This is a genomic window from Pseudomonas sp. Gutcm_11s, from assembly GCF_028649395.1.
Lineage (GTDB): Bacteria > Pseudomonadota > Gammaproteobacteria > Pseudomonadales > Pseudomonadaceae > Aquipseudomonas.
Genome location: NZ_JAQSUW010000014.1, coordinates 185,131 through 242,801, shown reverse-complemented (window position 1 = coordinate 242,801; position 57,671 = coordinate 185,131). Strand labels below are relative to the sequence as shown.

Annotated in this window: 46 protein-coding genes and 1 pseudogene (1 of these 47 running past the window's edge); 26 read left to right on the top strand and 21 right to left on the bottom strand. The window is 64.6% G+C overall.

Translation table 11 applies throughout. The annotated features are described in order from the left end of the window. Positions 1-286: the final stretch of a TerC family protein gene (locus PTT45_RS12115; RefSeq protein ID WP_273813543.1), read on the top strand. 701 nt of this gene lie to the left of the window's left edge; only the last 286 of its 987 coding nucleotides appear in the window; the start codon falls outside the window, past its left edge; the stop codon is at positions 284-286. Next, entirely contained in the window at positions 286-471 is a 186-nt protein-coding gene (locus tag PTT45_RS12110; RefSeq protein ID WP_273813542.1) for a hypothetical protein, read from the top strand. Before PTT45_RS12115 ends, PTT45_RS12110 begins: the two co-directional genes overlap by 1 nt. Before the next feature lie 59 nt (positions 472-530). Here the strand turns inward: PTT45_RS12110 and PTT45_RS12105 are convergent, their stop codons facing one another. After that, complete coding sequence (locus PTT45_RS12105; RefSeq protein ID WP_273813541.1) at positions 531-1,760, bottom strand: acyl-CoA dehydrogenase; 1,230 nt, start codon at positions 1,758-1,760, stop codon at positions 531-533. Between the two features lie 131 nt (positions 1,761-1,891). Here PTT45_RS12105 and PTT45_RS12100 point away from each other — a divergent pair, with 131 nt between their 5' ends. Beyond that, positions 1,892-2,821 carry a LysR family transcriptional regulator gene (locus tag PTT45_RS12100; protein ID WP_043307283.1) on the top strand — a complete coding sequence of 310 codons (930 nt, stop codon included), beginning with the start codon at positions 1,892-1,894 and terminating at the stop codon, positions 2,819-2,821. Positions 2,822-2,872: 51 nt separating this feature from the next. Here the strand turns inward: PTT45_RS12100 and PTT45_RS12095 are convergent, their stop codons facing one another. Both PTT45_RS12095 and PTT45_RS12090 read right to left on the bottom strand, forming a co-directional pair. Then, complete coding sequence (locus tag PTT45_RS12095; RefSeq protein WP_273813540.1) at positions 2,873-4,000, bottom strand: acyl-CoA dehydrogenase family protein; 1,128 nt, start codon at positions 3,998-4,000, stop codon at positions 2,873-2,875. An 8-nt stretch (positions 4,001-4,008) separates the two neighbouring features. Next, positions 4,009-4,776 carry an SDR family NAD(P)-dependent oxidoreductase gene (locus tag PTT45_RS12090; RefSeq protein ID WP_273813539.1) on the bottom strand — a complete coding sequence of 256 codons (768 nt, stop codon included), beginning with the start codon at positions 4,774-4,776 and terminating at the stop codon, positions 4,009-4,011. 97 nt (positions 4,777-4,873) lie between these two features. Between PTT45_RS12090 and PTT45_RS12085 the strand changes: the two genes are divergently transcribed. The 11 genes and pseudogenes from PTT45_RS12085 to PTT45_RS12035 all read left to right on the top strand — a co-directional run bounded on the left by PTT45_RS12085 (position 4,874) and on the right by PTT45_RS12035 (position 19,183). Beyond that, positions 4,874-5,272 (top strand): MerR family transcriptional regulator, encoded by a 399-nt coding sequence (locus PTT45_RS12085; RefSeq protein ID WP_273813538.1) that lies wholly within the window; start codon positions 4,874-4,876, stop codon positions 5,270-5,272. 30 nt (positions 5,273-5,302) lie between these two features. Further along, positions 5,303-6,466: an isovaleryl-CoA dehydrogenase gene (locus tag PTT45_RS12080; protein ID WP_273813537.1), complete on the top strand. Its 1,164-nt coding sequence runs from the start codon at positions 5,303-5,305 to the stop codon at positions 6,464-6,466. 52 nt (positions 6,467-6,518) lie between these two features. Next, entirely contained in the window at positions 6,519-8,126 is a 1,608-nt protein-coding gene (locus PTT45_RS12075; RefSeq protein ID WP_273813536.1) for a carboxyl transferase domain-containing protein, read from the top strand. Positions 8,127-8,129: 3 nt separating this feature from the next. Then, positions 8,130-8,930, top strand: coding sequence for a gamma-carboxygeranoyl-CoA hydratase (locus PTT45_RS12070; RefSeq protein WP_273813535.1), 801 nt, complete (start codon positions 8,130-8,132; stop codon positions 8,928-8,930). After that, positions 8,927-10,876, top strand: coding sequence for an acetyl/propionyl/methylcrotonyl-CoA carboxylase subunit alpha (locus PTT45_RS12065; RefSeq protein WP_273813534.1), 1,950 nt, complete (start codon positions 8,927-8,929; stop codon positions 10,874-10,876). Before PTT45_RS12070 ends, PTT45_RS12065 begins: the two co-directional genes overlap by 4 nt. Positions 10,877-10,905: 29 nt before the next feature. Further along, positions 10,906-11,808 carry a hydroxymethylglutaryl-CoA lyase gene (locus PTT45_RS12060; protein ID WP_273813533.1) on the top strand — a complete coding sequence of 301 codons (903 nt, stop codon included), beginning with the start codon at positions 10,906-10,908 and terminating at the stop codon, positions 11,806-11,808. Between the two features lie 82 nt (positions 11,809-11,890). Further along, positions 11,891-13,331, top strand: a pseudogene (locus PTT45_RS12055) (sigma-54 interaction domain-containing protein); the annotation flags it as partial. Between the two features lie 277 nt (positions 13,332-13,608). Next, positions 13,609-14,865: an OprD family porin gene (locus tag PTT45_RS12050; RefSeq protein WP_273813531.1), complete on the top strand. Its 1,257-nt coding sequence runs from the start codon at positions 13,609-13,611 to the stop codon at positions 14,863-14,865. A gap of 82 nt (positions 14,866-14,947) precedes the next feature. After that, entirely contained in the window at positions 14,948-16,339 is a 1,392-nt protein-coding gene (locus PTT45_RS12045; protein ID WP_273813530.1) for a GntP family permease, read from the top strand. A 69-nt stretch (positions 16,340-16,408) separates the two neighbouring features. Next, a complete protein-coding gene (locus PTT45_RS12040; protein WP_273813529.1) occupies positions 16,409-17,179 on the top strand; it encodes a 3-hydroxybutyrate dehydrogenase in 771 nt (256 codons plus the stop codon). Positions 17,180-17,227: 48 nt separating this feature from the next. After that, positions 17,228-19,183 carry an acetoacetate--CoA ligase gene (locus PTT45_RS12035; RefSeq protein WP_273813528.1) on the top strand — a complete coding sequence of 652 codons (1,956 nt, stop codon included), beginning with the start codon at positions 17,228-17,230 and terminating at the stop codon, positions 19,181-19,183. Positions 19,184-19,197: 14 nt separating this feature from the next. Here PTT45_RS12035 and PTT45_RS12030 read toward each other — a convergent pair whose 3' ends face one another. Next, a complete protein-coding gene (locus tag PTT45_RS12030; RefSeq protein ID WP_273813527.1) occupies positions 19,198-20,076 on the bottom strand; it encodes an AraC family transcriptional regulator in 879 nt (292 codons plus the stop codon). Positions 20,077-20,464: 388 nt separating this feature from the next. Here PTT45_RS12030 and PTT45_RS12025 point away from each other — a divergent pair, with 388 nt between their 5' ends. Beyond that, positions 20,465-21,361 carry an alpha/beta hydrolase family protein gene (locus PTT45_RS12025; RefSeq protein ID WP_273813526.1) on the top strand — a complete coding sequence of 299 codons (897 nt, stop codon included), beginning with the start codon at positions 20,465-20,467 and terminating at the stop codon, positions 21,359-21,361. A gap of 58 nt (positions 21,362-21,419) precedes the next feature. Here PTT45_RS12025 and PTT45_RS12020 read toward each other — a convergent pair whose 3' ends face one another. Beyond that, positions 21,420-22,625 (bottom strand): PilT/PilU family type 4a pilus ATPase, encoded by a 1,206-nt coding sequence (locus PTT45_RS12020; RefSeq protein WP_273813525.1) that lies wholly within the window; start codon positions 22,623-22,625, stop codon positions 21,420-21,422. A gap of 135 nt (positions 22,626-22,760) precedes the next feature. Between PTT45_RS12020 and PTT45_RS12015 the strand changes: the two genes are divergently transcribed. Continuing rightward, on the top strand, positions 22,761-23,039 hold the full coding sequence (locus PTT45_RS12015) for a peptidylprolyl isomerase (protein ID WP_273813524.1): 279 nt from the start codon (positions 22,761-22,763) through the stop codon (positions 23,037-23,039). A gap of 18 nt (positions 23,040-23,057) precedes the next feature. Here PTT45_RS12015 and PTT45_RS12010 read toward each other — a convergent pair whose 3' ends face one another. Next, a complete protein-coding gene (locus PTT45_RS12010; RefSeq protein WP_273813523.1) occupies positions 23,058-23,492 on the bottom strand; it encodes a YqaA family protein in 435 nt (144 codons plus the stop codon). Between the two features lie 285 nt (positions 23,493-23,777). Between PTT45_RS12010 and PTT45_RS12005 the strand changes: the two genes are divergently transcribed. After that, positions 23,778-24,725 carry a triacylglycerol lipase gene (locus PTT45_RS12005; protein WP_273813522.1) on the top strand — a complete coding sequence of 316 codons (948 nt, stop codon included), beginning with the start codon at positions 23,778-23,780 and terminating at the stop codon, positions 24,723-24,725. Between the two features lie 418 nt (positions 24,726-25,143). Here the strand turns inward: PTT45_RS12005 and PTT45_RS12000 are convergent, their stop codons facing one another. Beyond that, a complete protein-coding gene (locus tag PTT45_RS12000) occupies positions 25,144-25,701 on the bottom strand; it encodes a TetR/AcrR family transcriptional regulator (protein WP_273813521.1) in 558 nt (185 codons plus the stop codon). A gap of 183 nt (positions 25,702-25,884) precedes the next feature. Here PTT45_RS12000 and PTT45_RS11995 point away from each other — a divergent pair, with 183 nt between their 5' ends. Genes PTT45_RS11995 through PTT45_RS11985 form a run of 3 tightly spaced genes read left to right on the top strand, consistent with a single transcriptional unit; the run spans position 25,885 to position 31,617 of the window. Then, complete coding sequence (locus PTT45_RS11995) at positions 25,885-27,036, top strand: MexC family multidrug efflux RND transporter periplasmic adaptor subunit (RefSeq protein WP_273813520.1); 1,152 nt, start codon at positions 25,885-25,887, stop codon at positions 27,034-27,036. Between the two features lie 25 nt (positions 27,037-27,061). Further along, a complete protein-coding gene (locus PTT45_RS11990; RefSeq protein ID WP_273813519.1) occupies positions 27,062-30,193 on the top strand; it encodes a multidrug efflux RND transporter permease subunit in 3,132 nt (1,043 codons plus the stop codon). Positions 30,194-30,198: 5 nt separating this feature from the next. After that, positions 30,199-31,617, top strand: a complete 1,419-nt coding sequence (locus PTT45_RS11985) for an efflux transporter outer membrane subunit (RefSeq protein WP_273814237.1) — start codon at positions 30,199-30,201, stop codon at positions 31,615-31,617. Between the two features lie 26 nt (positions 31,618-31,643). Here the strand turns inward: PTT45_RS11985 and PTT45_RS11980 are convergent, their stop codons facing one another. After that, a complete protein-coding gene (locus tag PTT45_RS11980) occupies positions 31,644-32,600 on the bottom strand; it encodes a LysR substrate-binding domain-containing protein (RefSeq protein ID WP_273813518.1) in 957 nt (318 codons plus the stop codon). Between the two features lie 140 nt (positions 32,601-32,740). Here PTT45_RS11980 and PTT45_RS11975 point away from each other — a divergent pair, with 140 nt between their 5' ends. Further along, the gene (locus PTT45_RS11975) at positions 32,741-33,136 is read left to right on the top strand and encodes a RidA family protein (RefSeq protein ID WP_273813517.1); all 396 of its coding nucleotides are present in this window, start codon (positions 32,741-32,743) and stop codon (positions 33,134-33,136) included. A 147-nt stretch (positions 33,137-33,283) separates the two neighbouring features. Further along, the gene (locus PTT45_RS11970) at positions 33,284-34,147 is read left to right on the top strand and encodes a LysR family transcriptional regulator (RefSeq protein WP_273813516.1); all 864 of its coding nucleotides are present in this window, start codon (positions 33,284-33,286) and stop codon (positions 34,145-34,147) included. Here PTT45_RS11970 and PTT45_RS11965 read toward each other — a convergent pair whose 3' ends face one another. Together PTT45_RS11965 and PTT45_RS11960 are read right to left on the bottom strand one after the other, a co-directional pair. Continuing rightward, complete coding sequence (locus PTT45_RS11965) at positions 34,148-35,266, bottom strand: HPP family protein (RefSeq protein WP_273813515.1); 1,119 nt, start codon at positions 35,264-35,266, stop codon at positions 34,148-34,150. A gap of 638 nt (positions 35,267-35,904) precedes the next feature. Then, positions 35,905-37,218 (bottom strand): spinster family MFS transporter, encoded by a 1,314-nt coding sequence (locus PTT45_RS11960; RefSeq protein ID WP_273813514.1) that lies wholly within the window; start codon positions 37,216-37,218, stop codon positions 35,905-35,907. A gap of 309 nt (positions 37,219-37,527) precedes the next feature. Here PTT45_RS11960 and PTT45_RS11955 point away from each other — a divergent pair, with 309 nt between their 5' ends. Further along, positions 37,528-38,352 carry an SDR family NAD(P)-dependent oxidoreductase gene (locus PTT45_RS11955; RefSeq protein WP_273814235.1) on the top strand — a complete coding sequence of 275 codons (825 nt, stop codon included), beginning with the start codon at positions 37,528-37,530 and terminating at the stop codon, positions 38,350-38,352. Positions 38,353-38,411: 59 nt separating this feature from the next. Here the strand turns inward: PTT45_RS11955 and PTT45_RS11950 are convergent, their stop codons facing one another. Beyond that, on the bottom strand, positions 38,412-38,975 hold the full coding sequence (locus tag PTT45_RS11950; protein WP_273813513.1) for a TetR/AcrR family transcriptional regulator: 564 nt from the start codon (positions 38,973-38,975) through the stop codon (positions 38,412-38,414). A 202-nt stretch (positions 38,976-39,177) separates the two neighbouring features. On the opposite strand from PTT45_RS11950, the gene PTT45_RS11945 reads away from it, so the two are divergent. Together PTT45_RS11945 and PTT45_RS11940 are read left to right on the top strand one after the other, a co-directional pair. Further along, entirely contained in the window at positions 39,178-40,881 is a 1,704-nt protein-coding gene (locus PTT45_RS11945; RefSeq protein WP_273813512.1) for a thiamine pyrophosphate-binding protein, read from the top strand. A gap of 82 nt (positions 40,882-40,963) precedes the next feature. Then, complete coding sequence (locus PTT45_RS11940; protein ID WP_273813511.1) at positions 40,964-42,412, top strand: aldehyde dehydrogenase family protein; 1,449 nt, start codon at positions 40,964-40,966, stop codon at positions 42,410-42,412. A 38-nt stretch (positions 42,413-42,450) separates the two neighbouring features. On the opposite strand, the gene PTT45_RS11935 is transcribed toward PTT45_RS11940, so the two are convergent. The 8 genes from PTT45_RS11935 to PTT45_RS11900 all read right to left on the bottom strand — a co-directional run bounded on the left by PTT45_RS11935 (position 42,451) and on the right by PTT45_RS11900 (position 54,076). After that, positions 42,451-45,060, bottom strand: coding sequence for a LuxR C-terminal-related transcriptional regulator (locus tag PTT45_RS11935; protein ID WP_273813510.1), 2,610 nt, complete (start codon positions 45,058-45,060; stop codon positions 42,451-42,453). 118 nt (positions 45,061-45,178) lie between these two features. After that, positions 45,179-46,546: a DUF1329 domain-containing protein gene (locus tag PTT45_RS11930; protein ID WP_273813509.1), complete on the bottom strand. Its 1,368-nt coding sequence runs from the start codon at positions 46,544-46,546 to the stop codon at positions 45,179-45,181. A gap of 24 nt (positions 46,547-46,570) precedes the next feature. Continuing rightward, complete coding sequence (locus PTT45_RS11925; RefSeq protein ID WP_273813508.1) at positions 46,571-48,376, bottom strand: DUF1302 domain-containing protein; 1,806 nt, start codon at positions 48,374-48,376, stop codon at positions 46,571-46,573. 784 nt (positions 48,377-49,160) lie between these two features. Beyond that, positions 49,161-50,117: an NAD(P)H-dependent flavin oxidoreductase gene (locus PTT45_RS11920; RefSeq protein ID WP_273813507.1), complete on the bottom strand. Its 957-nt coding sequence runs from the start codon at positions 50,115-50,117 to the stop codon at positions 49,161-49,163. Positions 50,118-50,173: 56 nt separating this feature from the next. After that, positions 50,174-50,857 (bottom strand): enoyl-CoA hydratase/isomerase family protein, encoded by a 684-nt coding sequence (locus PTT45_RS11915; protein ID WP_273813506.1) that lies wholly within the window; start codon positions 50,855-50,857, stop codon positions 50,174-50,176. A gap of 12 nt (positions 50,858-50,869) precedes the next feature. Continuing rightward, entirely contained in the window at positions 50,870-52,063 is a 1,194-nt protein-coding gene (locus PTT45_RS11910; protein WP_273814233.1) for an acyl-CoA dehydrogenase family protein, read from the bottom strand. 83 nt (positions 52,064-52,146) lie between these two features. After that, positions 52,147-53,262 (bottom strand): acyl-CoA dehydrogenase family protein, encoded by a 1,116-nt coding sequence (locus PTT45_RS11905; RefSeq protein WP_273813505.1) that lies wholly within the window; start codon positions 53,260-53,262, stop codon positions 52,147-52,149. 31 nt (positions 53,263-53,293) lie between these two features. Continuing rightward, positions 53,294-54,076 carry an SDR family oxidoreductase gene (locus PTT45_RS11900; protein WP_273813504.1) on the bottom strand — a complete coding sequence of 261 codons (783 nt, stop codon included), beginning with the start codon at positions 54,074-54,076 and terminating at the stop codon, positions 53,294-53,296. Positions 54,077-54,190: 114 nt separating this feature from the next. On the opposite strand from PTT45_RS11900, the gene PTT45_RS11895 reads away from it, so the two are divergent. Next, entirely contained in the window at positions 54,191-55,231 is a 1,041-nt protein-coding gene (locus PTT45_RS11895) for an AraC family transcriptional regulator ligand-binding domain-containing protein (protein ID WP_273813503.1), read from the top strand. 137 nt (positions 55,232-55,368) lie between these two features. Here the strand turns inward: PTT45_RS11895 and PTT45_RS11890 are convergent, their stop codons facing one another. Together PTT45_RS11890 and PTT45_RS11885 are read right to left on the bottom strand one after the other, a co-directional pair. Continuing rightward, complete coding sequence (locus tag PTT45_RS11890; RefSeq protein WP_273813502.1) at positions 55,369-57,510, bottom strand: 3-hydroxyacyl-CoA dehydrogenase NAD-binding domain-containing protein; 2,142 nt, start codon at positions 57,508-57,510, stop codon at positions 55,369-55,371. Positions 57,511-57,586: 76 nt separating this feature from the next. Further along, on the bottom strand, positions 57,587-57,671 hold an 85-nt coding region (locus tag PTT45_RS11885; RefSeq protein ID WP_273814231.1), incomplete at its 5' end, for a hypothetical protein.

The following is a 57,671-nucleotide window of genomic DNA, read 5'->3' as shown; positions in this document are numbered from 1 at the left end:
GGTGTTTTCCATCACCCAGGACCCGTTCATCGTCTACACCTCGAACATCTTCGCCATCCTCGGCCTGCGTTCGCTGTACTTCGCCCTGGCGGCACTGATGCACCGCTTCGTCTACCTGAAATACGCGCTGGCGCTGGTGCTGATCTTCATCGGCGGCAAGATCTTCCTGCACGGCTTCATCGGCAAGATTCCCGCCCTGCTCTCGCTCGGGGTAACCTTCGGCCTGCTGGCTGGCGGCGTATTGCTGTCGCTGTTGAAGACCCGCGAGCAGAAGAGCGAGCCCTGATGCCGGATGTCCGTATCGAACGACGAGAACACAAGGGGCAGCCGCTGTGGCTGGTAAGCCTGGGCAAACGCAGCCTGAGCTTCCACGAGGAGCTGGCGGCACGCACCTTCGCCGCCCAGTTGCATCAGCGCTTTAGCTGGCTGCGGCAGCAGCTGCATGGCGAGAGCAGCGAAGAACATTCCTAAGGCTGTCGCCACCAACGAAAAGGCCCGCTTGCGCGGGCCTTTTGCGTTCTAGCTGGCGATCAACGACTGGCTTTCATCGCGTCACGCGGCACGTACTTGCCGATCTCGAACTTGCCGATGGCCGCGCGGTGCACTTCGTCCGGGCCGTCGGCCAGGCGCAGGGTGCGCTGCATGGCGTAGAAGTACGCCAGCGGGGTGTCGTTGGAGACACCAGCACCGCCGTGGATCTGGATGGCGCGATCGATCACGTTGAGCGCGACGTTGGGCGCCACGACCTTGATCTGGGCGATCTCGCTCTGGGCGATCTTGTTGCCCACGGTATCCATCATGTACGCGGCGTTCAGGGTCAGCAGGCGAGCCTGGTTGATCTCGATGCGCGAGTTGGCGATGTGGTCGATGTTGCCACCCAGGCGAGCCAGCGGCTTGCCGAAGGCGGTACGGCTGACGGCGCGCTTGCACATCAGTTCCAGTGCACGCTCGGCCATGCCGATGGAGCGCATGCAGTGGTGGATACGGCCTGGGCCGAGGCGACCCTGGGCGATCTCGAAGCCACGGCCCTCGCCGAGCAGCACGTTCTCATACGGTACGCGCACGTTCTCGAACACCACCTCGGCGTGGCCGTGCGGGGCGTCGTCGTAGCCGAATACCGGCAGCGGGCGGAGGATCTTCACCCCGGGAGTATCGGTCGGCACCAGGATCATCGAGTGCTGCTGGTGGCGCGGCGCGTCCGGGTTGGTCAGGCCCATGAAGATCATGATCTTGCAGCGCGGGTCGCAGGCGCCGGAGGTCCACCACTTGCGGCCGTTGATCACCCACTCGTCACCGTCACGCACGGCGTTGGCCTGCATGTTGGTAGCGTCCGAGGAGGCTACGCCCGGCTCGGTCATGGCGAAGGCGGAGCGGATCTCACCGGACAGCAGCGGCTCCAGCCACTGCTTCTTCTGCCCTTCGCTGGCGTAGCGCACCAGGGTTTCCATGTTGCCGGTATCTGGCGCCGAGCAGTTGAACGGCTCGGAGCCCATCAGCGAGCGGCCCATGATCTCGGCCAGCGGTGCGTATTCCATGTTGGTCAGGCCAGCGCCGTACTCGGATTCCGGCAGGAACAGGTTCCACAGGCCTTCGGCCTTCGCGCGGGCCTTGAGCTCTTCCATGATCGCGGTCGGCTGCCAGCGGTCACCTTCGTTGACCTGCTGCTCGAACACCGCTTCGTTCGGGTAGACGTGAGCTTCCATGAAGGCGGTGACGCGTTCACGCAGTTCCTGGACCTTGGGGGAGTAGGCGAAATCCATGGGCATACCTTGGTGGTTGGCTTCGATGTGGAATGATGCTAGAACAGCACCCTCGATTTATCTAAGCTATTTTCCTGCCTTATCAACATTCATAAGCAATATGCGATAAGGCTTGATGCACGGAGCGGGACATGAATTTGAACAAGGTCGATCTCAACCTCTTCATCGTCTTCGACGCCATCTATACCGAGGCCAATCTGACACGCGCCGGACAGATCGTCGGCATTACCCAGCCGGCCGTGTCCAACGCCCTGGCACGCCTGCGCGAGACCTTCAACGACCCGCTGTTCGTGCGTACGGCCCAGGGCATGGTGCCCACGCCGATGGCGCAGAACATCATCGGCCCGGTGCGCAACGCCCTACAGCTGCTGCGCGTATCGGTGCAGGAGAGCCGCACCTTCAACGCTCTGCAGGCGAACAAGACCTACCGCATCAGCATGACCGACCTGTCCGAGCAGATCCTCCTGCCAACGCTGTTCCAACGCCTGCGCCGGCTGGCGCCCTCGGTGCAGATCGAGAGCTTCCAGGCCAAGCGCCGCGAGACCACCAAGGAGCTGGCCGCCGGCCGCCTGGACTTCGCCGTGGACGCACCGCTGAACACCGACCCACAGGTACGCCACGTCAAACTGATGGAAGACCGCTACGTCTGCGCCATGCGCCCGGCCCACCCGCTGGCCAAGGACAAGCTGAACCTCGACGAATACCTGTCGCTGACCCACATCCAGATTTCCAGCCGCCGCAGCGGCCTCGGCTATGTCGACCTGTCGCTGGGCAAGATGGGCCTGCAGCGCAAGGTGGCCCTGCGTTCGCAGCACTACCTGATGGCCTCCAGCGTGCTGCACAACACCGACATGGCGGTGACCGTGCCGGAGCGTTTCGCCCGTCGCCACGGTCTGCATTTCGTCGACCTGCCGGTCAACGATGTTCCGGCCCTGGAGACCCACCTGTACTGGCACGAGAGCACCGACCAGGACCCGGCCAACCGCTGGATGCGCGAGCAGCTGATCGAGCTGTCGCAGCAGGTCATCGCTCAGGAGAAGAAGGCCGCCGAGTCGGCGTGACGGCGCTGCCTGCATGAAAAAAGGGGCCTTTCGGCCCCTTTTTTCTTGTCCCTACAGACTGCGCGCGATCACCATGCGCTGCACGTCGCTGGTGCCTTCGTAGATCTGGCACACCCGCACATCGCGGTAGATGCGTTCCACCGGGAAGTCCTTGAGGTAGCCGTAGCCACCCAGGGTCTGGATCGCCGCCGAGCAGACCTTCTCCGCCATTTCCGAGGCGAACAGCTTGGCCATCGAGGCCTCGGTCAGGCAGGGCTGGCCGGCTTCGCGCAGCGCAGCGGCGTGATGCACCATCTGCCGCGCCACGGCGATCTGCGTGGCCATGTCGGCCAGGCGGAAAGCCACGGCCTGGTGCTCGATGATCGGCTTGCCGAAAGTCTGCCGCTCATGGGCGTAGTCACGCGCCGCCTCGAACGCGGCGCGGGCCATGCCCACCGACTGGCTGGCGATGCCGATACGCCCGCCTTCCAGGTTGCTCAGGGCGATGCGGTAGCCCTCGCCTTCCCCGCCCAAACGCAATGACGCCGGGATACGCACTTCGTCGAGCTGGATCTGGCAGGTATCGGAGGCGTGCTGGCCGAGCTTGTCCTCGACCCGCACCACCGAATAGCCAGGGGTATCGGTCGGCACGATGAAGGCGCTGATGCCCTTCTTGCCGGCTTGCGGATCGGTGACGGCGAACACGATCACCATCCCGGCGTGGCTGCCGGAGGTGATGAACTGCTTGGCGCCGCTGAGCACGTAATGGTCGCCATCGCGCCGCGCGCGGGTGCGAAGGTCGCTGGCGTCGGAGCCGGCCTGTGGCTCGGTCAGGGCGAAGGCGCCGAGCATGGCGCCGCTGGCCAGGGGCTGGAGGAAGCGCTGTTTCTGTTCCTGGCTGCCGAACTTGAGGATGGGCATGCAGCCCACCGAGTTGTGCACGCTCATGATGGTCGAGCAGGCACCGTCGCCGGCGGCGATCTCCTCCAGGGCCATGGCGTAGGCCAGGTGGCCGGTCTGCGCGCCACCCCACTCCTCCGGCACCAGCATGCCAAGGAAGCCGAGGTCGGCCATTTCCTTCAAGGCTTCTGTCGGGAAGCGGTGTTCGCGGTCCCAGTCGGCGGCGAAGGGCTTCAGCCGCTCCTGGGCGAACTGGCGGGCCATGTCGCGGATCAGGATGTCCTGTTCACTGGGCAGCATCTGTCACCTCACTTGGCCGCCATGCGCAGCGCGCCATCCAGGCGGATGACCTCGCCGTTGAGCATGGCGTTCTCGACGATATGACGAACCAGCGCGGCGTACTCGGCCGGGCGCCCCAGGCGCGGCGGGAACGGCACGTTGGCGGCCAGGGAGTCCTGCACCTCCTGGGGCATGCCGGCCATCATCGGCGTCTCGAAGATGCCAGGCGCGATGCACATCACGCGGATGCCCGAGCGCGCCAGGTCGCGCGCCGCCGGCAGGGTCATGGCGGCCACGCCGCCCTTGGAGGCCGAGTAAGCGGCCTGGCCCATCTGCCCATCGAAGGCCGCCACCGAGGCGGTGTTGATGATCACGCCCCGCTCGCCACCTTCGTTCGGCTGGTTCTTGGCCATGGCCTCGGCGGCCAGGCGCAGCATGTTGAAGCTGCCGATCAGGTTGATGCTGATTGTCCGGGCGAAACTGTCCAGGCCGTGAGCGCCGTTGCGTCCCAACACCTTCTCGGCCGGCGCCACGCCCGCGCAGTTGACCAGCCCGTGCACGGCGCCGAAGGCCTGCAGGGCATCTTCCACGGCGGCGCGGCCATCGGCCTCGCTGCTGATATCGGCGCGCAGGAAGCGCGCCCGCTCGCCCAGCTCGGCAGCCGCCTTGGCGCCGGCCTCGGCGTTGATGTCCAGCAGCAGCACCCTGGCGCCCAGGCCTACCAGCTCACGCGCGGAGGCCAGGCCGAGGCCGGAGCCACCGCCGGTGATCAGGAATACGGAGTCTTCGATACGCATGAACAGTCCTCGAATCGATGAGGCGTCGGACCCTGCCGACATTGACAGGCAGATTTGCACAGGTTTACGTTAACGTAAAGGTAAACGAGAGCCGGCCATGTCCATCACCTATTCCATCTCCGATCTGGCCCGCGAGCTGGACGTCACCACCCGCGCCATCCGCTTCTACGAGGAGCAGGAGATGCTGATCCCCGAGCGCCGCGGCCAGGAGCGCATCTACCGGCCCAAGGACCTGGTGACCCTCAAGCTGATCCTGCGCGGCAAGCGCATCGGCTTCTCCCTCGCCGAGTGCAAGGAGCTGATCGACCTCTACGACCCCAGCAGCGGCAACCGCAAGCAGCTGGAGACCTTCATGGCCAAGATCGCCGCCCGCCGCGCCCAGCTGGAGCAGCAGCTGCTGGACATCGAACAGATGCAGCTGGAGCTCGACACAGCCGAAGAGCGCTGCCTGGCAGCACTTGCAGAAACCGTTTCAGATCAAAGTGTTACTTCCTGAACTTAATCCAATAATTCACAGGTGGAACCCATGAGCTACCCAACTCTCAACTTCGGTCTCGGCGAGACCATCGACATGCTGCGCGACTCGGTGCATCAGTTCGCCCAGGCCGAGCTGGCCCCGCGTGCGGCGCAGATCGACCGCGACAACGAGTTCCCCATGGATATGTGGCGCAAGTTCGGCGACATGGGCCTGCTCGGCATGACCGTGGAAGAGGAATACGGCGGCACCAACATGGGCTACCTGGCCCACGTGGTGGCGATGGAAGAGATCAGCCGCGCCAGCGCCTCGGTCGGCCTGTCCTACGGCGCCCACTCCAACCTGTGCCTCAACCAGATCCGCAAGAACGGCACCCCCGAGCAGAAGGCCAAGTACCTGCCCAAGCTGTGCTCCGGCGAGCACATCGGCGCCCTGGCCATGAGCGAGCCCAACGCCGGCTCGGACGTGGTGTCGATGAAGCTTCGCGCCGAAAAGCGCGGCGACCACTACGTGCTCAACGGCAACAAGATGTGGATCACCAACGGCCCCGACGCCCACACCTACGTGATCTACGCCAAGACCGACATCAACGCCGGCTCGCGCGGCATGACCGCATTCATCGTCGAGCGCGACTACAAGGGCTTCTCCCGCCACCAGAAGCTGGACAAGCTGGGCATGCGCGGCTCCAACACCTGCGAATTGGTGTTCGAGGACGTGGAAGTGCCGGAGGAGAACATCCTCGGCGGCGAAGGCCGTGGCGTGGCCGTACTGATGAGCGGCCTGGACTACGAGCGCACCGTGCTCTCCGGCGGCCCGACCGGGATCATGAGCGCCTGCATGGACGTGGTGTTGCCCTACGTGCACGAGCGTCAGCAGTTCAAGCAGTCGATCGGCGAGTTCCAGCTGGTGCAGGGCAAGCTGGCCGACATGTACGCCGGCATGAACGCCTCCAAGTCCTACCTGTACACCGTGGCCAAGGCCTGCGACCGCGGCGAGGAATCGCGCAAGGACGCCGCCGCGGTGATCCTCTACACCGCAGAGATGGCCACCAAGATGGCCCTCGACACCATCCAGCTGCTCGGCGGCAACGGCTACACCAACGAATACCCGGCCGGCCGCCTGTTGCGTGACGCCAAGCTGTACGAGATCGGCGCCGGCACCAGCGAGATCCGCCGCATGCTGATCGGCCGCGAGCTGTACAACGAGACCAAGTGATCACCGGGCGGCACGGGCACCCTGCCCGGCCGCCGTCGACGGAGCGCGCCAGATGGCCATCCTGCATACCCAGATCAACACCCGCTCGCCGGAGTTCGCCGCCAACCAGGCAGCCATGCTCACCCAGGTGAACGACCTGCGCGCCCTGCTCGCCCGCGTCCACGAAGGCGGCGGCGCCAAGGCCCAGGAACGCCACACCTCGCGCGGCAAGCTGCTGCCACGCGAACGCATCAATCGCCTGCTGGACATCGGCTCGCCCTTCCTCGAGGTCGGCCAACTGGCCGCCCACGAGGTGTACGGCGAGGACGTGCCGGCCGCTGGCGTGGTCGCCGGCATCGGCCGCGTCGAAGGCGTCGAGTGCATGATCATCGCCAACGACGCCACGGTGAAAGGCGGCAGCTACTACCCGCTGACCGTGAAGAAGCACCTGCGCGCCCAGACCATCGCCCAGCAGAACCGCCTGCCGTGCATCTACCTGGTGGACTCCGGTGGCGCCAACCTGCCGCGCCAGGAAGAGGTGTTCCCCGACCGCGAGCACTTCGGCCGGATCTTCTTCAACCAGGCCAACATGAGCGCCCAGGGCATCCCGCAGATCGCCGTGGTGATGGGTTCCTGCACCGCCGGCGGCGCCTATGTGCCGGCGATGAGCGACGAGACCATCATGGTGCGCAACCAGGCCACCATCTTCCTGGCCGGCCCGCCCCTGGTGAAGGCCGCCACCGGCGAGGTGGTGACCGCCGAGGAGCTGGGCGGAGCCGACGTGCACTGCAAGACCTCCGGCGTGGCCGACCATTACGCCGATGACGACGAGCATGCCCTGGCCATCGCCCGGCGCTGCATCGCCAACCTCAACTGGCGCAAGCTCGGCCAGTTGCAGGCCCGCGTCCCGCTCGCCCCGCTGCAGTCGGCGGATGAGCTGTATGGGGTGATCCCGGCCGACGCCAAGCAGCCCTTCGATGTGCGCGAGGTGATTTCCCGCGTGGTCGATGGCAGCGAGTTCGATGAATTCAAGGCGCTGTTCGGCACCACCCTGGTCTGCGGCTTCGCCCACGTCCATGGCTATCCAGTGGCCATCCTGGCGAACAACGGCATCCTCTTCGCCGAGGCCGCGCAGAAAGGCGCGCACTTCATCGAACTGGCCTGCCAGCGCGGCATCCCGCTGCTGTTCCTGCAGAACATCACCGGCTTTATGGTCGGCAAGAAGTACGAGGAAGGCGGCATCGCCAAGCACGGCGCCAAGCTGGTTACCGCCGTGGCCTGCGCCAAGGTGCCGAAGTTCACCGTGATCATCGGCGGCAGCTTCGGCGCCGGTAACTACGGCATGTGCGGCCGCGCCTACGACCCGCGCTTCCTGTGGATGTGGCCCAACGCGCGGATCGGCGTGATGGGTGCCGAACAGGCCGCCGGCGTGCTGGTGCAAGTTAAGCGCGAGCAGGCTGCCCGTGCAGGCCAGCCGTTCAGCGACGAGGAAGAGGCGCGCATCAAGCAACCCATCGTCGCCCAGTACGAACAGCAGGCCCACGCCTACTACTCCAGCGCCCGCCTGTGGGACGACGGCGTGATCGACCCGGCGCAGACCCGCGACGTCCTCGGCCTGGCCCTGTCCGCCAGCCTCAATGCGCCCATCGAGCCGACCCAGTTCGGCGTGTTCCGGATGTAAGCCATGACCGACTTCACTACCGTACAGCTGGAAAAAGACCCGCGCGGCTTCGCCACCCTGTGGCTGAACCGTCCGGAGAAGAACAACGCCTTCAACGCCGAGATGATCCGCGAGCTGATCCTCGCCATCGACACGATCGCCGCCGACAAGACCCTGCGCTTCCTGCTGCTGCGTGGCCGTGGCAAGCACTTCTCCGCCGGCGCCGACCTGGCCTGGATGCAGGCTTCGGCCAAGCTCGACTATAACGCCAACCTGAATGATGCCCGCGAGCTGGCCGAGCTGATGTACAACCTCAACGGTCTGAAGATCCCGACCCTGGCCGTGGTCCAGGGCGTAGCGTTCGGTGGCGCGGTGGGCCTGGTCAGCTGCTGCGATATGGCTATCGGCGCGGACGACGCGCTGTTCAGCCTGTCCGAGGTGCGCATCGGCCTGGCCCCGGCGGTGATCAGCCCCTTCGTGGTCCAGGCCCTGGGCGAGCGCGCTGCGCGCCGCTATGCGCTGACCGCCGAACGCTTCTCCGGCAACCGCGCCCGCGAGCTGGGTCTGCTGGCGGAGGCCTACCCGGCCGCCGAGCTGGATGCACAGGTCGAAGGCTGGGTGAACAACCTGCTGCTCAACAGCCCGCAGGCCATGCAGGCCAGCAAGGACCTGCTGCGCGAAGTGGCCAGCGGCGTGCTCAACCCGGCCCTGCGCCGCTACACCGAGAACGCCATCGCCCGCATCCGCGTCAGCCCGGAAGGCCAGGAGGGGCTCAACGCCTTCCTGGAAAAACGCACGCCCGCCTGGCAGGAGCCGCAAGCATGAGCCGCAAGCACATCGACACCCTGCTGGTTGCCAACCGCGGCGAGATCGCCTGCCGGGTAATGCGCACCGCCAAGGCCCAGGGCCTGAAAACCGTGGCCGTGCACAGCGCCATCGATATCAACGCCCGCCATGTGCGCGAGGCCGATATGGCGGTGAATCTCGGCGGCGCCAAGCCAGCCGACAGCTACTTATTGGTCGACAAGATCATCGCCGCGGCCAAGGCCAGCGGCGCCCAGGCCATCCACCCGGGCTACGGCTTCCTCTCCGAGAACGCCGGCTTCGCCCGCGCCATCGAGGCCGCCGGCCTGGTGTTCCTCGGCCCACCCGCCTCCGCCATCGACGCCATGGGCAGCAAGTCCGCCGCCAAGGCGCTGATGGAAGACGCCGGCGTGCCACTGGTGCCCGGCTACCACGGCGAAGCCCAGGACGTGGAGACATTCCGCGTCGCCGCCGAACGCATCGGCTACCCGGTTCTGCTCAAGGCCGCGGCCGGTGGCGGCGGCAAAGGCATGAAGGTGGTCGAGCGCGAAGCCGAGCTGGCCGAGACACTGGAATCCGCCCAGCGCGAAGCCCAGTCCGCCTTCGGCGACTCGCGCATGCTGGTAGAGAAATACGTGCTGCAGCCGCGCCACGTGGAAATCCAGGTATTCGCCGACAGCCACGGCAACTGCCTGTACCTCAACGAACGCGACTGCTCGATCCAGCGCCGTCACCAGAAGGTGGTCGAGGAAGCTCCGGCCCCGGGCCTGAGCCCCGAGCTGCGCCGCGCCATGGGCGAAGCGGCGGTCAAGGCTGCCCAGGCCATCGGCTATGTCGGCGCCGGCACTGTGGAATTCCTGCTGGATGCCCGCGGCCAGTTCTTCTTCATGGAAATGAATACCCGCCTGCAGGTGGAGCACCCTGTCACCGAAGCCATCACCGGCCTCGACCTGGTGGCCTGGCAGATCCGTGTGGCCCGTGGCGAGGCACTGCCGATCAGCCAGGAACAGGTGCCGCTCAACGGCCACGCCATCGAAGTGCGCCTGTACGCCGAGGACACCGACCACGACTTCCTGCCCGCCTCCGGCGACCTCAAGCTCTACCGCGAACCGGCGGCCGGCGAAGGCCGCCGCGTGGACAGCGGCGTGGCCGAGGGCGATACCGTCTCGCCGTTCTACGACCCGATGCTGGCCAAGCTGGTCGCCTGGGGCGAAGACCGCGAGCAGGCCCGTCAACGCCTGCTGGCCATGCTGGAGGAAACCGCCGTCGGCGGCTTCGCCAGCAACCTGCCGTTCCTGCGCCGCGTGCTGGCCCATCCGGCCTTCGCCAACGCCGAGCTGGACACCGGCTTTATCGCCCGGCATCAGGAGCAACTGCTGCCGGCAGTGACTGAGCTGCCGGCCGAGTTCTGGCAACTGGCCGCCGAGGCCTGGCTGCAGAGCGAGGCGCCGCGCCGCAGCCACGAGGACTATCACTCGCCCTGGGCGGCCAGCAGCGGCTGGCGCTCCGGCCTGAGCGAGGAAACCGATGTGCATCTGCGCAGCGGCGAGCAGCGCCGTACCGTGCACCTGCGTGGCCCTGCGCAAGCGCGCCTGCTCGGCGAGCAGCTGTGGATCGAGCAAGATGGCCTGCGCCGCGCGCACCGGGCGATTCGCCGTGGCGACGTGCTCTATCTGGAGTGGCAGGACCGCCTGCACGAGGTACGTCGCGTCGACCCGATCGCCGAGGCCGAAGCCAGCCACGCCCAGCACGGCGGGCTGACAGCCCCGATGAACGGCAGTATCGTCCGCGTGCTGGTCGAAGCCGGCCAGGCCGTGGAAGCCGGCCAGGCCCTGGTGGTGCTGGAAGCCATGAAGATGGAACACAGCATCCGCGCGCCCCACGCCGGCACGGTCAAGGCACTGTACTGTGGCGAAGGCGACATGGTCAGCGAAGGTGCCGCACTGGTGGAACTGGAAGAGGCCTGAGGGCCGCCCACGAATCGAGAGAGAACACGATGAACCTGCCGCAACACGTGCGCCTGGTCGAAGTCGGCCCGCGCGACGGCCTGCAGAACGAGAAACAGCCGATCAGCGTGGCCGACAAGGTGCGTCTGACCGATGATCTGAGCGCCGCCGGCCTGGGCTACATCGAGGTGGGCAGCTTCGTCTCGCCCAAGTGGGTACCGCAGATGGCCGGCAGCGCCGAAGTCTTCGCCGGTATCCAGCAGAAACCGGGCGTGGTCTACGGCGCCCTCACCCCCAACTTCAAGGGCTTCGAGGCCGCCGTCGAAGCCGGGGTCAAGGAAGTAGCGGTATTTGCCGCCGCCTCCGAAGCCTTCTCGCAGAAGAACATCAACTGCTCCATCGCCGAGAGCCTGGAGCGCTTCATCCCGGTGATGGAAGCGGCCAAGGCCCACGGCATCAGCGTGCGCGGCTATGTCTCCTGCGTACTCGGCTGCCCCTATGAGGGCGAAGTGGCGCCCGAGCAGGTCGCGGCCGTGGCCCGCGAGCTGTTCGCCATGGGCTGCTACGAAGTGTCCCTCGGCGACACCATCGGCACCGGCACCGCCGGCAAGACCCGCCACATGTTCGAGGTGGTCGGCCGCGATATCCCGCGCGACAAGCTGGCGGGGCACTTCCACGACACCTACGGCCAGGCCCTGGCCAATATCTACGCCAGCCTGCAGGAAGGCATCGCCGTGTTCGACAGTTCGGTCGCCGGCCTGGGCGGCTGCCCCTATGCCAAGGGCGCCACCGGCAACGTCGCCACCGAGGACGTGCTCTACCTGCTGCAGGGCCTGGGCATCCATACCGGCATCGACATGGACAAGCTGATCGACGCCGGCGCGCGCATCTGCCAGGTGCTCGACAAGCCCAACGGCTCGCGCGTCGCCCGCGCCCGTCTGGCCGCCCGCTGAACGCAGGCGCTGCGACCAAGGTCAGATTGCCCGATGGCTGAGCCCCGCTAAGCTCGGCCTCTTCCCCCTAGCGAGACTGCCGATGAAAGACGCCTCCACCCTGCGCGACTACCAGCACGTGCGCCTGCTGGCGATCCGCTCGCTATTCGAGATCGTCGAGCAGTCCAGCGAGGGCACGGTGATCGTCGACAAGGACGCGCGCATCGTCTGGATGAACGAGCGCTACGCCCGTCGCTATGGCCTGGCCGACGCCAGCCAGGCCGTCGGCCAGGAAGTGGAGAAAGTCATCCCCACCAGCCTGCTGCGCCAGGTGGTGGAGACCGGCGAACCTATCCTGCTGGACATGCTCGACACACCCGGCGGCCCGCTGGTGGTAATGCGCCTGCCGGTGCACGACGATGCCGGCGCGGTGATCGGCGCCATCGGCTTCGCCCTGTTCGACCAGCTGCGCAACCTGGCGCCGCTGGTGACCCGCTTCATGCAGATCCAGGAAGAGCTGGCCTCGACCCGTTCGCTGCTGCAGGCGCGCCAGGCCAAGTACAGCTTCGCCCACTTCATCGGCGCCAGCGCCGCCAGCCTGGAGGTCAAGCGCCGTGCCCGGCGTGGCGCGGCCAGCGAGTCGCCAGTGCTGCTGCTCGGCGAGACCGGCACCGGCAAGGAGCTGCTGGCCCACGCCATCCACAGCGCCTCGCCGCGGGCCCACAAGCCCTTCGTCAGCGTCAACTGCGCAGCCATCCCGGAGACCCTGCTGGAGGCCGAGTTCTTCGGCACCGCGCCCGGCGCCTTCACCGGCGCCGATCGCAAGGGCCGCCCCGGCAAGCTGCAGATCGCCCAGGGCGGCACCCTGTTCCTCGACGAGATCGGCGACATGCCGCTGGCCCTGCAGAGCAAGCTGCTGCGCGTGTTGCAGGAGAAGGAATTCGAGCCGGTCGGCTCCAACGAGGTGCGCCGCAGCGACGTGCGCCTGATCGCCGCCACTTCGCTGGATCTGGAGGCCGCGGTGCAGGAAGGTCGCTTCCGCGCCGACCTGTATTACCGCCTCAGCGTCCTGCCGATCCAGCTGCCGCCGCTGCGCGAGCGCCTGGACGACCTGCCGGCGCTGTGCGAGGCGATCCTCGATGAGTTGCCCGGCCACCATGAGCTGGATAACGAGGCCCAGGCCCTGCTGGCCAGCCATGCCTGGCCGGGCAATATCCGCGAACTGCGCAACGTGCTGGAGCGCGCGGCTCTGCTCGGTGACGAGGCGCGCCTGGGCGCGGCAGCGCTGCGCACGGCCATCGGCCGCTTCGTGCCGTTGCCCGCCACGCCGGCAGCCTCGCCGCTCACCCTCGTTTCGACCGAGGGCGGCTTCTATGCCGCCCGCGAAGCCTACGAACGCCAATTGATCCAGCAGACCCTGGCCGAGCACGCTGGCAGCGTTCCGGAGGCCGCCAAACGCCTGGGGCTGGGCCGTTCGACGCTGTACAAGAAGATGGTCGCCCTGGGGCTATCGTCTTGATTTGGAGACAAGTCTCCAATCAGAGATTCAGCGCTACAGACGGATTTTGCTGGGGCCCGGCGAGAAACTCGGCGCCGATCGTCTCAATTGAGAGACAAACACCGTTTATTGATCACCCGAAAAACCAAATAAATCCTTACAAATCAATCTCCTACGTTATTGGCACAGAACTGGCTATAGGTCCTGCGCGGCCAGTCCGCAGCCCCAATAACAACAATATCGCTGCACGTAGTGCGAACTTCGCTCCAGGGACGATCCTGCACCGTCCTCGTTCGCCACGGCGCCGCGCCAGGAGATACTCCGTGAGCAAACTCTCGCTCAGCCATGCCGTTGCCCTCGCCGCCCTCGGCGGTACCTGCCTGCCCAGCCAGGCCGCCTTCCTCGAAGATGGCAAAGCCAGCCTGGAACTGCGCAACTTCTACTTCAATCGCGACTTCCGCCAGGACGGCGCCGCCCAGTCCAAGCAGGACGAATGGGCCCAAGGCTTCCTCCTGCGCTACGAGTCCGGCTACACCGAAGGCACCGTCGGCTTCGGCGTGGACGCCCTCGGCATGCTCGGCGTCAAGCTCGACTCCAGCCCCGATCACGCCGGCTCCGGCCTGCTGCCGCGCGACAAGGAGAAGGTCGACGGCGCCCAGGACGAATACGGCGAGCTGGGCCTGACCGCCAAGCTCAAGGCCGGTGCCAGCGTGCTCAAGGTCGGCACCCTGCTGCCCAAACTGCCCACCGTGCTGGCCAACGACTCGCGCCTGCAGCCGCAGACCTTCCGCGGCGCGCACCTGAACTCCACCGACATCGCCGGCCTGACCATCGATGCCGGCCAGCTGCGCCAGGTCAGCCAACGCGACTCCTCCGACAGCGAGGACATGACCGTCACCAGCGGCAGTGCCCGCGGCATCGTCGCCAGCGGCGACAGTGATCGCTTCGACTTCGCCGGCGCCAGTTACAAGTGGAACGACCAGCTCACCACCGGCTACAGCTACGCCAAGCTGGACAAGCTCTACGACCAGCACATCGTCAACCTGACCCACCTGCTGCCGCTCGGCGAAGGCCAGTCGCTGAAGAGTGACCTGCGCTTCGCCCGCTCCGACGACGACGGCCGCAGCAACGTCGACAACCGCGCGCTCGGCGCCATGTTCACCTACGGCCTCGGCGGCCACGCCTTCGGCCTCGGCTACCAGCGCATGAGCGGCGACACCGGCTTCGCCTACATCGGCGGCACCGACGCCTTCCTGGTCAACTTCGTGCAGATCGGCGACTTCGCCAACGCCGAGGAGCGCTCCTGGCAGGCGCGTTACGACTACAACTTCGCCGCCGTGGGCATCCCCGGCCTGACCTTCATGACCCGCTACCTGTCCGGTGACAACATCGAGCTGGGCGCCGGCAAAGCGGAGGGCAAGGAATGGGAACGCAACACCGATATCGCCTACGTGTTCCAGGACGGCCCGCTGAAGAACTTCGGCATCAAATGGCGTAACGCCACGCTGCGCTCCAGCAACTTCGGCAATGACCTGGACGAGAACCGCCTGATCCTCAGCTACGTGCTGCCGCTCTGGTAAGCGAACGAACCATCGGCAACCTGGCTCACAACAACAATATCGCTGCGCGTGCCCCGCACGCCGCAGCTCAGGAGACAGCTCCATGAGCGTGATCATCGCCCTCGCGGCCCTTGCCCTGCTGATGCTGGCCGCCTATCGCGGCTACAGCGTCATCCTCTTCGCCCCCATCGCCGCCCTCGGCGCCGTGCTGCTCACCGATCCGTCCGCCGTGGCGCCCGCCTTCACCGGCGTGTTCATGGAGAAGATGGTCGGCTTCATCAAGCTGTACTTCCCGGTATTCCTGCTCGGCGCCGTGTTCGGCAAGCTGATCGAGCTGTCGGGCTTCTCGCGTTCCATCGTCGCGGCCGCCATCCGCCTGCTCGGCACCAGCCAGGCCATGCTGGTGATCGTGCTGGTATGCGCCCTGCTCACCTATGGCGGCGTGTCGCTGTTCGTGGTGGTGTTCGCCGTGTATCCGTTCGCCGCCGAGATGTTCCGCCAGAGCGACATCCCCAAGCGCCTGATCCCGGCCACCATCGCCCTCGGCGCGTTCAGCTTCACCATGGACGCCCTGCCCGGCACCCCGCAGATCCAGAACATCATCCCCACCACCTTCTTCGGTACCACCTCCTGGGCGGCGCCGTGGCTGGGCGTGATCGGCACCCTGTTCGTGTTCAGCGTCGGCATGCTCTACCTGCGTCGCCAGCTGAACAAGGCCAAGCGCAATGGCGAGGGCTACGGCACCGAGCTGCGCAACGAGCCGGAAACCGCCGAGGACATCGCCCTGCCCAACCCCTGGCTGGCACTGTCGCCGCTGATCCTGGTCGGCGTGGCCAACCTGCTGTTCACCCGCTGGATTCCCGAGCTGTACGGCAAGACCCACAGCCTGCAGCTGGCCGGCATGGCGCAACCGGTGACCAGTGAAGTGGCCAAGCTGACCGGCATCTGGGCCGTGCAGGCGTCGCTGCTGCTGGGCATTCTGCTGGTGCTGATCTGCGGCTTCCGCGCGATCAAGGCCAAGCTGGCCGAAGGCACCAAGACCGCGGTCGGCGGCGCATTGCTGGCGTCGATGAATACCGCCTCGGAATACGGCTTCGGTGCGGTGATCGCCTCCCTGCCCGGCTTCCTGGTGCTGGCCGATGCACTGAAGAACATCCCCAACCCGCTGGTCAACGAGGCGGTCACCGTCACCCTGCTGGCCGGCATCACCGGCTCGGCATCGGGCGGCATGAGCATCGCCCTGGCTGCCATGTCCGATACCTTCATCCAGGCTGCCAACGCCGCCAACATTCCGCTGGAAGTGCTGCACCGCGTGGCCTCGATGGCCTCCGGCGGCATGGACACCCTGCCGCACAACGGCGCGGTGATCACCCTGCTGGCAGTCACCGGCCTGACCCACCGCGAGGCGTACAAGGACATCTTCGGTATTACCCTGATCAAGACCCTGGCGGTGTTCGTTGTCATTGGCGTTTTCTACGCCACCGGCATCGTGTAATCGACCGTGCGGGCGCACATCGCCCGCATGGCCCTGGCCGCTCCGGCGGCCACGCAACAGGAGAACTGCATGAATCTGCAAGGCAAGACCGCACTGGTCACCGGCTCCACCAGCGGCATCGGTCTGGGCATCGCCCTCAAGCTGGCCGAGGCCGGCGCCAACCTGATGCTCAACGGCTTCGGCGACAGCGCGGCCGCCCTGGCGGCGGTGCGCGCCCACGGCGGCAAGGCCGCTCACCATCCGGCGGACATGAGCAAGCCGGAGGAGATCGAGGCGCTGATCCGCGCCACCGAGGCCGAGTTCGGCGGCATCGACATCCTGGTCAACAACGCCGGCATCCAGCATGTGGCGCCGGTGGAGGAATTCCCGGCGGAGCGCTGGGACGCGATCATCGCCATCAACCTCAGCTCCGCCTTCCACACCACGCGCCTGGCGCTGCCGGGCATGCGTGCGCGCAACTGGGGGCGCATCATCAATATCGCCTCGGCCCACGGCCTGGCGGCGTCGGCCGGCAAGAGCGCCTACGTGGCGGCCAAGCACGGCCTGGTCGGCCTGACCAAGAGCGTGGCGCTGGAGACGGCCACCAGCGCCATCACCTGCAACGCCATCTGCCCCGGCTGGGTGCTGACCCCGCTGGTACAGAAGCAGATTGACGACCGCACCGCCGCGGCCGGCGGCCTCGACCAGGCGCGCCACGACCTGCTGGCCGAGAAGCAGCCATCGCTGGAATTCGTCACCCCCGAACAGCTCGGCGCACTGGCACTGTTCCTCTGCAGCGACGCCGCCGAACAGGTACGTGGCGCCGCCTGGAATATGGACGGTGGCTGGCTCGCCCAGTAAGTGCTTACCCTACAATCGACACACAACAAGAAGTTCAGGATCGACCCGATGACCGCACCGCTCTGGACCCCCTCCGCCGAACGCATCGCCGCCACCCGCATGGATGCCTTCCGCCACTTCGTCAACCAGCGCCACGGCCTGCAACTGGCCGACTACCCGGCGCTGCATGCCTGGAGCGTGGATAAGCGCGAAGCCTTCTGGCAGGCCATCGTCGACTTCTTCGAGGTGCGCTTCACCGCCCAGCCCGAGGCCGTATTGCGCGAAGGCGCGGCCATGCCCAGCGCCCACTGGTTCCCCGGCGCCACCCTGAACTTCGCTGAACATCTGCTGCGTCGTCGCGACAACCACCCGGCGCTGGTTGCCATTGGTGAAGACGGCTCGCGCGAGCAACTCAGCTACGCCGAGCTGGCCGCCCATGTCGCCGGCCTGCAACGCAGCCTGCAGGCCGCCGGCGTGGGTGTTGGCGACCGCGTTGCCGCCTTCATGCCCAACACCTGGCAGACCCTGGTCGGCATGCTCGCCACCGCCAGCCTCGGCGCCACCTGGTCGAGCTGCTCGCCGGACTTCGGCACCCAGGGCGTGATCGACCGCTTCGGCCAGATCGAGCCCAAGGTGCTGATCGCCGCCGCCGGCTACCGCTATGCCGGCAAGAACCTCGACCTGACCGGCAAGCTCAACGAGATACTTGAGCGCCTGCCGACCCTGCAGCAACTGGTGGTAGTGCCCTACTCCAACTCCGAGCCCCAGCCGAGCGACTTCAAGACGGTCGCGCCCGTGGCGCCGTGGGCGGACTTCTACCAGGCCGGCGGCGAGCCGCAGTTCACGCAGGTCGCCTTCGAGCAACCGCTGTACATCCTCTACTCCAGCGGCACCACCGGCGTGCCCAAGTGCATCGTCCACGGCGCCGGCGGCACCCTGCTGCAGCACGTCAAGGAGCTCGGCCTGCACGCCGACCTGCATGCCGACGACACCCTGTTCTACTACACCACCTGCGGCTGGATGATGTGGAACTGGCTGGTCTCCGGCCTGGCCCTGGGCGCCACCCTGGTGCTGTTCGACGGCTCGCCGTTCCACCCCGGTGCCGAACGCCTGATCGATCTGATCGACGCCGAGAACATCAGCATCTTCGGCACCAGCGCCAAGTTCATCGCCGCCCTGGAAAAGGCTGGCGCCAAGCCGCGCGAGACTCACAAGCTGAGCCGCCTGAAGGCCATCCTCTCGACCGGCTCGCCGCTGGCCCACGAGAGCTTCGAGTACGTCTACCGCGATATCAAAGCCGATGTCTGCCTGTCCTCCATCTCCGGCGGTACCGACATCGTCTCCTGCTTCGCCCTCGGCAACCCAGTGCTGCCGGTGTGGCGCGGCGAGCTGCAGTGCAAGGGCCTGGGCATGGACGTGCAGGTATGGGACGACGCCGGCAAACCGGTGATCTGCGAAAAAGGTGAGCTGGTCTGCGCCAAGCACTTCACCTCGATGCCGGTGGGCTTCTGGAACGACGCCGATGGCGAGAAATTCCGCAGCGCCTACTTCGACACCTTCCCCGGCATCTGGGCCCACGGCGACTACGCCGAGGAGACCGAACACGGCGGCCTGGTGATCCACGGCCGCTCCGACGCCGTGCTCAACCCCGGCGGCGTACGCATCGGCACCGCCGAGATCTACCGCCAGGTGGAAAAGGTCGAGGAGGTGCTGGAATCCATCGCCATCGGCCAGGACTGGGACGGCGACGTGCGCGTGGTGCTGTTCGTGCGCCTGCGCGACGGCGTGGTCCTGAGCGACGAACTCAAGCAGCGCATCTGCCAGGTGATCCGCGCCAACACCACCCCGCGCCACGTGCCGGCCAAGGTCATCGCCGTGGCCGACATCCCACGCACCATCAGCGGCAAGATCGTCGAGCTGGCGGTGCGCAACGTGGTGCACGGCAAGCCGGTGAAAAACACCGACGCCCTGGCCAACCCGCAGGCGCTGGAGCTGTATCGCGACCTCGAAGAGCTGCGCGGCTGACGCTCCGCATCTGGCTAAGGAAAGTGAACGCAGCCCGTATGCAAGCCTGGTTCTCCCGCCAGGCTTGCCACGTCGCCGCTCAGCGGCCGGCAAACGGCCTCGTCGGGCACCACGTAGCGAACGTGGGTCCTGGGCGAGAAGGCGTAGGAATGATTGACCCCGAAGAACCCGCTGTAGCAGCGTGACAGGTGCGCGGCATCGCTGAACCCTGCGACCTTGATCGCCTCGTGGCCGGGCATGCCGGCCAGGGTGAGCCTGACGAAGTCGATCAGGCGATACCAGAGCCGGTGCCGGCGCAGCGGCACGCCCACCTGCAGGGCGAACAGCTTGATCAGCCCCGACTCGGACAGCCCCACCTCCGCCGCCAACGCACCGACCGAGATGTTCAGCGCGGCGCTGCTGCGCAGCCGCTCGACCACCTGGGTCACCCGCGGGTCGACCTCCGGCAGCGGCATGCAGGCGCCGCGATAGAGCACCTGTTCGACCCGCCGCTGGGCTTCGGCGAAATCCGGCGCCTCGTCGCGTAGACGGATCAGCTCCTGCGTCAGGTAGTCGCCCTGCCGGTGGTGGTAGTGGATGCCCTGGCACGTCGCCGCCATCTGCCGGCGCAGCAGCGCGAAATCGGGCCTCCCCGCATCCAGGTAGCAGGCCGCCAGCACCGCATCGCGATTGTCGATGGCGATCCGGCTGCCAGCCGGAATCAGTACGTTTGTGCTGGCGAGCCATTGCTCGTGGCCGGGCGTGCGAAATCTCACCTCGCCCTCCAGGCAAACGAGCAACGCCGCCGCTCCCGAGTGCAGATCGCGGATGAGCAGGCGGTTACGGCCCAGATACAGGTAGCGCCGGTTACACACATAGACCAGCGCAGGAGATGAGTTTCGCTCGGCAGGCATTCGAAAGTGCTCTTTTAACGAGTAGAAACATGTGACCCAACCTAAATAAGCAAGTTTGTTTTATTACCAACCTATGTCAACAGCAGCACCACTCAAACAATGACCAATACCTGATAACTCATTCAATGCAGCAGAAAGAGCGACAAGCCACTTCGCATTCATACTCAGGAACTACAAGTTGGCGAAAGTGACAATGGCGCAAGGCCAGTAAATTCGCTGCACGCAGCCGAAAACCGACAAACAGCAAGCGCTATTCCATTTCTTGTATGAACTGAGACGACTTCATTGTTGTTGCTCACTTACCTCGTTGTTAGTTTCCAGCCGCGGTTTAAACCAACCCACCCACCAATCGTCATGACGAAACAACAAAAACCAACGAGGTAATGACATGGGAATCAAAGTAACGACTGCCAAGGCAATAGTGATGGTCGCCACGCTATTGGCGAGCACTTATGCCTTTTCCGCCCCCGGCCCATCCGCGCCGTGCAGCAATTGCACCCGAGGTCCGGCGCCGACGGCTACCGCGCTGAAGGCCTCCAGCGGCCCCTTCACCACCGCCAAGTTCTCGGTGTCCGGCTTCCTCAAGGGCTTCGGCGACAGCACTGTGTACTACCCGACCAACACCACCGGAAAAATGGGCGCCATCGCCGTCATCCCCGGCTATCTGTCCTACGAGAACAGCATCGATTGGTGGGGCCCGCGCCTCGCCTCCCACGGCTTCGTGGTGATGACCATGAATACCGAGACCATCTACGACCAGCCGGATAGCCGCGCCAGCCAGCTCAGCGAGGCGCTGGACTACCTGATCGCACAGAGCAACAGCTCGTCCAGCCCGATTTACAACAAGGTCGACAGCACCCGCCTGGGCGCCATCGGCTGGTCCATGGGCGGTGGCGGTTCGCTCAAGCTGTCCACCCAGCGCTCGATCAACGCCATCATCCCGCAGGCACCCTGGTACCTGGGCTCCAGCGCCTTCAGCGGGATCAAGACGCCAGCGCTGATCCTGGCCTGCAGCGCCGACACCGTGGCGCCCGTGGCCCAGCATGCCTCGCCGTTCTACAACCAGATCCCCAATTCCACGCCCAAGGCGTTCCTCGAGATCTACGGCGGCTCGCACTTCTGCGCCAACTCCGGCTACCCGAACCAGAGCATGCTGGGCATGTACGGCATCGCCTGGATGAAGCGTTTCATCGACTTCGACAGCCGCTACAGCCAGTTCCTTTGCGGCCCGAACCACGAGAGCGACCTGGCCATCTCCGACTACCGCCAGAACTGCCCTTACTGATCCGCGCCCATGAAAAAGGGCAGCCCCAGGTCTGCCCTTTTTTATTGCCCCACGGCCATCAGATGCCCTGGCGTCCCGGGTCCTCCGGCGGAGCCTCTTCCTCGATATCCTCCAGCGTCAGCTCCATCGCCCAGTTGGCGGGCGCAGCAGCGGGAGCGGCCACCGGCTCCGGTGCCTGCACGGCGGCCTGCGGCGCAGCCGGGTTGTCCTTGTACAGCTTGAGCTTGAGACGCACGTTGTTGGCCGAGTCGGCGTTCTTCAGCGCCTCCTCCTCCTCGATGGCACCCTCGTGTACCAGCTCGATCAGCGCCTGGTCGAAGGTCTGCATGCCGAGGTTCCTGGACTTCTCCATGATCTCCTTGAGCTCGGAAAACTCGTTGCGCTTGATCAGGTCGCGTATGGTCGGCGTGCCCAGCATCACCTCCACGGCGGCGCGGCGCTTGCCGTCGGTGGTCTTGACCAGGCGTTGGGAGACAAAGGCGCGCAGGTTGTTACCCAGGTCATTGAGCAGCTGCGGGCGGCGCTCCTCGGGGAAGAAGTTGATGATGCGGTCCAGCGCCTGGTTGGCGTTGTTGGCGTGCAGGGTGGAGATGGCCAGGTGGCCGGTGTCGGCAAAGGCCAGAGCATGCTCCATGGTCTCGCGGTCGCGGATCTCGCCGATCAGGATCACGTCCGGCGCCTGGCGCAGGGTGTTCTTCAGGGCAGCGTGGAAGCTACGGGTATCCACGCCGACTTCGCGCTGGTTGATGATCGATTTCTTGTGCCGATGCACGTACTCCACCGGGTCCTCGATGGTGATGATGTGGCCGCCACTGTTGCGGTTGCGGTAATCGATCAGCGCCGCCAGCGAGGTGGACTTGCCCGAGCCGGTACCACCGACGAACAGCACCAGGCCGCGCTTCTCCATGATGGTCTTGAGCAGCACCTCGGGCAGCTTGAGGTCCTCGAACTTGGGAATCTCCATCTTGATGTTGCGCGCGACGATGGAAACCTCGTTGCGCTGCTTGAAGATGTTGATGCGGAAGCGGCCGACGTTGGGCACCGAGATGGCCAGGTTCATCTCCAGCTCTTTGTCGAAATCGGCACGCTGCAACTCATCCATCACCCCTGCCGCGATGGCCGCCACGTCGCCCGGCTTGAGCGGCTCCTGGCTCAGCGGCTTGAGCACGCCGTTGAACTTGGCGCAGGGCGGCGCACCGGTGGACAGGTAGAGGTCGGAACCGTCCTGGCTGGCCAGGATCTTCAGCATCTGAGTGAGGTCCATCGTGCGCGCGTCCATCTGGGTGGAGATATCAAAATAGGTCAGCTTTCCCAGGATCATTAGCCTGAAAAATGACGCCATTCTGATGGCGCAAAGAATGCTGGCACAATAGCGCCCTCGCAAAATGAGGAACCCGTCATGCCCAAGGCCATGGCCCGACACATCCTGGTGAAGACCGAAGCCGAAGCGGCTGCGCTGAAGAAGCGCATCGCCGCCGGCGAGGCCTTCGACGTACTGGCCAGGAAACATTCCACCTGCCCCTCCGGCAAGAAAGGTGGCGACCTGGGCGAGGTACGCCCCGGGCAGATGGTCCGCGCCGTGGACCAGGTGATCTTCAAGAAGGCACTGCGCGAAGTGCACGGACCGGTGAAGACCCAGTTCGGCTACCACCTGATCCAGGTGTTCTACCGCGAGTGATGCGGCCGGCCGCGCGCCTCACCAGCCAAGGGTGATGGCGGCCAGCACCAGATAGCGCGCCGTCTTGGCCAGGCTGACCAGCAGCAGGAAGCTCCACCAGGGCTCGCGCATCACCCCGGCGACCAGGGTCAGCGGATCACCGATGACCGGCAGCCAGCTCAGCAGCAGCGACCAGCGCCCATAGCGCCGATAACTCGCCTTGGCCTGCTCCAGTCGCGCCGGGCTCACCGGAAACCAGCGGCGCTCGCGGTAGCGCTCCAGCCCCCGGCCCAGCGCCGCATTCAGCACCGAACCCAGCACGTTGCCGACGCAGGCCACTGCCAGCAGTGCAGCAGCCGGTTGCCCGCCATTCAGCAACAGCCCGACCAGCACCGCCTCCGACTGCAGGGGCAGTAGGCTGGCGGCGCCGAAGGCGGAGAGAAACAGGCCGAGGTAAACCGAGAGATCGAGCAAGACCGCCTCACACGGAAGGAATCGGCAGACCTTATAGCCGACCTCCCCGTAGAAGCGAAACATTCGCAACTGGGTAACACCCGCCCGAATCCTGGGGCCATGCGTAACAACCAGGAACGGCGCGGCCTCCAGCCAATCTGGAACGGATGTGCCAGCTAGAGCAGTGACCGAATAGTCACTCATTCATGGCATGGATTCTGCGAACACCCGTGCGCTGAAGTTACCGGCGACGGATCGCCTGTATAGCGGCCAGGGAAGACCCGACACCGCTTCGAGATCCCATAAATGAACAACAAGAAAACGCTTCTCGCCTTCTGCATCGGCAGTTCGCTGCTGTTGTCCGGCACCGCCCAGGCCGGGCTGTTCGGCTCCACCGGCTACACCAAGACCAAGTACCCCATCGTGCTCGCCCACGGCATGCTCGGTTGGGACAGCATGCTCGGCATCGACTACTGGTACGGCATTCCGTCGGCCCTGAGCGAAGACGGTGCCAGCGTCTACACCACCGAAGTCGTGCAGATGGGCACCTCGGAAGCGCGTGGCGAAGACCTGATCAAGGAGGTCGAGGAAATCGTCGCCATCTCCGGCAAGCCCAAGGTCAATCTGGTCGGCCACAGCCATGGCGGCCCGACCGTGCGCTACGTGGCCGCCGTGCGCCCCGACTTGGTTGCCTCGGTCACCAGCGTCGGCGCCCCGCACAAGGGTTCGGCGGTGGCCGACCTGATCCGCCAGATCCCCGAGGGCTCAGCCGGCGAAACCATCGTTGCCGGCCTGGTCAACGCCATCGGCAGCGTCATCCACTTCATCTCCGGCAGCACCAGCCAGACCCCGCAGAACTCGCTCGGCGCACTGGTCTCGTTGAACAGTCAGGGCGCGGCGGTGTTCAACACCAAGTTCCCCCAGGGCATTCCCACCACCGCCTGCGGCGAAGGCGCCTACAAGGTAAACGGCATCAACTACTACTCCTGGAGCGGTACCTCGCCGGTGACCAACGTGCTGGACCCGATGGACCTGATCACCACCATCGCCTCCCAGGCATTCGCCAAGGGCGTGGCCAACGACGGCTTCGTCGAGCGCTGCAGTTCGCACATGGGCATGGTCATCCGCGACAACTACAAGATGAACCACCTGGACGAGATCAATCAGTTCCTCGGCATGGGCCATCTGTTCGAGACCAGCCCGGTCACCGTCTACCGCCAGCAGGCCAACCGTCTGAAGTTGGCCGGCCTCTGAGCCAACAGCCGGGGCCCACAAGGCCCCGGTTATCCACCTCGCAGCGCTCTCCTGCCGGATGCAGATGCGTGGGAAATGTCAGGGCTATATACAACGAAGTCCGGCATACTCAAGAGCCTCGCTAAACACTTTTGAAACGCTGTCAAGTGCATGATTTTCCACATATTTTGTGGATAAGACTGTGGAAAATAGTCTACAGCCCGCTACTCTCGATACCTTTCTTACTTTGTCTGTTTTTTAGGCTGCATACAGATGTGGGGCGTAGACGAGCTAGCAACTAACCGGCTGGCCCACTGCCCGCTCTCTCGCCAACTCCCACAACCGCGAGTTAACGCTTCGGGGGCTTGATCGGCATGGCCGGTAGCGGCCACTTGTAACGCCCGCCAGCGGCAGCTGGCGACTCCCATCCCTGCATCGATTAGCGCGGCGCTGCTGCAGCGCCATTGAGGAACATCTGCTCCAGCACGGCCGCCGAACTGGAGCTGGCCGCACGGCCACGGCGCTCGGCATCGACGATGCCGTAGATCATCGAGAGGAAGAGCTCGGTGAACACCGCTGCCGTGACGTCGATGCGCAGCACGCCGGATTGCTGGCCACGGAGGAAGAAGGCGTCCAGGGCATCGCTGTAGGACTGCCAGCGGCCATCCACACATGGATCGAGGCTGTCGGGGCTGTACTGGAACATCAGGAAGACCAGCACCTCGCGGTGCGTCAGGTGCTCCTGGATCAGCTTGCGCAGCGCCGTCAGCGGCTCGGCGCTTTCCAGCTCGCAATTGCTGACGACCTGGTTGAGCACACGCTCGCCGTAACTCATGAGCATTTCCACCAGGTTGTCGCGCGTGCCGCAGAAGCGGTGCAACGTCGCCTTGCTCACCCCTGCCGCTTCTGCCAACTCCTTCAGCGTCGCCCGTGGGCGGTCGACGATGGCGGCGGCAAGCGCCTTGAGGAGTTTTTCATCATGGGCAGTCATGGACATCAGCAGGCCTCAGGTCGGTGGGTTAATGGGATTGTGAGCTGGGCGCATTGTGCAAAAAAAGTCCCAACCCGACAAAGAAAACAATATCTTTGCTCACACAAGAACCATATGAGTCAATATTGACTCATATTAACTTCGGAAAGATCATACGCAACCTCTAGAAAGTCAGACCCCGGGTGAAACATGGGCAGGTTGCGTGCAGTAGGAACAATCAGCGCGTTGATAGCAGCGCTGGCACTGGCGGGTTGCGGTCAATCCGGCGAGCCGCAGGCGGCCGCGGAGATGGCGCGCCCGGTGGATGTGGTGGCGGTCACGACCGAGCCCCTCACCCTGACCTCGGAGTTGCCGGGGCGTATCGAGCCGATGCGCGTTGCCGAAGTGCAGGCGCGGGTAGCGGGCATCGTGGTGCAGAAGCGCTTCGAGGAAGGCGCCGACGTGAAGGCCGGACAGTTGCTCTTCCAGATCGACCCGGCTCCGCTCAAGGCCGCCGTGTCGCGTGCCGAAGGTGAACTGGCGCGTACCCAGGCCGCGCAGCAGGAAGCCCAGGCTCGGATGAAGCGCTACGAGCCGCTGGTGAAGATCGAAGCGGTCAGCCAGCAGGACTTCGACACCGCCACCGCCGACCTGCGCAGCGCCCAGGCCTCGGTACGCTCGGCCCAGGCCGATCTGGAAACCGCACGACTGAACCTGGGCTATGCCTCGGTCAAGGCACCGATTTCCGGCCGTATCGGCCGCGCACTGGTCACCGAAGGCGCACTGGTCGGCCAGGGCGACGCCACGCTGATGGCGCGCATCCAGCAGCTCGACCCGATCTACGCCGACTTCACCCAGCCGGTGGCCGACGCCCTGCGCCTGCGTGAAGCGTTGAAGAGCGGCAACCTCGCTGCCGACCAGAGCCAGGCCCTTAGCCTGCGTGTCGAAGGCACTCAATACGAGCGCAAGGGCGAATTGCTGTTCACCGACATTTCGGTGGACCGCAGCACCGGCCAGGTCTCGCTGCGTGGCAAGTTCGACAACGCCGATGGCCTGCTGCTACCGGGCATGTACGTACGCGTGACGGCCCCGCAAGGCACCGACGCCAACGCCATTCTCGTGCCGCAACGCGCCGTGCAGCGCGCCACCGATGGCACTGCCCACGTGCTGGTGATCGGCGCCGACAGCCGTGTCGAGACCCGGCCGGTAGTGACCGGCGCCATGCAGGGCTCGCGCTGGCAGATCAGCCAGGGCCTTGTCAGCGGCGACCAGGTGATCGTCGGCGGCCTCACCGGCCTGCAGCCGGGTGCCAAGGTCGAAGCCCGTCACGCCCAGGAGCAACAGCAGGCGTCGCGTCAGTAAGGCGAAGGCCCGCGAGGAATTTCTTATGTCACTGTTCTTCATCAAGCGCCCCAACTTCGCGTGGGTGGTGGCGCTGTTCATTTCCCTGGCCGGGCTGCTGGCAATCCCGCTGCTGCCGGTGGCCCAGTACCCCAGCGTGGCGCCGCCGCAGATCACTGTCACCGCTACCTATCCCGGCGCCTCGGCGCAGGTGCTGGTGGACTCGGTCACCAGCGTGATCGAGGAGGAGCTCAACGGCGCCAAGGGCCTGCTCTACTTCGAGTCCACCAGCAACTCCAACGGCATGGCCGAAGTGGTGGTCACCTTCCAGCCCGGCACCAACCCGGAGCTGGCCCAGGTCGACGTGCAGAACCGCCTGAAGAAGGCCGAGGCACGCATGCCCCAGGCCGTGCTCACGCAAGGGCTGGAGGTCGAGCAGACCAGCGCCGGCTTCCTGCTGATCTACGCGCTCAACTACAAGGAAGGCTCCGCGCGCACCGATACCACCGCCCTGGGCGACTACGCCGCGCGCAACATCAACAACGAGCTGCGCCGCGTACAAGGCGTCGGCAAGCTGCAGTTCTTCTCCGCCGAAGCCGCCATGCGGGTATGGATCGACCCGCAGAAGCTGGTTGGCTACGGCCTGTCCATCGATGACGTGGGCAACGCCATTCGCGGGCAGAACGTGCAGGTGCCGGCCGGCAGCTTCGGCGCCTCCCCCGGCAGCAGCGAGCAGGAGCTGACCGGCACCCTCGCCGTGAAAGGCACCCTGGACGACCCGGCGGAGTTCGGCCGCATCGTCCTGCGCGCCAATCCGGACGGTTCCACCGTCAAGCTGGCCGACGTCGCGCGCCTGGAAGTGGGCAGCGAAAGCTACAACTTCACCGCGCGCCTGGACGGCAAGCCCACCGTGGCCGGCGCGATCCAGCTCTCCCCCGGCGCCAACGCGCTGCAGACCGCCGCACTGGTGAAGGAGCGCCTGGACGAGCTGTCGGTGAACTTCCCCGACGACGTCGAGTACTCGGTGCCCTACGACACCTCGCGCTTCGTCGACGTGGCCATCGAGAAGGTCATCCACACCCTGATCGAAGCCATGGTGCTGGTGTTCCTGGTGATGTTCCTGTTCCTGCAGAACGTGCGCTACACTCTGATCCCGGCCATCGTGGTACCGGTGTGCCTGCTCGGCACGCTGACGATGATGTACCTGCTGGGCTTCTCGGTGAACATGATGACCATGTTCGGCATGGTGCTGGCCATCGGCATCCTGGTGGACGACGCCATCGTGGTGGTGGAGAACGTCGAGCGGATCATGGCCGAGGAAGGCCTCTCCCCGGCCGCCGCCACGGTCAAGGCGATGGGCCAGGTGTCCGGCGCGATCATCGGCATCACTCTGGTGCTGTCGGCGGTGTTCCTGCCACTGGCGTTCATGGCCGGCTCGGTCGGCGTGATCTACCAGCAGTTCTCCCTGTCGCTGGCGGTGTCGATCCTGTTCTCCGGCTTCCTCGCCCTGACCTTCACCCCGGCGCTGTGCGCGACGCTGCTCAAGCCGATCCCGGAAGGTCACCACGAGAAGCGCGGCTTCTTAGGCGCCTTCAACCGTGGCTTCAACCGCCTGACCGAGCGTTACACCCTTCTGAACACAGCGCTGGTGAAACGCGCCGGGCGCTACATGCTGATCTACGCCGGCATCGTCGCCCTGCTCGGCTACAGCTACCTGCGCCTGCCGGAATCCTTCGTGCCGGTGGAAGACCAGGGCTACATGATCGTCGACATCCAGTTGCCGCCGGGCGCCACCCGCGCGCGCGCCGACGTCACCGGCCAGGAGCTGGAGCAGTTCCTGAAGTCCCGCGAGGCCGTGGCCTCGTCCTTCCTGGTGATGGGCTTCAGCTTCTCCGGCATGGGCGAGAACGCCGCGCTGGCCTTCCCGACCCTCAAGGACTGGTCCGTGCGCGACAAATCGCAGTCCGCCGAAGCGGAAACCGCAGCAATCAACGAGCGCTTCGCCGGCATCAGCGACGGCGCGATCATGGCCGTCACCCCGCCGCCGATCGACGGCCTGGGCAACTCCGGCGGCTTCTCGCTGCGCCTGCAAGACCGCGCCGGCCTCGGCCGCGATGCGCTGCTGGCGGCCCGCGACCAGTTGCTCGGCCAGGCCAACGGCAACCCGAAGATCCTCTACGCCATGATGGAAGGCCTCGCCGAGGCGCCCCAGCTGCGCCTGGAGATCGACCGCGAGAAGGCGCGCACCCTGGGCGTCAGCTTCGAGTCCATCAGCAGCGCGCTGTCCACCGCTTTTGGCTCCTCGGTGATCAACGACTTCGCCAACGCCGGCCGCCAGCAACGCGTGGTGGTACAGGCCGAACAGGGCGACCGGATGACTCCGGAAGCCGTGCTCAAGCTCTACGTGCCCAACAGCGCCGGCGAGCTGGTGTCGCTGTCCGCCTTCGTCAGCACCCGCTGGGAAGAAGGCCCGGTGCAGCTGGCGCGCTACAACGGCTACCCGTCGATCCGCATCTCCGGCGACGCTGCCCCCGGCGTCAGCACCGGCGAGGCGATGGCCGAGATGCAGCGCCTGGTGGGCGAACTGCCTGCCGGCATCGGCTACGAGTGGACCGGCCTCTCTTACCAGGAGAAGGTCGCCAGCGGCCAAGCCACCCAGCTGTTCGCCCTGGCGATCCTGGTGGTGTTCCTGCTGCTGGTGGCGCTCTACGAGAGCTGGGCGATCCCTCTGTCGGTGATGCTCATCGTGCCCATCGGCGCCCTCGGCGCGGTGCTCGCGGTGACGGTTACCGGGCTTCCCAACGACGTGTACTTCAAGGTCGGCCTGATCACCATCATCGGTCTGGCGGCGAAGAACGCGATCCTCATCGTCGAGTTCGCCAAGGAGCTCTGGGAACAAGGCCACAGCCTGCGCGACGCAGCCATCCAGGCCGCACGCCTGCGCTTCCGCCCGATCATCATGACCTCCATGGCCTTCATCCTCGGCGTGGTGCCGCTGGTGATCGCCAGCGGAGCCGGCGCTGCCAGTCAGCGCGCCATCGGTACCGGGGTGATCGGCGGGATGCTCAGCGCCACATTGCTGGGGGTGATCTTCGTGCCCATCTGCTTCGTCTGGCTGCTCTCGCTGCTGCGTCGCCAACCCAAACCTGCGCATCAACCCACGGAGGCCGCGCAATGACCACCCTGCGCAAACCCGCCTTTGCCGCCAGCGCCCTGCTGCTGGCGCTGATCCTGGCCGGCTGCTCCATGGCGCCCACCTATGAACGCCCCGAAGCACCCGTGGCGCAGAACTGGAGCGGCCCCGCCGCCCAGCCTGGTGCCGCGGCCAGCAACCTGGACTGGCAGAGCTTCATCGTCGACAGCGAACTGCGCGAGCTGGTGAACGTCGCCCTGGACAACAACCGCTCGCTGCGCCAAACCCTGCTCGACATCGAACAGGCCCGTGCGCAGTACCGCATCCAGCGCTCGGACCGCGTGCCTGGTCTGAGCGGCGCCGCCAACGGCAATCGCCAGCGCCTGCCGGCGGACCTGTCCAACAGCGGCAGCTCGGCGGTGAGCAGCAGTTACCAGGTCGGACTGGCGCTGCCCGAATACGAGCTGGACCTGTTCGGCCGGGTGAAGAGCCTGACCGATGCCGCGCTGGAGCAGTACCTCTCCACCGAGGAAGCCGCCCGCAGTGCGCGCATCGCGCTGATCGCCGAGGTTAGCCAGGCCTATCTCACCTACGACGGCGCCCAGCGCCGCCACCTGCTCACCGAGCAGACCCTGGCCAGTCGCGAGGATTCGCTGAGCCTGATCAGCCAGCGGCGCACCGCCGGCGCGGCCACCGCGCTGGACTATCAGGAAGCGCTGGGGCTGGTCGAACAGTCCCGTGCGGAGCTGGAAAACAATGCGCGGCAGAAGCAGCAGGCGCTCAATGCTCTGGTGCTGCTGCTCGGCACATCCGACGCGGCCAAGCGCATCCCGCAGGCACCGCAGGACCAGCCGATGCTAATCCAGGACATCGCGCCCGGCACGCCGTCGGAGCTGATCGAGCGGCGCCCGGACATCCTCGCCGCCGAGCACGTGCTCAAGGCGCGCAACGCCGACATCGGCGCGGCCCGCGCGGCGTTCTTCCCGCGCATCAGCCTGACCGGCAGCTTCGGTACGTCCAGCGCGGAAATGTCCGGGCTGTTCGACGGAGGCTCGCGTTCGTGGAGCTTCGTGCCGACCCTGTCGCTGCCGATCTTCGATGCCGGCCGCAACAGCGCCAACCTCGACCTGGCCAAGGTGCGCAAGGACTCCGCCGTGGCCGCCTATGAAGGCGCCATCCAGACGGCGTTCCGCGAAGTGGCCGACGCCCTCGCGGCGACCGACACCCTGCGCCGCGAAGAAGCCGCGCGCCGGGCCTTGGCCAACACCACCAACGAAACGCTGCAGCTGGCCAAGGCACGCTACGAAGGCGGCGTCGACAGCCACCTGCGCTACCTCGACGCGCAGCGCAGCAACTTCGTCAACGAGTCGGCCTACATCGAGACCAGCACCCAGCGGCAGATCGCCCTGGTGGACCTATTCCGCAGCCTCGGCGGTGGTTGGGGCAACAGGCAGTCCATGGTTGATTGAAGCTGCGGCACGGAAGAATTGGGCAACTACCTTGCCCGATGCGCGGCTCGCGGACGGTGCAAAGCGCTTGGGGTCGTCACGGGTGCATGCTCGGCCATCAACTCCACTACCCAGTCGATGAATACTCGCAGCTTGGCGCTGACATGGCGATTCGGTGGGAATGCCAGATACATCGGCATTGGGGGCATGTGCCAGTCCTCGAACAGCGGCAGCAGCTCGCCACTGGCCAGGTGCGGCTTGGCCATGTAGTGCGGTAGCCAGAGCACGCCCAGGCCGGCAAGGCCCGCGGCGAGGTAGGCATTTCCGTCGTCGACCGTCAGTGGCGAGCGCCCTTGAGCCTCGATGCGCTCTTCGCCGCGCAGCATCGTGAAGGGAAGCGCCTTACCTGTACGAAACCAGAGATAGCCGACGGTACTGTGCCGACCTTCTTCCAACTCGCGAGGGTGCGCTGGTTGTCCAGCACGCTGCAGGTAGCTAGGCGCGGCATAGACGCCGAGTTGCAGGTCTCCCACATGCCTGGCCACCAGGGACTGATCGGTGATCTCGCCGCCACGCACCACACAGTCGATATTCTCCCCGATGATGTCGACGATGCGGTCGCTCACTCCCATGGTCAGCTGGATTTCCGGGTAGCGCGCATAGAACTCGGGCAAGGCCGGTATCAACAGCATGCGCGCCAATGGGCTGGGCACATCTACCCGCAGCCGCCCGCGTGGTGCCATCGATGCGCTGGAGAGGCTGGTCTCGGCATCATCCAGATCGGCAAGCAGGCTGACGACGCGCTCGTAATAGGCCGCGCCGTCGGCGGTGACGTTGACCTTGCGTGTCGTACGGTTCAGCAGGCGCACGCGCAGCCTTGCCTCCAACTGCTGGACGAGCTGGGTCACGCTGGTCTTGCTCATGTTCAGAGTGGCTGCCGCCTTGGTGAAACTGCCGGTTTCCACCACTCGGGCAAAGGCCTGCATCGCGTTGAAACGATCCATTTCACGTCTCGCTCAGGTCTGGATAATTTGGATTCTACAAACAGTCATGACCAGAGTTGCTCGTTTATCCAGGTGAGCGACCTTCCTACAGTGAAGCCATCGTAAACAGCGGGCCGTGATGGCCCCACTGGAGATGTGCCATGACCAGCAAACGTGATGTTGTTTTCCCGCCTGACCGCCATGCCCTGTATGAGCTTCACCGCTATTCACCGGCGATTCGCTCCAATGGTTTCCTGTTCGTATCCGGTCAGGTGGGCAGCCGCAAGGATGGCTCGGCCGAGCCGGACCTCGCCGCGCAGGTGCGCCTGGCCTTTGCCAATCTCAATGCGATCTTGGCCGAGGCCGGCAGTAGCTTCGATGATGTGGTCGACACGACCATCTTCATGGTCGATCCCGACTCGAAGTTCGAAACCATCTGGGAGGTAGCAGCAGAATACTGGGGGGAAGCTCCTTACCCGACCGTCACAGCTATCGGTGTAACGTGGCTGTCCGGCTTCGATTTCGAGATCAAGGTGATCGCCAAGCTACCGCAATAGATCCGGCTCACCCCCCCTGGCGGCTGACGGAGTTATTGCCATCGGCCGCTTCTGACCGATAGACAACCGGTGCCATGACACCTATGCGTAGCGAGACTGCCGGTCCTTGTGCAGTACAATTGGACGCCCCACCACCCTGGAGTCCGAATGACTGTAGATCTGGCGCGTACTTTTCTGGAGATCGTGCGCTGCGGCAGTTTCGTGGGTGCAGCAGAGCATCTGCACCTGACTCAGGCAGCCATTACTGCCCGAGTACAAAGCCTCGAAAGTCAGCTCAACTGCAGCCTGTTTGTGCGCAATCGCTCCGGGGCCAAGTTGACGCCTGATGGGGAAGCGTTTGTCGACTTCGCCAATCGAATAGTAAGCGCCTGGGAAGCAGCGCAGCAGGAGCTGCCTCTTCCGCAAAGCTGCGCTGAAATTCTGCACATCGGCGGTGAACCGAGCCTGTGCAACCCACTGATGCTGAAATGGGTCAGCGCATTGCGCCAGGCGATGCCCAAGCATGCCGTTCACAGCCATATCGCTGATGGCATCAATTTGCTGCGCCGGCTGGAACAAGGAGCATTGGACGCTGCGCTGGTTTACCACCCCTTGTATTGGCAAGGCTTGCAGGTTGAGCTTCTACTCGAGGAGAAGCTGGTCCAGGTGCGCAACCCTCACCTTCCCGGCCCATATGTCTTTGTCGACTGGGGGGAGGATTTCCGGCATCGACATAACGCAGCGCTGCCCCAGAACAGCCGTGCCGAAATCAGCTTCAACCTAGGCCCGCTGGCCCTGCAATACATCCTTGGGTCGGGCGGCTCCGGCTACTTCCGCACACGGGTAGTACAGAGCTACCTGGACTGCGGGATGCTCGAACTGGTGCCGCAGGCTCCGGAGTTCACCTATCCAGTCTATCTGCTGTATTTCCGCGATCGATGCCCCGACTCCCTGCATCAGGCCATTGAGTGCCTACGCGATGTGGTGGCACATAACAGCGATTGGTCGCAGCGCTGGGACCCCATGATCTGATCAGCCTACATGTTCCAGCAGATCACGCTGGAGCGCGGCGATCAGGTCGGTCTGCGTAATGATCCCAACCAGCGCCCCGTCATCCAGAACGGGCAGGCAGTGCAGCCCTTGAGTAGAGAGCAATGGGATCAGCTCTACCACATGGGCCTGGCTTTCGACGTAGCGCACCGGGCTGGTCATGAGCTGCCCGACCAGAACGCGTTTTCCAAGGTTCCAGGGCAAGAATGGGCTGATGCCCCTTGGGCGGCTGATCAGATCTACCAGGCTGACAATCCCAACCAGACGCTTGTCGTCATCCAGTACGGGCAAACTGCGCAGACGATGACGCCGCAACATGGCCAATGCTTGTTCACGCCTTGTATTCGGGCTGACGCAGCGTAAATCCCGCGACATGATCTGCTCGGCGACCATACGCCCCATTCCACGCTTGAGTGCGTAGCGCTCCGTCGTGCGGACAAGCCTGGCCAGATCATCCCGAGTTATGTCGACAATTCCCCCAAAGTCCTCGAGAGCATGTTCGAGGTCCTCATCGGAAATCCCGACACGCAACTCCGCGGACGGGTCCCGGGTGTGGTGAAGGTCCGGATTGCCGGGCCTCTTGGGATAGCTCACGCCAGATAGATTGTTGTAGATCAGTGCGCAGCCGAGCAGGCTGGCAGCGGCGCTCATGACTGGGACTACCAAGCCAAACCCGTGCTGCTCGACAGCCACTCCACTTAGATGGACGCAGAGCGCCACCGCTCCGGCCGGCGGGTGGACGCAGCGCAACAGACACATCAACAGCACGCTGATCCCAACAGCCCAGCAAGCGAGCGGGATCGAGTACCCGAGCCATTGCCCCAGGCTCACGGCGACCAAAGTGGCGACTAGATATCCACCGAGGAATGACCAAGGCTGCGCCAATGCCCCCGAGGAAACAGCAAAGAGCAATACCGAGGATGCGGCCAAAGGCCCAAACAGATACATCAGCATCGGCGCAGGAAAAAGCTGCTGGCAGATCAAGAGGGTGATTAGCATCCCCATGAAACAGCCCGTAGCAGCGCGTAGCGCCTCACGCGGGTGCGTAGCGGCCAGCGCGGGGCCGAATCCCGCCACCCAGCTTTTCAATTTGCCGTTCAAGATCACTACCAACTACTAATCAATAAAAGAGGCCCGTCAGCGTATGTTGAGGGGCCCAAGACGCAGACCTGCGTCGGGAGCGTCCATCCTTGGACTAAGGAACAACTCAGGTGTCCAGGTGATATCCCGGCGAAGAGTCAAAGACTCGCAGGACATCTCAACCAGCCTGCCCCACTACAGCCCTGCTTCATGCTCACTCTTAACCCGGTGGGGTAAGAAGCTGCGACAGGGTGCATGAGCGGAGCGCCGGAGCTCCGAATGAAAGAAGACCTGTCAGCCGGCTTGCAGTGGAAGCTATACCGCTTCCCCTTGTGAGGAAAACGGCTGGGCTGACAGAGGCGCGTAGTGTGCCCAGCCCTTTAACTCACAACAAACTAATAATATTTGTTATTTGATTTAAATATTTTTTACTAAACGAGCTCGGCTGAGGCAAACACCCTCAGATATGACTTGGCTCCCTCGACCTTGGCTGTTCACTCAATGGATCGGGTGCAAGACATAACCGCCCATGCCAGCGACATCCATCGAAGAGATGCACCAGGGCCGACGTCCATTTCAAATACATGCTTCCGACTGATAGCGAACGCTGGCAGCTGGCGACCGGCATCGGGTATTTGAGGCATAGCGAACAGCACCGTCTACGGATGATGGCCCATGCGCGCACTATCGCCGACAAAGCAGCTCGACGCCTGGAGCAGCGCCAGCATGGTCAGCAGGAAGGCAATCGGGATCAGGTACATGGCATCGTGCAAGCCCACGGCCTTGAAGGCTTCGTTCATCTCGCTCGCCCCCGCCGCCACCATTGCCGCATGGGCGAAGTGATCCGAAAGCAGACCGACACCGATCGGCCCCATGGCTCCGCCCAACAGGTAAAGCCCAGCCATGAACAACGCCATCGCGGTGGCCCGCAGACGGGGTTCGACCACATCCTGAATCGCGGTGTAGACGCAGGTGAAGTAGTTGTAGGAGAACAGCCAGCCGAGGCTGAAGATTGCCACGAAAACGCCTACCTCGATGCGCCCGGCAAACAAGGCGAAGCCGGTGGCCAGGGCCGATACCAGCATGCTCAGCGCCGCGAACAGCAGGCGCCCGCTGGGCCAACGCTGATGCACATGATCCGCGAGCCAGCCCCCCACTGTCAGACCGATCAGCCCCGTCACACCGACGATGACGCCCGTGGCCACTGCTGCTTGCTCCAGCGGCAACAGAAAGTAGCGCTGCAGCATCGGCACCATGAAGGTGTTGCAGGCATAGGATGCAAAGTTGAACGCCAGGCCAGCCAGGAGCAGCCACCAGAACGTGCGGATGGACAAGATTCTGCGCAGTGGCCGCTCAATGGGGTCCTTGGAGACCTGAACGGCTTCGGCCGAGCCACGCTCGGGCTCCCGGATCATGAAAATGAACAGCGCCAGAATCAGACCAGGCACCGCCGCGATGAAGAACGGCGCACGCCAGCTGTCGAATGCCTTGACCATCGCGCCCACGGTGAAATAGGCCAGCAGCAGTCCAATGGGCAGGCCGAGCATGAAGATGCCCATGGCCCGCGCCCGCTTGTGCGTAGGGAACAGGTCGCCCAGTAGCGAGTTGGCGGCCGGTGCATAGCTGGCCTCCCCTACCCCTACCCCCATCCGTATGAGCAGAAAGCTCCAGAAGTTCCAGGCCATGCCGGTCAGGCCCGTCAGGCCGCTCCACACGATCAGCCCCCAGCCCATGATCCTGCTGCGCTTCCCGGTGTCGGCCATGCGCCCCAGCGGCAGCCCCGCCAGTGCGTAGATGATGGTGAATGCGGTGCCGGCGAGCCCTACCTGGAAGTCGCTCAGGCTCCATTCCATGCGCATCGGCTCGATGATCACCGAGGGAATGGTGCGATCGAAGAAGTTGAACAGATTCGCCAGAAAGAGCAGGAACAGGACACGCCAGGCATTACTGGCCGTTTGCAGGGGATTCGTCATGTGAATGAACCTCTATTTCTTGTTATGGCACCAGCCACGCAGGCGAAAGAATGCGCAGGGAGCGCTCGACAAACAACTTCACCAATCGACCTGAAACGCTCGGCCTTCAGCAAGTCAGGCGCAGGGGCTGGCGTGTTCAGCCGAGGCTAACATAGACAAAACTAAGGTGAACACCTTATTATTTTTCCGCTGCCTCTTGGCGTGCCAGGCACGACTGAATCAGCCCTACCGAGCAACGTCCGAAGACCTCGTCTCGTCTTCGGGCCTGCATGGCCCTACATCCCTTCAGGAGCGTGTTCCTTGCAAAAGATGGCCTATTACAACAACAAGATCGCAGTGGTCACCGGCGCGGGTTCTGGTATCGGTCGTGCCATTGCCCATGCGCTGAGCGCCCAGGGTTGCAAGGTCTATTGCACCGACATCGATCTCGCGGCAGCTACTGCGGTGGCCCAGGAGCTGGACAATGCCAGCCCCTATCGGCTCGATGTAGCCGATGCGGCGGCGGTGAGCGTATTCGCCAACGAGGTATTCACCCGCGAAGGTCGCGTCAACCTGCTGTTCAACAATGCCGGGGTGGGCCACGCAGGAGCGGTGGTCGATACCGAACTGGCTGACTGGAAGTGGGTCATGAACATCAACGTGATGGGCGTCGTACATGGGCTGCACGCCTTCCTGCCGCGGATGCTCGAGCAAGACAGTCCCGGGCACATCATCAACACCGCATCCGGGGCAGGCATCATTCCCATGCCACGTACCGCGCCCTACTGCGCCTCCAAGCATGCCGTGGTCGGGCTGTCGCAATCGCTGGCCGGAGAGCTGCACGGCAGCAATGTCGGCCTGACCATCCTCTGCCCCGGCACGATCAACACCGCGATCATCAAGAACACCAAGATGAGCGGCAGCACCGCCCAGGAGCGCCAGGCCCAGGCAATCGAGCACTACGCCAAGAAGGGTACCTCGCCCGAGCAGGTCGCGGACGACGTGCTGCGGGCGGTAGTGAAAGGCAAGCTGTTCTGCGTGACACCACGCAAGGAGGTCGGCCTGGGCTGGTTCCTGCAGCGCCTATCGCCGGGACTCATGCAGTGGATCATGCGCGCGCGCATGAACACCGTAGAAGGCGTGAAGCGCCAGTGAGCCAAAGTGTGCTCGACGGCGCCCTGCAGAGCGCTGTCTAGCACCAACCATCAGGAGGCTCAGGCAGTCGGGAACATATAAGGGCGGTAGAGCGCGAGCATCTGCTGGTAGCCCCACTCCAGGTGCTTGCGGGTGACTCGAGTAATGCCATGCCGTGAGTGCAGATACTCGATCCAGTAGGTCGAGATGATCCAGCTGTTCTCCAACAGCACCTTGAGCTCCTCTTCGCTTGCTCTCAGCTGGCCCTGCTTGACCATATCGAGCAGGCGATCCAGTGCGCGTGCCTGCACACGATTCGACATGTCCTGCAGGCTCTGGCGCAGCAAGGGCTGCAGCGTGAACAGCGCCATGCTGTCGCGGTAAAAGAAACGCCAGTCCCACATCAGCTGGAACCACAGGCGCACATCCTGCTCGCCATCCAGCAGCTGCAGCTGCTCCTCGGTGAACTGCTCGAACAGCACATCGAGGATGTCGGCCTTCTTCTTGAAGTAGTAGTACAGGTTTCCTTCGTTGATCCCCACCGCCTCAGCAATGCCTGCCGTGGTGACCACAGACACACCTTTGGCATTGAACAGCTTGCGGCAGGTCGCCAGGATTTTCTCGCGCGTATTCCGCGGTTTCATGCGTCAGCCCCGCAAATCAATTGACACCTATAAGGTACAGACCTTAGATTTATTTTAAGGTAATCACCTTAAATAAGACCGTCCATTTTCACCATCATAGCGATGCCTGGGTCGATTAGACAGCCGCGCAGCAAAGGCGGCCGGAACGACACCGATCATCGCTCAGAACGGCCGGGGCAAGACGGCTGACATAGGAGTAGGTATGAGTTACTTGGTACACGACCGCATGCTGGAGCTGATGGAAGCCGAGGGCATCAAAACCCTGTTCGGCATCCCCGACCCGAGCTTCATCGGCATGTTCACCGCCGCGGAGAAACGCGGCTGGACGGTAGTGGCGCCCCACCACGAGCAGTCCGGCGCCTTCATGGCCGATGCCCACTGGCGTACCACCGGCATTCCCGGCGTGGTAGTGGGCAACCAGGGGCCAGGCGTCGCCAACCTGGCGGCAGCCGCCATCTGCGCCGCCAAGGAGAACGTGCCGACCATCTTCATTGCCGGCCAGCGTGAGCGAGTGTTTGACCAGCGAGTCAAACGCGGGCAGTTCCAGTACACCCGCCAGCCCAAGCACTTCGAAGAGTCGATGAAGTACGTCGGCATCATCGAATACGCCGAACAGGTGGATGAAGTATTCCGCGAAGCCTTCCGTCGGGCGCTGTCCGGCACGCCCGGCCCGGTCTACATCGAGTACCCGATGAACGTACTCGACAAGCAGATCGACCTCGGCCCACTGCTCAAGCCTGAGCAATATCGCCTGGTGCATCAGGCTGCCGACACCCAGCTCATCGCCGAAGCCGTGGAGCTGCTCAGCAGCGCCAAAGCACCGATTCTGCTGGTTGGCCAGGGCGTGCACGTTTCACGTGCCCATACCGTCGTCGCCGAACTGGCGCAGGCCCTCGCCTGCCCGGTGATCCAGACCCCGGGCGGCAGCGGTGTTCTGCCAGGCGTGGAAAGCCGCACCTTCTCCTACGCCTCCCCGGTGGGCATCCGCGCTGTCGCCGAAGCCGACGTGGTGATCGCCATCGGCACCGAGATCGGTGAGCAGGTGCACTATGGCGTCGGCCGGCACTGGGCCCAGGGCAATACCGACCGCAAGTGGATCTACATCGAGCGCGATGTCCTGGCGATCGGGGTCAACCGCCCGATCGATGTCCCCCTGGTCGGCGACCTGCGTGACATCGCCCCGCAACTGAGCGCAGCCCTGCGTCCTCTCCAGCGCCAGGCCAGTGCCCAGCTGATCGGCCTGGAGGCCTCAGCCGCCAAGTTCCGTGCCGGCATGCTGGCGCATGTGCCTACCACTTCGCAGCCGGTGCATCCAGCGCGCCTGGTGGTCGAGGCGACCAAGGATCTGCCCGACAACGTGCTGATGGTGCGTGACGGTGGCTCGTTCAGCATGTTCGCCGGCGCCTTTACCCAGGTTCGTTCGAGCGACGTGCTGTGGAGCCAGAACTTCGGCCACCTTGGCATGGGCCTGCCGGTCGCCATCGGCGCACAGCTGATGGTCGGTGACAGTCGCCGCGTGGTGCTGCTATCCGGTGACTCGGCCTTCCTGTTCCATATCTCTGAGCTGGAAACGGCGGTGCGCAAGAACCTGCCGGTCGTCTGCGTGATCGGCTGCGACTACGCCTGGGGCCTGGAAGTGGCCGTCTACCGCAATGCGTTCGGCATGGAGTCGGCCGAGACCGAGGCCCACTGGGGCAAGCAACTGCGCCTCGACATCGTGGCGCAAGGCTTTGGCGCCCATGGTGAATTCGTCGAGCGAGCCGAGGACATCGCCCCCGCCATCCAGCGCGCCCTGGCCAGTAACAAGCCCGCAGTGGTGCAAGTAGTGATGGACGGCAACGCCAACACCACCGATATGCCAGGCATCGAGGAATTCATGTCTTGGTACGGCGAGCGCGGCTACTGAGTCAGCCCCCTACCCCTCGGCTGCGCGGCCCCTGGCAATCGTCATGGGCCGCGTTGTCGTGTCATCAGACAGGAGATACGTCATGACCTTTATCGAACGCGAACAACAAGAAGGCTCCGACGCGGCAGCCATCGCCCGGCTGCGCGACATCTTCGACCTGCAGAAACGAGCGTTCCTGGACAACCCCGCACCCAGTCTCGCGCAGCGCCTCGAGTTGCTCGGCGCGCTGGCCAACATGATGCTGGTCAACCGCCAGAAGATTCAGGAGGCGATCGCCGCGGACTTCTCCTCGCACCCGCGCCAGTTCGCCGACCTGGTGGAATGCCTGGGCGTCGCCGGGCGCGCCCAGTACGTTGCCGAGCACCTTGCCGGATGGATGCAGGCGCAAGAGCGCAACGCCGACGCTGCACTGTATGGCTCCGGCAAGGCCATGGTCGTGGCGCAGCCCAAGGGCGTCGTGGGCAACATGGCGCCGTGGAATTTCCCCTTCGACATCGGCATCGGCCCCGCAGTCGAGATGCTGGCGGCAGGCAACCGGGTGATCATCAAGCCCTCCGACCTGACCCCGGCCTGCAGCGAGCTGACCCTGGAGATGATCCGCAGCACCTTCGACCCGGCCCAGGTCGCCGCAGTCGCCGGCGGCCTGGAGCTGGCCAAGTTCTTCCCGACCCTGAACTGGGACCACCTGATGTACACCGGCAGCACCGAGGTCGGCCGCAGCATCGCGGTGGCGGCCGCGCAGAATCTGGTGCCGGTAACCCTCGAGCTGGGCGGCAAGTGCCCGGCGCTGATCGCCGCCGACGGCCTGAGTGCCCGCAACGTCGAACAGATCATCGGCTGCAAGACGATCAAGAACGGGCAGATGTGCGTCACCGTGGATTACGTCCTGGTGCCCCATGCGCAGCGCGATCAGTTCGTCAGCCTGGTGCGCGAGCACATGCACACCCACCTCCCCGACTACAGCAAGCGCCCGGACACCACCGGCATCATCAATCAGCGCCACCTGCAGCGGCTGCAGGACTACCTGGCCGATGCAGTGACCAAGGGCGCCACGCTGGTACAGCTAGGCGGCGACCCGGATGATTACGGCCGGCGCATGCCCCTGACCCTGGTTCTCGATGTCAGTGATGACATGCTGCTGATGCAGCACGAGATTTTCGGCCCGATCCTGCCGATCAAGACCTACGGCGAAATTGCCGAGGCGGTGAACTACATCAACGCCGGTGAACGCCCGCTGGGCATCTATGTATTCACCGAGACGCCCGCCATCGCCGAACAGGTTCTGGCACACACGGTGTCGGGAGGTGTCTGCATCAACTCGGCCGCGCTACATGCCGCCATGCCCTGCCTGCCGTTCGGTGGCGTAGGCAAGAGCGGTAGCGGCCGCCATCACGGGCATGAGGGGTTCCTCGAGTTCTCCAACCTGCGTTCGGTGTTCTACCGCGGCGAGAACGACCTGGTGGCGGCGATGTTCGCGCCCTACGGCGAACTGGCGGACGCCGTCATCGCCCGCGCACTCGGCCAGGCCTGAAGCAACGCCTGTGCAGGAGCACGCTCCTGCGCAGGCACTCAGTCGATCAGCCCCTGCTCCTTGGCCAAGGCGACTGCCTGAGTACGCCGCTCCACCCCCAGCTTGGCGTTGATCCGGCGCGCATGCGACTTCACCGTGTGCAGCGAGATGAACAGCGCGTCGGCGACCTGCTGGTTGGACAGTCCCTTGGCGATCTGGCTCAGCACGATCAGCTCGCGCTTGCTCAGGGTCTGCATCGCGGACGGCAAGCCGAGATCCGCGTCACCCGAGCCCAACAGGCGCTGACGCAGCGGCAGCAGCTCCTCATGCGCCAGCAGCAACTGGTCCAGCCAGCGCTCGTCATGGCGCTGCAGCTCCAGTATCGGCCTGAGCTGCTGCTGGCTCTGTGCCTGGAACAAGGCCGCCAGCAGATGCTCATCCGCCTGGTCATGCTCGCCGGCCTGCTCCAGCACTTCCGCCAGGCGAACCCGCACCTGGGTCGCCAGCAACAGGTAGCCACCGCGCGAGCAATCCTCCAGCAAGGCCTGCAGCTCCGTCTGGGCAGCCTGCAGATTGCCGAGGGCGATCTCGGCGCTGGCCTGGCTGAGGCGAGTCTTGAGCAACAGATCGTAGAAGCCCGACGGCGCCAGCAGCGTTTCCGCCTCGAGGACGCGACGCACCTCGGAGAAGATCGCCTGCGCCTGTTCCGCACGGCCGGCGCCAAGGCACAGCTCGCCCCGGGCATGCTCCAGCGCGTTGCGGTAACGCACACTGGGGACTCGATAGTTCAGCATCTGCTGCTCGGCGTCCCGTAACAGCTTGTCGGCCAGTTCCAGGCGCTCCTCCTCGATGGCCAACCCGGCCAGGCCGAGGTAACCGAAGAGCAGGTTGGCGTCCTCGCAGGACTCAGCTTCCTGCACCGCCTCGTGCAGCGTGGCGCGGGCCCTTGCCACATCACCCGAATGGGCCTGCAAGGTACCGCTCAGAATCAGCAGGCGTGCGTAGAGCGGCCCGCGCACCTTCGCGTCGCGCAGCGACTGCAAGGTTTGTGCGGCTTCGAGCAATGCCGCCTCACACTCGCCCTGCATCATCAGCAGGTGCACATGGTCGACACTGAGCAGGGTTTCGAACAGCTGGCTCTGGTGCTGCCTTGCCAGCCGCAGACCACCAAGGCAGTGATGCTGCGCCAACGGCAGGTCGAACTCGGCAGCAGCCTGCTGGGCCAGTGCCTGGTGGCAGAGGGCCTGCTGCGACCAGGCGGCCTCGTCGAGCACCGGCAGCGCTTCCTGGCAATAGAGCTTCGCAGTCGGCAGCCCGCATTGGCGCTGCAGCACGCCCATGACCACCTGGTACTGCGCCAGCAGTTGCCGTTGACGATGCGCATCCGACTGCGGGAAGAAGCGCCCCAGTTCGGCAATGCAGCTTTGCGCCTCTTCCAGGCGGCCACAGATGATCAGCGCCCAGGCCTGCAGGATGATCAGGCGTGGCGAGCTGAAGAACAGGTTCTCCGGCAACTCGTCACGCCAGCGCAGCAACTGCGAGACGCTGCGGCCGATCAGCAACTGGTCTTCGCCATAACGCTGCAAATAGCTGGCAGCCGCCTCGGGCTGGCCAGCCAGCAATGCGTGCTCCACCGCCTCGCGCACCATGCCGTGCTGGGCAAACCACTGGCAGGCCAGCACATGCACGCGCGCGGTATGCGTATCGAAGGAGGCTATGCGCAGCCTGCTGGCTATCGGTAGCGCCAGGCGATACCAGCCCTCGCCCTCTGCCGAGGGGATCAACAGTTGCCGCTGCCTCAGCTGGGCGAATATCTGCTCATCGCCAATGCTGGCCAGCACATGCTGCGACAGCGCAACTGAGAAACGCGGCAGTTGCGCGAGCAGGCACAGGGACTCGCGCTGCACCGATGAAAGATCGCTCAGGACCTCGCGCTCGAGGTACTCCTGCATCAGGGAAGTGCTCGCACCCTGGCGCAGGTTCAAATCGGCTGCCTCGTCTTCGAGAAGCTGCAGGCAGATGCCGGCGGGCCAGCCAGAACTCTGTTGGAACAGTTGACTCTGCTGAGCCTCGGACAACTCCAGCCTGCGTGCAGACAGCAAATCGCCGAGCTCTTGCTCGTTGAACGCCAGGTCCGCAACACCGACCTCGCGTACGCCACCCTGCAGCAATAGCCGCGGCAGGCTCCAGTCCGGTCGGCGGCGCGTGCCTACCCACCAGCGCAAGGTATGCGGGGAGCGCTCCAGCAGTTGTTCAAGACAGCGATCGAACTCTGCGTCGTCACGCCGCGGGTAGTCGTCGAGCACGATCCAGGTGGGGCGTACTACCCGGCCAACCAGGTGGGCAAGTTCCACATCCGGCTCGCCGCCGCCATAGGGCAGTTCCAGGGCTCCCGCGAGCCTGGCCAGCAACTCGCGCGGCGTCAGTGCATGGCCCAGCAGCTCCAGCCAGATCACTCGGGTATGCTGGCCAGCCTGGCGCACGCACTCCAGCAGTAGCACGCTCTTGCCGTAGCCGGCAGGAGCGCAGATCAGGGTAAGTTTGTTGTCTCCCGCCAACAGCTGGCGGAACAGCCGCGAACGCGGGACATGCGTATTCGGCAGCCGCGGCAGCACGGCGCCCAACGGCCGCGAATGCCCCCCAGGCAACACACGAACATTGTCGTGCATGAGCAGCCCTCATCTCTCAAATAACCGGTGGTTGCACAGTGGGTTCGCCACCTGGGGCGTAGACACGAAATCAGGAGAGGGCCGCAAAGCCCTCTCCTGATCCCGAGTGTACCCCGTCTTATCGAACGCCAGCGTTGCGCAATGCTGCAGGCGTGAAGTCGGCGGCCGTCGCTTTGATGTCGAACTGAACGAACTGCTTCTCCTCGTTGCTCAACCCGGTAGCTATATAACGACCGGCGGTCAGGTCATACAGCGCCTCGAAGGCGAATGCCGGTATCTGCCGCTGGTAGTACGGCATCGCCTTCGCCTCACCGACACGCCACAGCTGACCACGCCCGTCATACAGGTCGGAAAGCACGATGGTCCAGGTGTCCTCGTCGATGAAGAAGGTGCGCTTGGCGTAGATGTTGCGCTGACCGGCCTTGAGCGTGGCCTCCACTTCCCAGACACGGTGCAGCTCGTAACGCGACAGCTCCTGGTTGGTATGCCCCGGCTTGAGCAGATCGGCATATTTCACCGATGGGCTGAGGAGGCGGAAGTTGTTGTACGGGATGTACATCTCCCGCTTGCCCTTCAGCTTCCAGTCATAGCGATCCGGCGCACCGTTGTACATGTCGAAGTTGTCCGAGGTGCGCAGGCCGTCGGCGGCAGTACCGGGGCCGTCGTAGGCCACCTGCGGTGCACGGCGAACACGACGCTGGCCGGCGTTGTACATCCAAGCCATGCGCGGGTCCGCGATCTGGTCGAGCGAGTCGTGCACCAGCAGCACGTTACCCGCCAGGCGCGAAGGCGCCGTTACCCGCTGCTTGAAGAACAGCAGAGCGTTGGCCGCCTTCTGTGGGGCCAGGTCGGGCATGAAGTCCGGGAACGCCACCTCGTCCTCGAAGTTGACCAGGCTGTATACGCCGTTGGCCTGGGGGGCTGCCTGCACATACAGGCGCTTCAGGTTGCCGCCGCGATAGCGGGTGATATGGTTCCACACCGCCTCCAGACCATTCTGCGGAATGGGGAACGCGTAGTAGCGGCTCTCGGTGAAGTTCTTCAGGCCGTTGCCACCTTCTATCAGGCTGGTCTTGGCGGCGCTGATCTTCACCTTCTCCGCGATGTCCTTGGGAATGGATGCCGAGCGGTGAGTCACGAAGACCGGCATCGAGAAGGTCTCGGGGTAGCGCTTGAACATGGCGAGCATGCCCGGCGACAACTTGTCCCGGTATTGCTCGACGTTCTGCGCCGTGATGGTGAACAGCGCTTTCTCTCCGGCATAGGGATCGCCGAGGAAACCGTTCGCCGTCACCGGCGCCGCATCCACCGGCAGCCCGCCGGTCCATGCCGGGATGCTGCCGTCGACGTTCCCCGCCATTTCACCGCCCAGGGGAGTCAGGCTGACGCCCAGCTTGGCCACTTCTTCTGCCGGAACCGCCGCCAGCACCGAGAGGGAAAACAACGACAAACCAAACGCAGTAATCAGTGTGCTTGTTCTTTTCATTTGACTGATTCTCGTGCTGACAGATTAGAAGTTCAGGCCGAGGCTAAGCGCAACGAAGTCGCGATCGCTCTGGGTGTTGTAATCACCGCCAAAGAAGTTGGTGTAACTGAGGCCGGCGGTATAGGTATTGAGGTAGTCGGCGTCCAGACCGATGCTGACCGCCTTGGTGCCTTCGTTGAACACCGGCCCGTAGCCATCGACATCGTGCGACCAGGCCAGGCTTGGCTTGAGGTTGATGCCTGCGAAGACGTTGTTGTATTCGAGGATGCCGCGCGCGCGGTATCCCCAGGACGAGGAAGTGAAGAAGCCGTGCGAGCCGAAACGCTGATCGGCCAGCGCATTCTCCGGCACGCCGAAAGTGGCGTCGCGACCGAAGCGATTGCCGACCTCGTTGGTCATCGCGCCGACACGGGTGTAGCCCAGCTCACCCATCAGGGTCAGACGGCTGGCCCCCATTACCTGATCGAAGAAGTGGATGAGGGTCGTCTGCGCCTGGGTAACTTCCTTGCGCTGGTAACCGTGGGTCTCGACGCCCGCCTGCGCCAATGCACCCGCAGCGCCACCACTGAGGAAGCCGTTGACCACGGTATTGGCCAGGTTTGGCGTCAGGTCGGTGGTGTTGGTCTGCAACGGCATGTTCGGCCGGTAGCTGAGCTCGCCCGACCAGGATGTGCCGGTAGGCAGCGTGGTGGAGAAGCTCAGGCCGTACAGGCGGATATCTTCCGGATATTCGAGGAAGTAGCTGCCGCGCCCCAGCAACATCGGCAGTGCAGCATTGGTTCCCAGCGGCCCGCCCAGCGCTACCAGCGTATCGATGACACCCGCACGGTCGGCATTCTGCATGCTCACGATCGGCGTGCGGCTGTGGTAGTTCATGAAGTAGGCGCCGTACTCCGTGTCATCCCCCAGCCAGCGCAGGGCCAGGCCCCACTGCCCGGAGTCACGCGCGTCACGGTCACCGCCACGCTGCACCACCAACCCTTCCGAGTCGACCTCTACACCTGGCAGGAGCCCGGCGCCTGAGGCTGCCTGGATCTGCGCGATGGTGGCCGGGTCGAGGATGTTGTAGTTGTTGTCGCAGCCATCGGCGGCCACGTCGGTGCCGGAGAAGAACGTCCCGCAGTTGTCGACGACCGTCTGGTCCCACTCCAGCTGGTAGAAGGCTTCCGCCGAAAGCTGGTCGGTGATGGTCTGCGACATATAGAACATGTTGACCGGAATCAGACCTTCCTTGATCTCGGCCCCCGGTCGGCGGAACGCCGAAACGTCCACGGGGTTGATCGAGTTGACGCTGTTGCCGATGAAGGTGCTTTCACCCCAGCTGACCACCTGCTTGCCGAGGCGCACGCTGCCCGGTACGTCGCCGATGCTGTAGTTGTGGTAGACGAAGGCGTCCAGCATCTCCGCCCCGGAAGACTGGGCGCCCTCTTTACGGTTGTGGTCGTCGATATCCTTGAACAGACGGCTCTCGTCCTTCAGTTCGAAGTCGTACCAGTACTTGCCGCGCACGAATACACCGGTGTCGCCGTACTTCAACTCGAGGTCATGGATGCCTTTGAAGATCTTCGAGAAGGTTTCCCCTTTCTTGAAGTTCATGTGCCCATCGTCGTTGGTCTGGGTGAAGGCCCGACCACCGTTGGCCATGCCGATCAGATCCTTGTCCGGACTGGCAGTGGACCAGCTGGCCCCCACGGACAACGACGAATCGAGCTGACCCTCGATCTCCCCGATATTGAAGTTCACTGCATAGGCGGGGACAGCACTGCCGAGGGCGACTCCCAGTGCGAGGGCATTGAGCTGAAATATCCCTGGCCATGTTTTTGTTTTCATACGGCTCTCCAATGGATGTTGGTGTAACTGCCGGCGACAGTAGCATGGCGACCAGGCGCCTACGGCCGCCAAAAGGAACCAATTTCCACCGTTTAATTCTTAAGGATTAAGAAGGCTCTAAATCAGCACATACAAGAGTTTTTTGAATCGAAACAGGCCTGCCAATGCAGACAAAAAAACCGTCTCCAAGCAAGTATTATCAAGGAATCACAAAATAAGGTGATCACCTAATTTGGTGTTCAATGATCCAGCCGAGAGAATGGCCGTTGAGCGGATCTGACTAGACAGCCGTGGGCGCACGCGAGCGCGATCGAAGGGGCATCTCTTTATTCAGAAAATCGCTGACATGCAGCTATGCAGCTGGCGTAGTAATAGAGGTGCGGCCAGTTGAGCTCCCACTTCCGAGCACCCGCGCACCACCGACAACTGAGGCCCTGGCAAAGAACTCGAGGGCATGGCCTCGAGCGATGCTCATGCCGGAGGCTTCCTGCCCTATGTCGCGTGGCGGGCCTCCCTGGCCAACACCATGATCGAGTATGGGGGCACAGCGACGCAGTTCTGTTCCCCGGCTACAAGCAGCCAGATGAAGCCGTAGCTGCATTGCCAATCTTCGAGCAGGAGTCATTCGCCAGTGAGACCAAGCGGCAAGTGCTTTCGCCGCTACGCTCGATAGCTCAGAAGCTGAGGGAGTGATAGTCCAACGTCCGCTATTGACCGGTAGCAGCCTCTCGCAAAGGCTCGCTATCGGCAGAAAGCAGGCACACTCCCCCCACCCTATGCCTATTCAGGCTTCAACCAATCTAGCCTTCGCCTCTGCATATTCACGTTTGAGCTGGGCAACATAGCCGGCTACCGCCTGCACCCTGCTGACCGAGCCAATACCCTGGCCGCAGCCCCAGATGTCCTTCCAGGCCTTCTTGGCGTCACCGCCGAAGTTCATCTGGCTGGGATCGCTCTGCGCCAGGGCGTTGGGATCCAGGCCAGCGGCGATGATCGACGGCTTCAGGTAGTTGCCGTGCACGCCGGTGAAGAGGTTGCTGTAGACGATGTCGTCGGACGAGCACTCGACGATGGCCTTTTTGTAGGTGTCGGCGGCATTGGCCTCCTCGGTGGCGATGAAGGCCGAGCCGATATAGGCGAAGTCAGCGCCCATGGCCTGGGCGGCCAGCACGGCGCCGCCGGTGGCGATGGCGCCGGACAGGGCCAGCGGGCCATCGAACCACTGGCGGATCTCCTGGATCAGGGCGAACGGGCTCTTCTCCCCGGCATGGCCTCCTGCACCTGCGGCGACGGCGATCAGGCCATCGGCGCCCTTCTCGACCGCCTTGCGGGCAAAGGCGTTGTTGATCACGTCGTGCAGCACCACGCCGCCATAGGAATGCGCCGCCGCGTAGATGTCCTCGCGCGCACCGAGCGAGGTGATGATGATCGGCACGCGATACTTCACGCAGAGCTCCATGTCGTGCTCCAGGCGGTCGTTGCTGCGGTGCACGATCTGGTTGATGGCAAAGGGCGCCGCCGGGCTGTCGGGATTTTCCCGGTTATGGGCCGCCAGGGTCTCGGTTATCTCCGCCAGCCAGTCTTCCAGCAGTGAGGCGGGACGGGCATTGAGCGCCGGCATGGAGCCGACCACGCCGGCCTTGCACTGCTCGATCACCAGCTTGGGGTTGCTGATGATGAACAGCGGCGAGCCGATCACCGGAAAGGGCAAACGATCCAGTGGTGCGGGCAATCTGGACATCATGAACTCCTGTTTCATCCACGGGATGGCGCCTGCTCGGCAGGCGCCGGATGTGCTCAAACTACAGGGATACCGCGCTGCCCGGCCAGCCCCACCAGCACCGGACGCAGGCCGCGCTTGATCGCCGTGTAGGTGGCGCGATCACGGGTCGCCATATCGGCAGCCAGGGCCATGGCGGCAGGCAGCACCTGGTCTTCCGGCAGCGCCTGCTGCACCACCTCACGGCGCGCGCACTCCTCGCCGCCCCAGGCATTGCCGGTCAGCGCCAACTCCTCGATGGCAGCGCGGTTTGGCAGCAGGCGCACGATATCCAGCAGCGCCGGAGTGAAGGGCAGCTTGATCTTCACCTCCGAGAAGCAGAAGCGCCCACGATCGGCGCGCATCAGGCGGAAGTCGCTGGCCGTGGCGATCAGCGCGCCGCCGGCATAGGCGTTGCCATTGATGGCCGCCACCACCGGCAGGTTGAGCAGGCCCAGGCGAATCAGGAAGTTCTCCAGCCGCGAGGCAAAGGCCATGGGATTCTTCTGCCGCATCAGCCACGGCAGGTTGATGCCGTTGCAGAAGGTCTTGGGATCGGTACTGGTGATCACCAGTGCCACATTGCCACGCTCACGCTCGATCGCGTCGAAGTTCTCTTGGTACTCCTGCAGCACCTCGTCGCACAGCAGGTTGCCGGCCTCTCCCTGGGTCAGGGTGAGAACGAAGATCCCGTCGTGTTTTTCCAGCTTCATCGTGCTCATCAACGACTCCTACTACTTGAGCTGCGCCGACGAAAGCCCCAGCACAGCACGGGCAACAATCAGCTGCTGGATCTGCTGGGTGCCCTCGAAGATGTCGAGGATCTTCGAGTCGCGGGCGAACTTCTCCAGCAGGTGTTCCTCGCTGAAGCCGAGGGTCGAGCAGAGCTCGACGCAGCGCAGGGTCACCTGATTACCCATGCGCCCCGCCTTGGCCTTGGCCATCGACGCCTCCATGGAGTTGGGCCGCTTGTTGTCCGCCATCCACGCCGCCTTCAGGCTGAGCAGGCGCGCCGCCTCGTAGTCGGCCTCCATGCGGTAGATCTCCGCCTCCAGCGCGCTGGCGTTCCACAGGCTGCGCTCGTAACTCGGTGTGAAGCCCTCGCGACCGAGGATCTCGTACAACAGGTCGAGCGCCGCCCGCGCCACGCCCAGGGCCATGGCCGCGACCACCGGGCGGGTGTTGTCGAAGGTCTGCATAGCGCCGCCGAGGGCCTGCTTGGCGTCCTCGGCGATCTCCGCCGAACCCAGCACGTGATCCTTGGGAATGCGGCAGTCGGTGAAAGTGATGGCGGCCGTGTCGGAAACCCGGAAGCCCAGCTTCGGTTCCAGGCGCACCACCTGCATGCCCGGCGCGCCCTTGGGCACGATGAAGGACTTGATCGCACGTTTGCCGAGCTTCTTGTCCAGCGTTGCCCAGACCACCACCGCATCGCAGAACTGGCCGGCAGTGACGAAGATCTTCTCGCCGTTGAGCACCCACTCCTCGCCCTCCAGCCGCGCGCTGGTGACGATGTTGGCGGTGTCGGAACCGGCGCCTGGCTCGGTGATGGCCATGGCACACCAGAGCTTGCCGAACTGATTGCGCTGCTCGGGCGTGCCCACGGCGGTGATCGCCGCATTGCCCAGGCCGAGACCCGGAATGCTGTTGAGCATGGCCACGTCGCCCCAGCTCATTTCCGCGGTAGTCAGCACCGCCATCATGTTCTGGCCGTTTTTCACCCCGGCGGATGGTGCGCGCTCGCCCTTCTCTACCGGGCCGTTCATGACCCCGGTCGTCCTGATCATGTCAGCCACCGGCACCAGTTCGATGGGCTTGGCATGCTCGGCCTTGTCGTACTTGCGGCTGATGGGGCGGAACACTTGCTTGGCCAGGGTGCGCGCCATGTTCGGCACGGTCTGCAGCTTGGCGGGTACTTCCAGGTTGATCATGTTGCTTTCCTCGCTTTAGAACCCTTCCACGACCTGCTGCGCGTCGGTCAAACGGCGTTGCCAGAGGTCGTAGACGGCGCTCAGATAATGGCCGCGCCTTCGAGCAGGCCGATGGCCCGCAAGTTGCGATAGAACAGCTCCACCAGGTGCTCGCGGATAAAGCCGTGCCCGCCCAGCAGCTGGATGCCGTTGGTGCCGATCTCCATGGCCTTCTCGGCGCAGAGCACGCGAGCCAGGTAAGCCTCCTTGTGGAAGTCGAGGCCCTGCTCGGCGCGCGATGCCGCGCGCCAGGTCAGCAGGCGCATGCCCTCCAGCTCGATGGCCATGTTCGCCACCATGAAGGCCACGGACTGGCGCTGGGCGATGGGCTCGCCGAACGCCTTGCGCTCGTTCACGTAGGGCACCACGTAATCCAGCACCGCCTGGCAGGTACCCACCGCCAGGGCGCAGGTGCCGATGCGCGCCAGATCCACCAGGCGCTGCAGGTCGAAAGCTTTCTCGCCCTCGCCGAGCCTGACGCAGGCCTCGACCTGCACCTCCTCGAAGCGGATGCGCGCCAGCTCCAGCGCCTTGAGGCCCATGGTCTCCTCGCGCACGGCGCTCACTCCGGTGGCGTCGCGCTCGACGATAAAGGCGGCCGTGCCCTCCTCGTCCTGTAGCTGCGCCACCACCAGCAGTAGCTCGGCCGACAGGCCCAGCGCCACCAGGGACTTCTCGCCATTGAGCACGTAGCCGGTGCCGGTGCGACGCGCAGTGGTGCGCAGCTCGCTGGCGTCGAAGCGCGCTCGCGGCTCCATCAGCGCCACGCTGGCGGCGACGAAGTTTTCGCCGGCCAGGCGCGGCAGGTATTTCTCCTGCTGGGCCTGGCTGCCCTGGTCGAGCAACGTGTTGACGAAGGCCAGCGGCGTCACCGCACCCAGCGCCAGGGACATGTCGCCCCAGGCCAGATCCTCGATGGCCAGCATGTTGGAGATCGGCGAGCGTGCGGCGCCCGCACCACCTTGGGCCTCGGGAATCGGCATGAGGGTGAGGCCCAGTTCCAGGCTGCGGGTATAGAAGTCCGCCGGCACGCCGGCAGCCTCGTCGGCCTCACGGCTATGGCGGCGCAGGACGTCCTGGGCGAAGCGCTGCAGCGACTCGCGCGTCATGCGCTGGTCGTCGCCGAGGTTCAGGTCGAAGGGCTGATTGTTGGTCATGGCGCTCTCTTGCGATTAAGGACTTCGAAACTCAGCCCATCAGGGCCTGGGTGATAGCTCCCGAGCCGCCCAGCGCCAGGCCGCCGTCGACCGACAGCACCACGCCGGTGACGTAGCCGGCCTGCGGCGAGCAGAGCCAGAGCGCGGCATTGCTGATGTCCTCCAGCTGGCCGAAGCGACCCAGCGGCACCGAGCGCACCCAGGCGGCGTGGGCCTTGGCATTCGGCGCCAGACGCGCCATGCCCTCGGTGCCTTCGATGGGGCCCGGGGCGATCGAGTTGACGCGCACGCCGGTCTGCCCCCACTCAATGGCCAGGGTGCGGGTCAGCTGGTCGACGCCGGCCTTGGCCGCGCACACGTGGGCCTGCAGCGGCGTCGGCATCCAGCTCTGCCCGGCGCTGATATTGACGATGCGCGCCCCCGGCTTGCGCAGGTGCGGGAAGGCCGCGCGCAGCACATTGAAGGTGCCGAGCAGGTCGATGTCGACCACGGTGCGGAAGGCGTTGGACGACATGTTGGCGGCCGGGGCCAGGAAGTTGCCGGCCGCGCCGGACACCAGCACGTCGATGGGGCCGAGCTGCTCGGCGGTGGCCGCCAGGGCGGTGGCCACGCCATCGAAGTCACGCACGTCGGCGGCGAAGCCGAGGACTTGCCCGCCATGGCGGAGCAGCTGGGCCACGGCCGCGTCGAGCTTGTTCTGACTGCGGCCGAGGATGGCCACGCTGGCACCGGCCTGGGCGAAGGCATCGGCGATGCCGAGATTGATCCCGCTGCTGCCGCCGGCAATGAAAACCACCTGCTTGGAGAAGCTCATCGTTGCACCTCGTACTCATGGGTTGATGGGTACGCAGTGTTGGCTCGCTTGCCTGTTGGGTCGATGCCGTGATACGACATAAATATGGCAAAAATAGCCAACTAGGATTTCACCGTGAATGTCGACCTGAGCCAAGCCGTGATCCCCGCCCGCTACGCCCGCGGCCTGCTTACAGCTGCCGAAGCCCGCGGTCTGTCGCGCGCCGAGCTGATGGCAATGGCGCATATCGACGAGGCGGATCTGGGCGGGCGCGGCGCGCGGGTCAGCACCAAGCAGTTCTCCCAGCTCTACGGCGGCATCGTCATCGGCCTGCAGGACGAGTCCTGCGGCCTGCACTCGCGCGCGGTGCCGATCGGCGGCATCGAAATGCTCTGCCGCGCGGCGCTGACCACCACCACGCTGCAGAATTGCCTACCGGTTCTGGCTCGCTGCATTGCCCTGGTGATGGGCGATTTCCGCGCCGAGTTCCAGGCCGAAACCCGCACCCAGCGGGCACGGCTCAACCTGTTCGAGATGGTGCCGCCCACGGGCGATCGCGCCCTCGCCTACGAGCTGGCACTGTTCACCCTCTGCGGCGTGCTGTCCTGGCTGTTTGGCCAGCGGGTGCCGCTGAACTCGGTATCCCTGCCGCTGGGCAAACCCAGGCACGCCATGGCCTTGAGCATGCTGCTAGCCGCGCCCCTGCACTTCGACGCCGAGAAGGCCAGCATCGAGTTCGCCGCCGACACCTTGGCGCTGCCCATCGTCCGCACGCCGGAGGAGATCTCCCGGCTGATGCGCCGCGCACCGGCCAGTTTCATCGAGGTGCTGGTCGAGCAGGCCGAGCTGCCGGCGCGCCTGGTCGCCATGCTGCAGCAGAGCATGCCGCAGCCGCTGACCCTGGAAGAGGCGGCGTCGCACATGGCCATGTCGCCGCGTACTCTGCACCGCAAGCTGGCCGCACTGGGCGAGAGTTTCCAGAGCATCAAGGACGGCTGGCGCTTTCGCCAGGCCATGCAGCTGCTGTCGTGCACGGACACGCCGGTCAAGCAGATCGCCGCCGACCTCGGCTTCTCCGACCAGGCCACCTTCCGCCGCGCCTTCGCCCAGTGGGCAGGCCACCCGCCGGGCACGCTGCGCAAGGCCCGCCAGGACGCCGCCAAGCCGCACTCATAGTGTCGATATTTGCAATTTCTCCGTCTCCATCTCGCCCAGACGGCAGGCAAAAAAAACGGGAGGCCAAAAGCCTCCCGAAAGGGACACTGGAACTCACGCATTTGCTCCAGTGCAGGGTCATGCGTTAGCTCGTTCGATCAGAACAGCTCGCCACTATTGGCTTTCTCGACCAGCAGCGCCGGCGGCTGGAAGCGCTCGCCATAGCGCTCGGCAAGCTGCCGGGCGCGGCTGACGAAGGCCTGCAGGCCGTACTGGTTGATGTACTGCAGGGCGCCACCCGTCCAGGCAGCGAAGCCGATGCCGAAGATCGAGCCGATATTGGCGTCGGCGGTGGAGGTCAGCACGCCCTCCTCCACGCAGCGCACGGTGTCGATGGCCTGGGCAAACAGGAAACGATCGCGCACATCTTCGCGCGGCACCTGGTGCTCGGCCTTCTCGAAGTGGGCCTTGAGCTCCGGCCAGAGGTATTTCTTACCGTCCGCTGGATACTCGTAGAAACCGCCGCCAGCTGCCTTGCCCGGCCGCTTGAACTCGAGCATCAGGTCGACGATGGCAAAGGCCGGGTGCTGTGGCAGGGCCTTGCCCTCGGCCTTGAGGTCATCGATGTTCTGGTTGCGGATATGCGCAGCCAGGCTCAGGGAGATTTCATCGGAGATAGCCAGCGGGCCGACCGGCATGCCCACGTTGAGCGCCTCGTTCTCGATCATCGCCGCGTTCACGCCCTCGCCGAGCATGGCGATGCCTTCGTTGATGAAGGTGGCGAACACCCGCGAGGTGAAGAAGCCGCGCGCATCCTTGACCACGATCGGGGTCTTCTTGATCTGCAGCACGTAGTCAAAACCGCGGGCCAGGGTCTCGTCGCTGGTCTTCTCGCCGCGAATGATCTCCACCAGCGGCATCTTGTCCACCGGGCTGAAGAAGTGCAGGCCGATGAACTTGTCCGGACGCTGCACTGCGGTGGCCAGGCCGGTGATCGGCAGGGTCGAGGTGTTGGACGCGACCACGGCATCCGGCAGCGCGGCGGCCTCGGCGGCGGCGTTGACCTTGGCCTTGAGGTTACGGTCTTCGAACACCGCCTCGATGATCAGGTCGCAACCTTCGAGGTCGGCGTCGCTGGCACTCGGCAGGATGCGGGCGAGGAAGGCGTCGCGCTTCTCCGCCGTCATCTGGCCCTTGGCGACCTTCTTGTCCAGCAGCTTGGCCGAATAGGCCTTGCCCTTCTCCGCCGCTTCGAGCGAAACGTCCTTGAGCACCACCTCGATGCCGGCCGCGGCCGACACATAGGCGATGCCAGCCCCCATCATGCCGGCACCGAGCACGCCGACCTTCTTGGTTACGTACTGCGGAATGCCCTGCGGGCGCGAGCTGCCGGCGTTGATCTCGTTCAGCTGGAACCAGAAGGTGCCGATCATGTTCTTCGCCACCTGGCCGGTGACCAGTTCGGTGAAGTAGCGCGCCTCGATCAGCTGCGCGGTATCGAAGTCGACCTGCGCGCCTTCGACGGCGGCACACATGATCTTCTCCGGTGCCGGGAAGCAGCCCTTGGTCTTGCTGCGCAGCACGCTCGGCGCGATGACCAGCATCTGCGCCATGGCCGGCGAGCTCGGCGTGCCGCCGGGTATCTTGTAGCCCTTCACATCCCAGGGCTGCACGGCGACCGGGTTGGCGGCGATCCAGGCGCGGGCCTTGCTCAGCAGCGCCTCGCGGTTATCGGCCAGGTCATGCAGCAGGCCGGCTTTCAGCGCGGCGTCGACCCGCACCTTCTTGCCCTCGACCAGGTACGGCAAGGACTTCTCCAGGCCCAGCAGGCGCACCATGCGTACCACCCCGCCGCCGCCCGGCAGCAGGCCGAGGGTGACTTCCGGCAAGCCCAGCTGCACATGGCTTTCGTTCAGGGCGATGCGGTGATGGCAGGCCAGGCAGATTTCCCAGCCGCCACCCAGGGCGGCGCCGTTGATGGCAGCCACTACCGGCTTGCCCAGGCTCTCCAGGCGACGCAGCTGGCCCTTGAGCTCGAGGATGCCGGCATAGAAGCGCGGTGCATCGGCCTTGCTGATGGTGACCAGCTCATTGAGGTCGCCGCCGGCAAAGAAGGTCTTCTTCCCCGAGGTGAGGATTAAGCCAGCAATGGAGTCCTTCTCGGCCTCCAGGCGATCCACGGCCGCGCCCATGGCCTCGCGGTACACCGCGTTCATGGTGTTGGCGCTCTGGCCAGGCATGTCAATGGTCAGGACGACGATATTGTCCTGGCCCTTTTCGTAACGGATGGCGTCAGTCATTGCTCTGATTCCTTGCTGCGTAGGACGGGTGAAACCCGCGCCTAGTGATTTGCGCGGGTTTCACCCGCCCTACCGGTCAAATACGTTCGATGATGGTGGCGATGCCCATGCCGCCGCCGACACACAGCGTGGCCAGGCCGTAGCGCAGCTCGCGCTTCTCC

Excerpts from the sequence above, each read along its gene's own strand:
- PTT45_RS12110 (WP_273813542.1), top strand. The coding sequence starts at position 286 with ATGCCGGATGTCCGTATCGAACGACGAGAACACAAGGGGCAGCCGCTG.
- PTT45_RS11930 (WP_273813509.1), bottom strand. The coding sequence starts at position 46,546 with ATGAAAAGAACAAGCACACTGATTACTGCGTTTGGTTTGTCGTTGTTT.
- PTT45_RS12065 (WP_273813534.1), top strand. The coding sequence starts at position 8,927 with ATGAGCCGCAAGCACATCGACACCCTGCTGGTTGCCAACCGCGGCGAG.
- PTT45_RS12080 (WP_273813537.1), top strand. The coding sequence starts at position 5,303 with ATGAGCTACCCAACTCTCAACTTCGGTCTCGGCGAGACCATCGACATG.
- PTT45_RS12025 (WP_273813526.1), top strand. The coding sequence starts at position 20,465 with ATGGGAATCAAAGTAACGACTGCCAAGGCAATAGTGATGGTCGCCACG.
- PTT45_RS11915 (WP_273813506.1), bottom strand. The coding sequence starts at position 50,857 with ATGAGCACGATGAAGCTGGAAAAACACGACGGGATCTTCGTTCTCACC.
- PTT45_RS12095 (WP_273813540.1), bottom strand. The coding sequence starts at position 4,000 with ATGCTGCCCAGTGAACAGGACATCCTGATCCGCGACATGGCCCGCCAG.
- PTT45_RS12060 (WP_273813533.1), top strand. The coding sequence starts at position 10,906 with ATGAACCTGCCGCAACACGTGCGCCTGGTCGAAGTCGGCCCGCGCGAC.
- PTT45_RS12045 (WP_273813530.1), top strand. The coding sequence starts at position 14,948 with ATGAGCGTGATCATCGCCCTCGCGGCCCTTGCCCTGCTGATGCTGGCC.
- PTT45_RS12075 (WP_273813536.1), top strand. The coding sequence starts at position 6,519 with ATGGCCATCCTGCATACCCAGATCAACACCCGCTCGCCGGAGTTCGCC.
- PTT45_RS12085 (WP_273813538.1), top strand. The coding sequence starts at position 4,874 with ATGTCCATCACCTATTCCATCTCCGATCTGGCCCGCGAGCTGGACGTC.
- PTT45_RS12035 (WP_273813528.1), top strand. The coding sequence starts at position 17,228 with ATGACCGCACCGCTCTGGACCCCCTCCGCCGAACGCATCGCCGCCACC.
- PTT45_RS12000 (WP_273813521.1), bottom strand. The coding sequence starts at position 25,701 with ATGTCCATGACTGCCCATGATGAAAAACTCCTCAAGGCGCTTGCCGCC.
- PTT45_RS11925 (WP_273813508.1), bottom strand. The coding sequence starts at position 48,376 with ATGAAAACAAAAACATGGCCAGGGATATTTCAGCTCAATGCCCTCGCA.
- PTT45_RS12015 (WP_273813524.1), top strand. The coding sequence starts at position 22,761 with ATGCCCAAGGCCATGGCCCGACACATCCTGGTGAAGACCGAAGCCGAA.
- PTT45_RS11945 (WP_273813512.1), top strand. The coding sequence starts at position 39,178 with ATGAGTTACTTGGTACACGACCGCATGCTGGAGCTGATGGAAGCCGAG.
- PTT45_RS11935 (WP_273813510.1), bottom strand. The coding sequence starts at position 45,060 with ATGCACGACAATGTTCGTGTGTTGCCTGGGGGGCATTCGCGGCCGTTG.
- PTT45_RS11920 (WP_273813507.1), bottom strand. The coding sequence starts at position 50,117 with ATGTCCAGATTGCCCGCACCACTGGATCGTTTGCCCTTTCCGGTGATC.
- PTT45_RS12005 (WP_273813522.1), top strand. The coding sequence starts at position 23,778 with ATGAACAACAAGAAAACGCTTCTCGCCTTCTGCATCGGCAGTTCGCTG.
- PTT45_RS11955 (WP_273814235.1), top strand. The coding sequence starts at position 37,528 with ATGGCCTATTACAACAACAAGATCGCAGTGGTCACCGGCGCGGGTTCT.
- PTT45_RS11980 (WP_273813518.1), bottom strand. The coding sequence starts at position 32,600 with ATGGATCGTTTCAACGCGATGCAGGCCTTTGCCCGAGTGGTGGAAACC.
- PTT45_RS12020 (WP_273813525.1), bottom strand. The coding sequence starts at position 22,625 with ATGGACCTCACTCAGATGCTGAAGATCCTGGCCAGCCAGGACGGTTCC.
- PTT45_RS11990 (WP_273813519.1), top strand. The coding sequence starts at position 27,062 with ATGTCACTGTTCTTCATCAAGCGCCCCAACTTCGCGTGGGTGGTGGCG.
- PTT45_RS11890 (WP_273813502.1), bottom strand. The coding sequence starts at position 57,510 with ATGACTGACGCCATCCGTTACGAAAAGGGCCAGGACAATATCGTCGTC.
- PTT45_RS11900 (WP_273813504.1), bottom strand. The coding sequence starts at position 54,076 with ATGAGCTTCTCCAAGCAGGTGGTTTTCATTGCCGGCGGCAGCAGCGGG.
- PTT45_RS11995 (WP_273813520.1), top strand. The coding sequence starts at position 25,885 with ATGGGCAGGTTGCGTGCAGTAGGAACAATCAGCGCGTTGATAGCAGCG.
- PTT45_RS11970 (WP_273813516.1), top strand. The coding sequence starts at position 33,284 with ATGACTGTAGATCTGGCGCGTACTTTTCTGGAGATCGTGCGCTGCGGC.
- PTT45_RS11905 (WP_273813505.1), bottom strand. The coding sequence starts at position 53,262 with ATGACCAACAATCAGCCCTTCGACCTGAACCTCGGCGACGACCAGCGC.
- PTT45_RS11940 (WP_273813511.1), top strand. The coding sequence starts at position 40,964 with ATGACCTTTATCGAACGCGAACAACAAGAAGGCTCCGACGCGGCAGCC.
- PTT45_RS11960 (WP_273813514.1), bottom strand. The coding sequence starts at position 37,218 with ATGACGAATCCCCTGCAAACGGCCAGTAATGCCTGGCGTGTCCTGTTC.
- PTT45_RS11975 (WP_273813517.1), top strand. The coding sequence starts at position 32,741 with ATGACCAGCAAACGTGATGTTGTTTTCCCGCCTGACCGCCATGCCCTG.
- PTT45_RS12040 (WP_273813529.1), top strand. The coding sequence starts at position 16,409 with ATGAATCTGCAAGGCAAGACCGCACTGGTCACCGGCTCCACCAGCGGC.
- PTT45_RS12030 (WP_273813527.1), bottom strand. The coding sequence starts at position 20,076 with ATGCCTGCCGAGCGAAACTCATCTCCTGCGCTGGTCTATGTGTGTAAC.
- PTT45_RS12090 (WP_273813539.1), bottom strand. The coding sequence starts at position 4,776 with ATGCGTATCGAAGACTCCGTATTCCTGATCACCGGCGGTGGCTCCGGC.
- PTT45_RS12105 (WP_273813541.1), bottom strand. The coding sequence starts at position 1,760 with ATGGATTTCGCCTACTCCCCCAAGGTCCAGGAACTGCGTGAACGCGTC.
- PTT45_RS12070 (WP_273813535.1), top strand. The coding sequence starts at position 8,130 with ATGACCGACTTCACTACCGTACAGCTGGAAAAAGACCCGCGCGGCTTC.
- PTT45_RS11950 (WP_273813513.1), bottom strand. The coding sequence starts at position 38,975 with ATGAAACCGCGGAATACGCGCGAGAAAATCCTGGCGACCTGCCGCAAG.
- PTT45_RS12100 (WP_043307283.1), top strand. The coding sequence starts at position 1,892 with ATGAATTTGAACAAGGTCGATCTCAACCTCTTCATCGTCTTCGACGCC.